This window comes from Magnetospirillum moscoviense (assembly GCF_001650635.1).
Lineage (GTDB): Bacteria > Pseudomonadota > Alphaproteobacteria > Rhodospirillales > Magnetospirillaceae > Magnetospirillum > Magnetospirillum moscoviense.
The window spans coordinates 1-54178 of the sequence record NZ_LWQU01000065.1 but is presented as its reverse complement, the minus strand read 5'-3'; the positions used below and the strand labels follow the sequence as shown (position 1 = coordinate 54178).

The window sequence follows — 54178 nt, the reverse complement described above, 5'->3', positions numbered from 1 at the left end:
GGTCGAACAGCCAGGCGGCGACCAGGCTGAACACCATGGCCAGGCCGACGCCCATCCAGATCACGCTGACCTTGTCACCCTGGCCCGACCGGCGCAGCCAGGCGACCAGGGCGGTGACCACCAGCATCGCCTCGATGCCTTCGCGCAGCAGGATCAAAAGCGATTGCAAGAAGGCCTGGAATGGCCCGGTCGGGGGCTCCAGCGCCGCGATGGTGGCGGCTTCCAGCAAGGCCTTCAGAGTGCTCCACTTGGTCTGCAGCTCAGGCACCGGGCGACCTTGGCCGGCCAGGCCGATGATCTCGCCGAACAGGGCCTCCAGCGCCGTCTTGTCGCTGGCCGAGCACACCCCGATGGCCTGCTCCAGCCCGGATTCCTCGAACACGTCGAAATAAAGGTCCGAGAAGGCATCGCCGGTGGCGCGGCCGTGGGTCGGATCATAGGCGGCGATCAGCTGGTCGCCGCGGGCGGCCAGCGTGCGGGCGGCCGCCGCCAGGTCGGTGTCGGCGGCGCGGACCGGGAAGGCGGTCAGCACCAGCAAGGCCAGCCAGATCAGGCGGCGCATCATTGGTTCACCGCGAAGACGTCGGGCGGCACGCCCTGGGCGTCCAGCCGGGCCGCGTCGTCCATCAGGCCGGCGCGCAAGGCCAGGATGATGGCGGCGCGTTCGGGGCCCGGCGCGGCACGGGTGATGGCTTTGCGCAAATCGGCGAATCCCTTCTCGCGCAAGATGGCGGTCCTGACGCCGGTTTCCTTGTCGGTGTGGCGCAGGAAGCCGTGGGCGCCCGGCGCGATGCGATAGACGACGTGGTACTTGCCGGCCCCGTCCATTTTGACGTTGTCGCCGTAATGGGGGCCGTCGGAAGCCACCATCGGCACCAGCTTGCCGGTCCTCTTGAAGGCGCCGCCCTTCTTGGTCAGTTCGTATTCGACCTCGAGATAGGGCACCCACTCGCCCTCGCCGAAGCCGTTATTGTTGCCCTTGATGGCCTTGATGTCGGCTTCCAGATGGATGTCGGTCTGGGCGTGGTGGGCATGCGCCGGCTCCATGGTCACCGCCTGCAGATAGACGCCGGCGATCGCCATGCCGTTCTTCTCGACCGGCTCGCCGATAGGCTGCTCGCCGGCCAGGGCCGGAACGGAAAGCGCCAAGGCGCAGGCAAGGGCGGCGGGAACGGCCAGGGCGGTCATTGTCTTCATGAATATTCCCATTTCAATATTGCGAATGCGACCCATTCGCAATATTGAAGCAATAACGAGGCCGCGCAGAAAATACAAATGCGAATCGTTATCGCTTATGGAGGGGGTAACCTGGCAGGATCCTCCTGAGTGAGGATCAGAAATCGTTGGTCTTTTCGATGCGGTCGAGAACCGGCCAGAATTCCAGGAAGATCCGTTCCTTATCGGAATCCCCGCGTCCGCCCTGGTCGGGGTGGAAGTGGCGGGCGAAAGCGCGCTTGGCGTCGCGGAAACGATTGTCCACCGAGCCCGGCCCCGGCGACGCCGCCCGGGCCTTGGCGGCATCCAGGGCGTCTTTCAGCAGTTCCAGCTTGTTGTTGGCGATGCGCAGCTCGTCCTCGGCCATCATGGCGCGGGCCAGGGCGGCGTTCAGGCGGGCGTCGGTGTCGGTCCCGGCCCCCCGCGCCGGTTGCCCGGCCTGGTGCATCTCGATGCTGGCAAGCTGGGCCCTGAGATCGGCCACGGTGCGTTCCAATGCGGCAAGGCTGGCCCGGTGCTCGCTGTCCAGGGTCTGGCGCTGGCGGGCCAGCGCGTCGGAATGGTCGGCGCCCTGGCGTTCGAGATCGCGGGCATGGTTCAGGCGCAGGCGGGCCAGGTCGGCCTCCAGCTCGCCGATGCGGCCGGTCGCCTCGATCAGGCGGCGGTCCAGTTCGCCCCGCTGCTGGTCGGCCTGGCGGTGCAGGCGTTCGATATCCTGGCGGTGCTGGTCGGCCAGCCGGGCGCGGTCGTCGGGGGGGGCGCCGGTCTGGCCGGTATCCCTTTGGCGGGCCAATTGGTCGGCCAGCGCCCCGATGCGGGCGTCGGCCTCGGCGGCGGCGCGGGCGAGCGCGCGGGTGTGGCGCTCGTTCAACTCGGTGATCTCGCGCAGGTTGGCGATGCGCAGACGGGCCAATTCGGCGTCCTGCTCCTTGATCCTGGCGGTCAGCGTCGGATTGTCGGCCTGGGGACTTTGCTCCTGCGACCGGGCCAGGCGCTCGGTAAGCTCGCGACGTTCGGCCTGGACGGCGGCCAGGCTGTCCAGGGCCTTGCGCAGGCGGGCATCGGCGCCGGCCTCGGATTGGCTGCGGGTCTGGTCGATCTGGTCGGCCAGCTCTTGCTTTTCGGCGGCATGCTGTAGGGTCACACGCTGATGCTCGGCCTGCAGGGCGGCCAACTGTTCCAGCACGCTGCGCAGATTGGCATCGGTGACGGCGGTGACCTCTTCGCGGACACGGTCCAGGTCGGCCGCCTGGCAGGCCCGCTCGGTCGCGGCCTGCTGCTGCAGAAGGGCGATCTTGGCCTGGGCCTCGGCCTGGGCGCGGCCGATCTCGCGTTTGATGAACTCGGCCTGGTGGACCGCCAGCTCCTGCAGCTTGCGCTTGGTGTCGGCCTTGGTCTGCTCCAACTGGTTGGTCAGTGCATCGATCTGGTCGCGGGCGGTTGCCAGTTCGGCGTCGGTCTGGCGCTGGCGGTTGTCGGCGCTGGCGGCGATAGCCGCCCGGGCGGCATCCATTTCGCGGACATGGCTTTGTTCGCGTTCGGCCAGTTCGGCTTCCAGCAAGGCGACACGGTCCAGGCCGCGTTGGATATGGCCGTCGGCCTCGGCCTCGGCCTCGCGCCGTTCGCGGGTCAGTTCCTCGGCATGGCGCTCGGCGATGCGGCCCAGTTCGCGTAAGTAGCCGTCGCGCTCCTCCTTCAGGCGGATTTCCAACTGACGCCGGTCGGCCTGGGCCTGGGTCAGTTGATCCAGGGTCTGGCGCAAGTGGGCGTCGCCGGTTTCGGCCATGACGGCGCGGGTCTTTTCCAGTTCCGTGGCATGCCAGCGGGCGGCGGTTTCCTGCGCCGCTTCCAGGCTGGCGATGCGGTCCAGCGCCTGCTGCAAGGTCTCCTGGGCCTGCGCCGACAATTCGGTGCGCAGGCGGATCAGTTCCTCGGAATGGCGATCGGTTTGTTCCCGCATTTCCCGGGCGTGGGAGTGTAGCAACTCGCCGACACGCTCTTCCAGCAGCGAGCGGTGGCGGCCGGCCTCGGCCAGGGCGGCGGCGTGCTCGGCGGTCAGTTCGGCCAGTTGGGTCCGCGCCGCCTGTTCGGCTGTCTCACGCGCGCTTTCGGCCTGGTGGATGGTCTGGCTCAGCTTGTCCTCGGCCTCGCGCAGGCTCGTGGCCAGTTCGCGGGCATGGGCGTCGGCGATCTTTCCGCTCTCGTCCTCGTGCGCCATCAGCAACTCGCGGATGCGGTTTTCCAGCAAGCCCTGGCGACGATGGGATTCTTCCAATTCCGCCTGATGGGCGACCAACAGATCGACGCGCCGGCTTTCCTCGGCCCGGGCGCTTTCGGCCATGGCGGCCTGAAGCGTGGCCTGGTGGGCGGCTTCCTGCTCGGCCATCTCCTTGGCGTGGGCGCCGGCCATCCGCTCGATCTCGGCCTTCAGGCCGGCCCGCTCGCGCGCACCTTCGGCCAGCTTCTGCTCGGCCTCCTGCAGGGCCGCGTCAAGGGCGGCGCGGGTGGCGGCGATCTTGGCCTGTTGCTCGGCTTCCAGGTCCAGCCGCAGACGGTCGAACTCGGTGCGATGGGCCAGTTGCGTCTCGGCCGCCTTGCGCACGCCGACCTCATCCTTGTGGGCCGCCTCGGCCCGCAATTGCTGGGTCTCGGCCTCCCACCGGGCTTGTTGGGCGGCGTGGTCGTGGCGGGTCCGCTCTTCTGATGCGGCCATTTCGGCGATCAGGATTTCCGCCGCCTGCTGCTGCCGGGCCATTTCGGTGCGCAGCTGGGCCACCGCCTGGGCCTGGGCGTCCTGCGCCTGGTTCAGCGTTTCTTCCAAGGTGCGGGCATGTTCGGCCTGCTGGGCCTTCAGGCGGCGCTCCAGCTCCTCGACCCGGTCCAAGGCCTTCTGCAGCGGGCCTTCCGAGATGGCGGCGGCCTCGTTCCTGGCCTGCGCCACCTCGGTCTCGCAGGTCTGCTGCAACTGGGTGGTCAGTTGTTCCAGCTTGCTGGTCCGCTCGCGCGAGGCGGCCAATTCGCGCTGGATTTCCAACAGCGCGCGTTCGGCATCCCGTTGCAGTTCGGCGCGCAGCTTGGCGACATCGACGCCCTTTTCCTGGCGGACGCGGTCGATGTCCTTGGCGTGCTGGGCGGCCAGGCTTTCCACCTGGGCGGCATGGTCCTTTTGCAGGCGGCTCAGTTCGCGTTCGTAATTGTCGAAGATCTTCGACAAATGGCCCATGTCGGCCATCTCCGGCCGCTTGCGCCCGCCCATGCGCCACATCCAATAGCGCAAGTTCTGCCCCAACCCGTCCTTCTCGACGGGCAGCGCCGGAATGACGCCGTCCTCGGCGCCGGGCGTCAGCAGACGCTCGGTCAGCGCAAGGGCGGTCGACAGGTCGGCATCCTTGCCGGCTTTGTAGGGCGGTGGTTCGCTCATGGAATGAAAGAATGACAGGGACCGCACCGACGCGAAAGTGTGTGCGTAACCGTAGGCCTTGCTGTTGGCGCGGCAAGTCCTATACTTCGGCCCTTCCATTATCCCAGTTTCAGGGGCGTTACCCATGAAGGGCGAAGTCAAGAAGGTCGTTCTGGCCTATTCCGGCGGTCTCGATACCTCCATCATCCTGCGCTGGCTGCAGGACCAGTATCAATGCGAGGTGGTGACCTTCACCGCCGATCTGGGCCAGGGCGAGGAGCTCGAGCCCGCGCGCAAGAAGGCCCAGCTGATGGGCATCAAGGACGAGAACATCTTCATCGACGACCTGCGCGAGGAATTCGTGCGGGACTTCGTCTTCCCGATGTTTCGCGCCAACGCCCTGTACGAAGGGGTCTACCTGCTGGGCACCTCGATCGCCCGGCCGCTGATCTCGAAGCGCCAGATCGAAATCGCCAACCTGGTCGGCGCCGACGCGGTCAGCCACGGCGCCACCGGCAAGGGCAACGATCAGGTCCGCTTCGAGATGGGCTATTACGCCCTGAAGCCGGACATCAAGGTGATCGCGCCGTGGCGCATCTGGGACCTGAGCAGCCGCACCAAGCTGCTGGACTTCGCCGAGAAGCACCAGATTCCCATCGCCAAGGACAAGCGCGGCGAGGCGCCCTATTCCACCGACGCCAACCTTCTGCACATCTCGTACGAGGGCAAGGCGCTGGAAGATCCGTGGGTCGAGCCGTTCGAGGACATGTACACCCGCTCGGTCAGCCCGGAAAAGGCCCCCGACAAGCCGACCTATGTCGAGGTCGAGTTCGAGAAGGGCGATGCGGTGGCCATCGACGGTGTGCGCATGACGCCCGCCCAGTTGCTGACCAAGCTGAACGAGCTGGGCGGCGCCAACGGCATCGGCCGGCTGGATCTGGTGGAAAACCGCTTCGTCGGCATGAAGAGCCGCGGCGTCTATGAGACCCCCGGCGGCTCGATCCTGATCGTCGCCCACCGCGCCATGGAAAGCCTGACGCTGGATCGCGGCGAATCGCACCTGAAGGACGAGATCATGCCGCGCTATGCCGAGCTGATCTATAACGGCTTCTGGTTCAGCCCGGAACGCATCGCCCTGCAGCAGATGATCGACCATATCAGCCTGAACGTCTCGGGCGTGGTGCGGCTGAAGCTGTACAAGGGCAACGTCACCGTGGTCGGCCGCAAGTCGGAAAAAAGCCTGTATCGCCTCGATTACGTCACCTTCGAGGAAGATTCGGTCTATGACCAGCGCGACGCCCAGGGTTTCATCAAGCTGAACGCGCTTCGCATGCGTCTGGCCAAGATGGCGCGCGGCTGATTTTCTGGATTTGAGATGTGTAGGGGCCGGCGGGTGATCCGCCGGCCCCTATTGCTTTTGTCTCTCTCGTGAAAGGCGTCATGGCTGCCCACCTTCCCCCTATCGACGGGCGTATCGACCCGGATCCGAGGTGGAGGTTTCAATGATTGGCCGAATGATGATCTTGACCGGGATGTCGATTCTGGCCGCGGCAGCAGCCCAGGCTGGCCAGGTCGCCGAGCGGAGCACCCCCATGGGCACGGTCCTGACCGATGCCGCCGGCATGACCCTTTATGTGTTCGACAAGGACGAACCCGGGAAATCCAATTGCGCCGATTCCTGCGCGGTCAATTGGCCGCCGGCCACGGCCGACAAGGCCGACAAGGCCAAGGCGCCTTATTCCATCATCACCCGCGCCGACGGCTCGATGCAGTGGGCTTATGGCGGCAAACCGCTTTATCGTTGGGCCAAGGATGCCAAGCCGGGCGACGCTACCGGCGACGGCTTCCGCGATATCTGGCACGTCGCCAAGCCGATGGCGGTGCCGGTGTTGCTGCCCGAGCCGGCCTCGCCGATGAAATCGGGCTACTGATATTCACTCGGCCGGCGGCAGCTTGGCCTGCCACGATATCCAGCTGCACAACCTTGCCATGTACGCATGTTTAGTACATCCACCTTGAGGTATCGTCGTAATTGCGCTTAATCCGCAGCTCTCAGAGAGGAAAACGACATATCTCATGGTTCGAATTTTCAGGTGGGGCCATCCTGTCCGCTCATTATGGGCGATTAACGCGAAAATATCCCTTGATGTTATCTTGTGAACGAACGGCAATCTGAACATGGGTTTTTTGGCGAAAGCCGCTGCCGGGAAAAAGCTCGCGCCCCTCAGTGAATAACCCGCGCACAGTCTCAAACGGTTCGCCGGCGTCATCCATCGCAGCGTGCAGGCGCCGGATCACTGCGCAATCGAGATAGCGAAGGAGGTGATCCTCATCGTGGGAACTCGCCTTCTTATTTGATGGCAGTGGCCCGAGGGTGGGGTCTGCATCATGAGTGGCCTTCAAGGACTCGTAGGCATCAACCAGTGTCTCTAGACTGCGTCGGGACAACAGGTCGAGGCACGTTCCAAGGTCGATAACAGCGCCGACAACGAAAGACGTATCGTATCGGCCCTTCGAGACCTTCCAGTCTGCCCACTCCCACGCTCTCTTGGGGTCAGCTTCCCAGAAATAAACACCAGGGCCAAGCCAGTCGTACTGCTCATCACTGGCATTCAACGCAGCGCGACCGGCGAGAACACTCTCGCCGGTCGCGCTGTCACAGCCATGAAATCCTAGAACAAACGAGGTGTGCAGGCGACTCATGGAGCCGTCTTCTGCTCCTCCGCATAGCATGGAGCGAGCCTACCGTTCTCGAGGTAAATCCCTTCGCGAACCAGCGTTGCCCGCGCCGTCTGAGCCGACGCGGTGGCCTTCTGGGTGTAGTTTGCGAGCGCGTCTTTAATACGAACCTGCTGCGCTTTGGTCATCAAGACCTCCGATTAAGGTATGGCGAGGATGCCACGCGGCCCCAGGGACGTGTCAACCCATCGAGGTGGTGTTGACGAATGTCTCGCTGCAGGACTTTAACCTGTATGAGCAGGCTCATACAGGTTAAAGTCCTGCAAGGTCAAGACCAAAACCATGCCCCAATTCTAGATGATGGTGGGCGCAAGTGCAAGGCTGCCCAGTCTGAATAATTGTGCCGACAATCGCGCCGTCGCCGATGAAATCGGGCTACTGATATTCACTCGGCCGGCGGCAGCTTGGCCTGCCACGATGGCGGCAAGAGGGCCAGGACCTTGCGCCTGGCCCGCTGCCACAGCGACGACAGCAGCAACAGGGCGGCGCCGACCACCAGTCCGATGATGGCGAACGCTTCCCCGCCGCTGCTGCCGGCCTGCAACAGCGCGATCAGCGCACCCAGGACATAGGCCAGCGCCGACACCAGCATGGCGCGGCGATCGATGGCGATGGCCACCAGGGTCATGGCGACGTAAAGGGTGACGGCGGCACCGGCTTCCCATGCCTTGGACGGATTGGCGTTCAGCAGGCCCAACAGGCTGAACAGCGGATGGGCGATCATCGGGGCGGCGGCCATGTGCAGCCAGAAGGCGACGTCCGAACGCCGCGTCTGGCGGGTCCGGTCACTGGCGTCCCAATGCATCGCCAGGGCGAAGATGGCGATGCCGCCGGCCAACATCACCCAGGTCCAATGCTCGAGCACGGCGGCTCCAAGCACCAACGTCACCAGCGAATAGACCGCGGCCAGCACGAACAGCGCGATGCCAGCGATGGCGGCGGGAATCTTGAACCGTCGCCAATGCAGGTAGGTCCCGCCGGCGACGGCCAGCGCGATGGCCACCGCCTTGGCGGTCGCGGCCGGTGGGTTGTGGGCGGCGAAGGGATCGACCACCGTCAGGCTGGCCATCGACAAGCCCAGGCAGAAGGTCAGCAGCAGCACCAGGCTGGGCAGCGCCATCCGGCGGCGCTTCGAGAAATACTCGGCCAGGACCCAGCTGAGGCCGGCGATCAGCAGGCCGGCAACCATCGAATCCTCGGACCCGCTCAACTGACTGACCGAAATCAGCACCAGGCCGATGGCGATGGTGACGAAAACGTCGTTGAAGCCAGAAACGAGGCGAAAGCGTTCGTCGTCGGGGGTGGCGGTCTGATGCCGCTCGGCCATGAAGCGGCGAAAGGCGGCGGCGATCTCGGCCGGCATCACGCCGGCACTCACCGCCGCATTCAAATCTTCGTCGTCGTACAAGAAAACCGTCCTTTGGTGATGGCTGCGGACGGCTTTCGCGTCCGCTCGTCTATTCGCTCAGTTCTTCCCGCCCGGCATACAGATCCAGCGCTTCCGGATTGGCCAGGGCTTCCTTGTTCTTGACCGGGCGGCCGTGCACCACGTCGCGCACCGCCAGTTCGACGATCTTGCCGGACTTGGTGCGCGGGATGTCTTCCACCTGGACGATCTTGGCCGGCACGTGGCGGGGCGTGGTGTTGTCCCGGATCTTCTTCTTGATGCGGTCGGACAAGGCGGGATCCAGCTTGATGCCCGGCCGCAGGCGCACGAACAGCACGACGCGGACGTCGGCCTGCCAATCCTGCCCGATCACCAGGCTTTCCAGCACCTCGTCGATCTGTTCGACCTGGCGATAGATTTCGGCGGTGCCGATGCGCACGCCGCCGGGATTCAAGGTGGCGTCGGACCGGCCATAGACGACGATGCCGCCATGGGGCGTCAATTCGACCCAGTCGCCATGGCACCAGATGTTCGGGTACTTGTCGAAATAGGCGGCATGGTACTTGGCGCCATCGGCATCGTTCCAGAAACCCACCGGCATCGACGGGAAGGCGCTCGTGCAGACCAGTTCGCCCTTGGTGCCCTCGACCGGCTGGCCGTGATCGTCGAACACCTCGACCTTCATGCCCAGACCGCGCGCCTGGATCTCGCCGCGCCAGACGGCGGCGGTGGGGTTGCCCAGCATGAAGCACGAGATGATGTCGGTGCCGCCCGAGATCGAGGCCAGCTGCACGTCCTTCTTCACCTTGTCGTAAATGTAGTCGAAGCCTTCCGGCGCCAGCACCGAGCCGGTCGAGGCGACGACGCGGACCGATGTCAGCTTATGGGTCTTGGCGGGCTCCAGGCCCATCTTCGAGATGGCGTCGATCCACTTGGCCGAGGTGCCGAAGAAGGTCATCGCTTCGGCATCGGCGAAATCGAACAAGATGGCGCCGTCCTTGGCCGACGGGTTGCCGTCATACAGCAAAAGCGTCGCCTGGCAGGCCAGGGCCGACACCAGCCAATTCCACATCATCCAGCCGCAGGTGGTGAAATAGAACACCCGGTCGTTCGGCTTGCAGTTGGAATGGAGCAGGTGCTCCTTCAGATGCTGGATCAGGGTGCCGCCGGCCGAATGGACGATGCATTTGGGCACGCCGGTCGTGCCCGACGAGAACATGATGTAAAGCGGATGGGCGAAGGGCAGGCGGACGAATTCCAGCTCCTTGGCCGGGAAGGGGGCGATGAAATCGGCCAGATGGACCGCGCCGGGAATGGCCGAGATGTCGGCCCGGTCCTGGGTGTAGGGGACCACCACCACCGTCTGGACGCTGGGCATGCCGGCCTTGATGGCGGGCAGCTTGTCGGTCGAGGGATGGGCCTTGCCGGAATAGAAATAGCCGTCGGCCGAGACCAGCACCTTGGGCTCGATCTGGCCGAAGCGGTCCAGCACGCCCTGGATGCCGAAATCGGGCGAGGCCGACGACCAGATGGCCCCCAGCGAACTGGCAGCCAGCATGAAGGCCACGGTTTCCGGCATATTGGGCATATAGCCGGCGACGCGGTCGCCCACGCCAACCCCAGCCGCCTTCAGGGCCTGCTGCAGGGAAGACACCAGCTGGCCCAGCTCCTTGCGGCTTAAGCGGCGCGTGACCTTGTCCTCGCCCCAGAACACCAGCGCGTCGCGCCCGTCCAGGCCACAAAGCAGGTTCTCGGCGTAATTCAGCCGGCTTTGCGGGAACCATTGGGCGCCCGGCATCTTCTTGATGTCATCGACCGCCACCGTGCCGGGACCGTCGCCGATGATGGCGCCGAATTCCCACATCGAAGTCCAGAAGCGGTCGGGCGAGGCGTTCGACCACCGCCACAACCCGTCATAGTCCGAGACGGCGGCGCCCCAGCGGGCGTTCACCTCGGTCATGAAGCGGGTCAGGTTGGCGCTGGCCACCTGATCGGGCGTGGGCTGCCACAGCGGCATGGTCATGTCGGTCTTCCCCCCTGGATGGGTACGGGTCAGTTGTTCTTGAGGTCCTGCGCCACCTGGCGGGCGCGGCCCAGTTGGCGCTGGCTCATGCCCTTGGCCAGGCGGTCGCGGGCCTCCTCGGCGGCCTTCAGGCCCTGGGCGGCGGCGATGTCATAGCTGACCCAGGCCCGCACCGGGTCGGGATTGGGCAGGCCGTGGCCCTTGGCCGACAGGTCGGCCAGCACCATCATCGCCTCGGCATGGCCGGCCCAGGCCGCGCCCGACAGCCATTCGACGGCGCGGTTCAGGTCCAGGGGCAGGTTCAGGCCGGTCAGGTGGGCCATGCCCAACACATAACGCGCCTCGGCGTGGCCATGGCGGGCGGCCTCGATCAGCCAGGTCTCGGCCTCGATCATCCCCGGCCGCATCATGTCGGGCTGGAAGTCGCCGCCGGCCGCCTGCAGCGCCTGGGCCTTGGTCGAGTACAGGCGGTCGCGTTCGGTATTGTCCTTCTCGCGGGTCGGGTCCTTGAACAGCAACCGCCATTGCGCCGGCTCGGCCAGCAGCATGCGGCCCAGTCGGAACTTGGCCTCGACATTGCCGGCGATGGCGGCGTCGGTGTACCAGCGCCGGGCCTTGGCGCGATCGACCAGCACGCCTTCGCCGGTTTCGTAAAGCGTGCCGACCGCCAGCACCAGTTCGGCGGTGCCCAGGGTGGCCGCGGCACTTTCCAGCCAACGGGCGGCAGCAGGGCCGCCAATGCCGTCGCTCTTGCCGGCCATGTAGAGGTCGATGAAATGGGCGCGCGCCGCCTCGTCACCCAGGTCGCCGGCGCGGTACCACCATTGCGCCGCCTGGATCGGGTCCTTGGGCAGGCCGTCGCCGGTCTCGTGCGCCTTGGCCAGGGTCAGCGCGGCGCCGACATGGCCGTTGCCGGCGGCGGCGGTCAGCCAGGCGGCAGCCTCGGCCGGGCTTTTCTTGACGGCCTTGCCCGACAGATAGGCCATGCCCATCTCGAACTGCGCCGACGGGTCGCCTTGGGCGGCGGCCTGCAGCGGCAGGGTCATAGCGGGCGGGGCTTTCTTGGCAGCCGGCTTGGTCGGCTTGCTTTGCGCCAGGGCCGGACCCGCGACCAGAAGGGCGAGCAGGGCGGTGGCGGCGGCGATCCTCATTGGGCGGGGCTTTCCGTGTGACGGGGCGAGTTTATGGCCGCATGATTCCACAGGGGGACCGGGCTGTAAACTCTCAGCCCTTCGCCGCCCGCTCGATCGCTTGCGCCAGGGCGACATCCTTGGCGCTGACGCCGCCGGAATCATGGGTCGACAGGGTGATGTCGACGCGGTTCCACACATTGCTCCATTCGGGATGGTGGTCCATCTTCTCGGCCACCAGGGCGACATGGGTCATGAAGGCGAAGGCGGTGGGGAAATCCTTGAACTTGAAGCTTTTGGCGATGGCGTCGCGGCCGGCCACCTCGCTCCAGCCGGGCAGGCCGGTCAGAGCCTGGGCACGTTCGGAACCGGAAAGTTTGGCGGACATGGCAGGGTCTCCCTGGTAAAGGCGAAGTTCGCACCCATGAGAGTCTTAATGGGCGCCCTTCACGCCCACATCAAGGCAGGGTAAGGTAGTGACCATGTCCCGACTCATCCCTCCCCATTCCGTTCCGCCGTCGCTCGGCGATCTCGAAACCATCGCCCAGGCCGCCTTTGCCGAAATTCCGGCCGAGCTGCGGGCCTATGCCGCCGACATTATCATTCGCGTCGAGGACTTTCCCGACGAGGAGGTCGAGCAGGAGATGGAACTGGAATCGCCGTTCGATCTTCTGGGCCTTTATCGTGGCGTGTCGATGGCCGACCAAAGCTTCAACGAGACGCAGCCTAGGTCGGACGTCGATATGATCTTCCTCTATCGTCGGCCGCTGCTGGACTATTGGTGCGAGACCGGCGAGGATTTGTCGGGCCTGGTCAAGCATGTGCTGATCCACGAGATCGGCCATCATTTCGGCCTGAGCGACGATGACATGGAGCGCATCGAGGACGAGTCATAAGGGGGGAACCGTGGCAGAAAGCACCGTGACCGCGCTCGAGCCCGAACGGCTCTATACCGTTTGCGATCCCGACCAGCTGAATTTCGCCAGCACAGCCGACCTGGAAGACACCGACGAGCCGATCGGCCAGGACCGTGCCGTCCAGTCGATCCGCTTCGCCATCGGCATGGCCCATCGCGGCTTCAACCTGTTCGCCCTGGGGCCGGAAGGCACCGGGCGGCGCTCGCTGGTGATGCAGTACCTGCTGCAGGCGGCGGCCGACCAGCCGGCGCCCGACGACTGGGTCTATGTCAACGATTTCCAGAACGCCCACCGTCCCAATCCGTTGCGCCTGCCGCCCGGGCGCGGCCCCGGCCTGAAGAAGGACATGGCCGAGCTGATGACCGAGCTGGGTCAGGCCCTGCCGGCCGCCTTCGAGGCCGAGGAATATCGCGCCCGGCGCCAGGCCATCGAGGCCTCGCTGAAAGAGCATCAGGACGAGAACTTCCAGAATGTCGGGGCCGAGGCGGCGGAAAAAAGCGTCGCCCTGATCCGCACGCCGGTCGGTCTGGCGCTGGCGCCGATGCGGGACGGCGAGGTGCTGTCGCCCGACGAGTTCCAGAAACTGTCCGAAGAGGACCAGGAGCATTTCAAGGCCGAGATGGAGCGGCTGCAGGAAAAGCTGGAAGCCACCATCAAGAAGGTGCCGGTGTGGGAGCGCGAGACCCGCGCCAAGATCCGCGAACTGGACCAAGAGGTGACCAATTTCGCCATCAGCCACCTGATGGACGAGGTCAAGGAGAAATACGCCGACCTGTCGGAAGTTCTGGCCTATCTGGATGCCGTGGCCGCCGACGTCGCCGAGAATGTCGCCGATTTCCTGGGCGACGGCGAGGGTGGCCGCTCGAAGCCGGCCAAGCCCAGCCCGGCCGGCGAAAGCTCGATCCGCCGCTATCGCGTCAACGTTTTGGTCGATCACGGGGCGACCATCGGTGCCCCGGTGGTGTTCGAGGACCACCCGACCCAGCCCAACCTGTTGGGCCGGGTCGAGCATGTCGCCCAGTACGGCGCCCTGATCACCGATTTCAACCTGATCAAGCCGGGCGCGCTGCACAAGGCCAATGGCGGCTATCTGGTGATGGACGCCCGCAAGGTGCTGCTGAACCCCTTCGCCTGGGAGGATCTGAAGCGCGCCCTGAAAACCCGCGAGTTGCGGCTGGAAAGCCCCGGCCAGAGCCTGGGGCTGCTGTCCACCGTCAGCCTGGAGCCCGGCCCGATCGCCATCGACGTCAAGGTGGTGCTGATCGGCGACCCATCGCTTTATTACCTGCTGTCGCACTACGATCCCGAATTCACCGAACTGTTCAAGGTCGCCGCCGATTTCGACTGGCGCATGGACCGCTCGCCCGCCAACATCGTGGGCCTTGCCCGCTCGGTGGCGACGCTGACCCGCAAGGAAAACCTGAAGCAGCTGGATCGCACCGCCATCGCCCGTCTGGTCGAACAGGCCAGCCGCGAGATCGAGGATTCGGCCAAGCTGTCCACCCACATGGCCAGCCTGGCCGATTTGGTGCGCGAGGCCGACCATTGGGCCGGCCAGGCCGGTGCCGAGCTTATCACCGCTGCCCACGTCCAACAGGCCATCGACGCAGCCACCTATCGCCAGGACCGGGTGCGCGAGCATGTGCAAGACGAAATCCGCCGTGGAACCGTTCATGTCGCGACGGAAGGGTTCGAAATCGGCCAGATCAACGGTCTGGCGGTGCTGCAATTGGGGCGTTTCGCCTTCGGCCGGCCCAGCCGTATCACCGCCCGGGTGCGGTTCGGCAAGGGCGAGGTGATCGACATCGAGCGCGAGGTCGATCTGGGCGGGCCGCTGCATGGCAAGGGGGTGATGATCCTGTCGTCGTTCCTGGCCTCGCGCTTCGGCGCCGACGGCCCGCTGACGCTGGCCGCCAGCCTGGTGTTCGAACAATCCTATGGCGGCATCGAGGGCGATTCGGCGTCGTCGACCGAGCTTTACGCCCTGCTGTCGGCCCTGGCCGAACTGCCCATCGACCAAGGTCTGGCGGTGACCGGCTCGGTCGACCAGTTCGGCCGCGTCCAGGCCATCGGCGGCGTCAACGAGAAGATCGAGGGCTTCTTCGACCTGTGCGCGGCGCGCGGCCTGACCGGCCGGCAGGGCGTGCTGATTCCCGCGACCAACGTCGCCCACCTGATGTTGCGCGCCGATGTGGTCGAGGCCTGCCGCCAAGGTCGTTTCGCGATCTATCCCATCGAGACCATCGACCAGGGCATCGCCTTGTTGACCGGCAAGCCGGCCGGCACCGCCAATGCGGCGGGGCGCTATCCGCCGGGCAGCGTCAACGCCCGGGTCCAGGCCCGGCTGAAGGCCTTCCTGCGTGCCGCCGAGCGCCTGCAGGGGCGGTCCGAACCTTCCGGGCAGAAACCCAAATCTCGGCCCTAACAGGCTCGAGGAAAAACTCATACCAAGGTTTTTTGCGAGATGACTGTCATGCCCGGACTTGATCCACGGCTGTCCGGTTCAATCATCCCGGATTGAGCAGAGCGACAGGGACCCGGCCGGTTTCAGGACCTCGTCGGTTGGCGGGACTTGATTTTCCGTTTCCCCATGGCGTCACCCTCGGGCTTGACCCGAGGGTCCACGCGTCGGGTCGCAAAAGTCATTGGAAACAACTGGATAGGCGGAGCCGCGTAGATGGCCGGGTCGAGCCCGGCCATGACGAATTGGGAAACTGCCTCGGATCAGGAGTTCTTCCGCAACCTGCCAACCCTGTTGCGGCGATGCAACAGTGTGATTCGAATGAATCGGTCGAGTCGGATCGGGGCTTCCCTTTCGCAGTCGCGGGACTATATCTAGGGTGATGAAGTTCACCTGCCGTTGGTTCCCATGCGTTTGCTGACCGTCCTTTGTGTGTGTGCCCTTGCCGCCGCCCCGGCCTTCGCCGAGGACGGGGCTTCGTCGCGCCCGCGCCTGGTCGGTGGCGGCATCGATCTCTTGAAGGCCGATTTCGCCCGTGGCGCCGGCATGGGCGAAAGCCAGGCGGAAATCTTCGGCAAGGGCGCGTTCAGCGCCGGCGCGGTGTCGGGGCCCGAGCGCATGGCCATCGGCGGCTATACCTCGTACATGTTCAACGATATCCGGCTGTCCTCGTCGCTTAAAAGCGACCCGGTCGGCCATTCGGCCGATCTGTCGGCCGCCTATTCCGGCGCCTTCATGGGCATCGACGGCACCGCCTTGGTGCGGATGGGCTATGAATGGGGCAGTGCCGGCTCGTTCAGCCCGAATCCGGCGCAGATGGGGGTGACCGCCTTTGATGGTTACCGCCCGGGCAGCGACCTGTCCTTGTCCTTGTCCTTGACCCACGACATCACGCCGGGCTTTTCCTTCGGCGGATTCGCCGCCGCCAATCGCGGCGAGGTCGAGGCCGAGCGCGCCCAGTCGGGCTTCTCGCTGGGTGCCGGCCTGGGGCTCAAATTCTAAGATGGACCATGGCACTCTTCAGCGCTTGGCCCGCTATAACCAGTGGGCCAACGGCCGGCTTTATGCCGCCTGCGGGCAGCTTGGCCAGGACGAGTTGGCGCGCGAGCGGCCCAGCTATTTCGGGTCGATCCTGGCGACGCTGAACCACATCTTGCTGGCCGATCGCGTATGGATGGGCCGCTTCGAGGGCCAACCCGCCCAGGGCATCGTGTCGCTGGGCCAGATCCTGCACCCGGATTTCTCCGGCCTGAAAGAGGCCCGTGACGAGTTCGACCGGCACATCGTCGCCTGGTGCGACGGACTGAGCGGCGATCTGGCGCGACCGCTGGCCTATCGCACCATCGCCGGTGTGGCGGCCGAGACCCCGCTGAATTGGTCCTTGTTTCACTTCTTCAACCACCAGACCCACCATCGCGGCCAGGTGCACGGCCTGCTGTCGCACGCCGGCATCGAGCCGCCGCCGCTGGACCTGATCTATCACCTGCGCGAGGCCTGATCGGTCGTCCGCGCAAAAGTCCCGCGCGGAAAGCTTGCTTGAGCACGGGGTTTCCAAACAAAATCGGGGAAAAGTACACCGAGGCGAAGCCGAGGGACTTTTCCACGGGCAACTGATCACCCCAAGGCTTCGCCGCGGGCGGCCTTGCTCAGCAGGGCGACGGTGTTGTCAATCCCGTAAAGCTTGATGAAGCTGCCCATGCGCGGCCCCTGGTCCTGACCCAGCAGCACCTCGTAGCACGACTTGAACCACGCCTTCAGTTCGGGGAAGGCGTCGCGCTTGCCCACCGAATAGACGGCGTTCTGGATGTCCTCGGCGCTGGCGTCGGCGGCCAAGGCCTTCAGGGCCGCTTCCAGGTCGGCGAAGGCGGCGGCCTCGTCCGCATTGGCCAGGCGATAGGTCTTGGTCGGCTTGACGAAGTCGCGGTAATAGGCGACGGCGCCGTCGACCAGACGGTCGAGGATGGGGGCGGTCGTCGGGCTGGCGCCCGGGGCATAGCGCTGGATGAAGCCCCACAGCACCGCCTTGTCCTCGGAATTGCACACCGAAGCCAGGTTCAGCAGGATCGAGAAGGTGAGGTGGGTGTCCTCGTGCGGGGGGTGGCCATTGTGGATGTGCCAGGCCGGGCTGTCCAGGCGCTTTTGCGTCTCGTCGGTTTCGAACTTGCCGATATAGGTCAGCCAGTCATCGACCGAGCGCGGGATGACGTCGAAATAAAGCCGCTTGGCCGCCTTGGGCTTCTGGTACATGAACAGGGCCAGGCTTTCGTGGGGGGCGTATTTCAGCCAATCCTCGACCGCCAGGCCGTTGCCCTTGGACTTGGAAATCTTCTGGCCCTGGTCGTCCAGGAACAGTTCGTAGGTCAGGTTCATCGGCGGCCGGCCGCCCAGGATGCGGCAGATCTTCGACGACAGTTCCAGCGACGGGATCAGGTCCTTGCCGCTCATCTCGTAATCGACGCCCAGCGCGGTCCAGCGCATGGCCCAATCGGCCTTCCACTGCATCTTGCAGGCGCCGCCGGTGACCGGGGTTTCGACCTTCTTGCCGTCTTCCCTTTGGTAGACGATGGTGCCGGCGGCCAGGTTTCGCTCGATCACCGGGACCTGCAGCACGATGCCGGTTTCCGGGCAGACCGGCAGGAAGGGGGAATAGGTCTTGCGCCGTTCCTCGCCCAGCGTCGGCAGCACGACGTTGATCACCTCGTCGTAATGGGCCAGCACCCGCAGCAGGGCGTCGTCGAAGCGGCCCGAACGGTACCAGTCGGTGGCCGACTGGAATTCGTATTCGAAGCCGAAGGTATCGAGGAAGCTGCGCAGCCGGGCATTGTTGTGATGCCCGAAGCTTTCATGGGTGCCGAACGGGTCGGGGATGGCGGTCAGCGGCTTGCCCAGGTGCGGACGGATCATGTCCTGGTTGGGGATGTTGTCGGGGACCTTGCGCAGGCCGTCCATGTCGTCGGAAAAGGCGAACAGGCGGGTGGGCAGGTCGGGGGCGATGACCTTCAAGGCGTTTCGGACCATGGTGGTGCGCACCACTTCGCCGAAGGTGCCGATATGGGGCAGGCCCGACGGGCCGTAGCCGGTCTCGAACAGCACATAGCCCTTGTCCGGCACGGTGCCTTTCAGGCGATCGTCCAGCAGGGCGCGGGCCTCCTGGAACGGCCAGGCGGTGGACGAGCGGGCGAGCTGGGACAAGTCGGACATGGGCATGCATCCTGGTAAGAAGAACCCGAGAACCTAAGCTTGCCGCGCCGCAAGGTCAATGCGAAGGGCGCGCGGCGATGCTATCTTGGGGTCGAATTCGCACACGAGGATCAAGATGACCACCTGCCCCTGCGGCCTGCCCAAGGCCTTCGACGAATGCTGCGGCCCGATCATCCAGGGCCGCCCGGCCGCGACGCCCGAGGCCTTGATGCGGGCCCGCTACACCGCCTTCGTCTGCCGCGACATGGATTTCCTCGAGCGGACCCTGGCGCCCGAGAAGCAGGCCGAGTTCGACAAGGCCGAGGTCGCCGCCTCGTCCGAGGGCCTGACCGGGCTGGGGCTCGAGGTGCGCGCAGCTTACGGCGGGGCCGAGAACGAGGATAGCGGGGGCGTCGAGTATGTCGCCCGCTTCAAGGTCCGTGGCCAGGTCCACGCCCACCACGAACTGGCGAGCTTCAGGCGGGAAGGCGGCCAGTGGCTTTATGCCGACGGCCAGATGAACCCCAAATCCTCGCCGGTCCAGGCGGCCAAGGTCGGCCGCAACGATCCGTGCCCGTGCGGGTCGGGCAAGAAATACAAGAAGTGCTGCGGTGGCTGACCGGCATTTCGCCTGCACCGCCTGCGGCAAATGCTGCACCGGCCGGCTGGCGCTGACCATCCCCGATGCCCTGGCCCATGCCGATTTGTTCCCGCTGGCGGTGGCCTTCAGCCCGGTGGCGGCGGGCGCCAAGGCCTTCGCCGCCACCAAGCGCCTGGGGGTGACCGTCGCGCTGGGCCGCAAGAAGGAACTGGCGGTCCGCGTCACCCCGGTCGCCTTCATCCCGCCCGCTATGGCCTGCCCGGCCTTGGGCGGCGACGGATTGTGCACCATCCACGCGACCAAGCCGCTGCGTTGCCGGGCAATGCCGTTCCTGGCCTGGCGCGACGAAACCGACCAGGACCACTTGCTGGTGCCGCGCCCGGGCTGGGCCTGCGACGTGTCGGCGGCGGCGCCGCTGGTCTATGAAGGCAAGCGCATCGCCCAGCGCGAGGATTTCGAGGCCGAACTGGCGGCGATCCAGGCCGACGGGCCGGTGCTTCGCCGTTACGCGGAACAGATGCTGCCGATCACCCCGGGCCTGCTGGACGGCCTGATCAAGCTGGCGGGCAAGCCTGCCGGCGGCGACATGGTGCTGGGTTTCGCCACGCTTCTGAAGCGCCTGCCCGAGGTGGACAAGCAGGCGGTGGCGGCCGCTCAGGCGCCGGTGCTGGCGGCCTGGGCCGAACGCACGCAAGGCGACGACCGGGCGCGCTTCCAGATGTTCGCCGCCGAGATGGGGCGGATGCTGGCATCAGTGTAGCTCGGCCCGGATCTTCTGGCGCAGCACGTCGATGGGGACCAGATCCTCGCCCTGCTTCAGGTGCCAGAAGGTCCAGCCGTTGCAGGCAGGCGCGTTCTGGACCAGGGCGCCGACCTTATGGATCGAGCCGCGATGATCGGCGCTGATCAAGGTGCCGTCGGCCCTGACCTTGGCGGTCAGGGTGTCCTTGCCGTTGCCGTAAAGAATGGTGCCGGGCTCCAGCAGGCCGCGTTCGACCACCGTGCCGAACGGGATGCGCGGTTCCGACTTCTTCGACGGTGTCGCCAGCAGCGACAATTCCGAAATCGCCCGGGTCTTGGCGATGCGTTCCTTGGCGGCAGCGATATAATCGGGGTCGCGTTCCAGGCCGATGAAGTGACGCTTCAGCTTCTTGGCCACCGCGCCCGTCGTGCCGGTGCCGAAGAACGGGTCCAGCACCACGTCGCCCGGCTTGGTGGTGGCCATCAACACCCGGTACAGCAGCATCTCGGGCTTCTGGGTCGGATGGACCTTGGCCCCGTCCGATTTCAGCCGCTCCGAGCCGGTGCACAGCGGAATGGTCCAGTCCGACCGCATCTGCAGATCGTCGTTCAGGGCCTTCATGGCGTCGTAATTGAAGGTGTAACGGCTTTCCGCCGACTTGGCGCACCAGATCAGCGTCTCGTGGGCGTTGGTGAAGCGGGTGCCGCGGAAATTGGGCATCGGGTTGGACTTGCGCCAGACGATGTCGTTCAGCATCCAGAAGCCCAGATCCTGCAGGGCGGCGCCGACCCGGAAGATGTTGTGGTACGAGCCGATCACCCACAAGGCGCCGTCATCCTTCAAGACGCGGCGCGCAGCCGCCAGCCAGCGGCGGGTGAAGTCGTCGTAATCCTTGAAGCTGGCGAAGCGGTCCCAGTCGTCATCGACCCCGTCGACGCGGCTGTTGTTGGGACGCAGCAACTCGCCCCCCAGCTGCAGGTTGTAGGGCGGGTCGGCGAAAACCAGGTCCACCGATTTGGCGGGCAGGGCTTCCATCTGGGCGATGCAATCGCCCTCGAGGATGGTGTCGAGTGGCAGAGACATTCGGCCAATTTGAGTCAAATGGCAGAGTCTGTCAAGAACCCATTGGAATCAATACTTTTTTAACTGTTTGCCATCTCTTCGGCCTGCAGGAAGGCCAGCACATCGCCGGCCGGCATCGGCCGCGAGATCAGGTATCCCTGGGCCTCGTCGCATTCCTGGTCGCGCAGGATCGATCGTTGGCTGGTCATCTCGACGCCTTCGGCGACCACCGATAGGTCCAGGCTGTGGGCCAGGCCGACGATGGTCTGGACCAGCATGGTGTCGCGGCTGTCGGTGCCGATGTCGCGCACGAACGAGCGGTCGATCTTGACCGATCCGACCGGCAATTGCTTGAGGTAGGACAAGGACGAATAACCGGTGCCGAAATCGTCGATGGCCAGGCTGACCCCCAGGGCGGCCAGGCGCTCCAACGCCTCGATGCCGCCGCTGCCCAGTTCCATGGCGAAGCTTTCGGTGATTTCCAGGATGATCATTTCGGCCGGGAAGCCGCTGGCATCGATGACGGAACGGATGGATTCGACCAACTCGAGCGATTTCAGATCCAGGCTGGACAGGTTGACCGCCATGGTGACGCGGTGGCCGGCCTCCAGGCAGGCCTTGCCCATGGCGCAGGCCTGCTCCAGCACCAGCATGTCGATCTGGGTGATCAGGCCCAGTTCCTCGGCCAGCGGCACGAAATCGGCCGGCGAGATCAGGCCCAACTCGGGATGCGGCCAGCGCACCAGGGCCTCGAAGCCGGCGACCGAGCCGTGCTTCAGCGATTGCTTGGGCTGGTAATAGACCTGGAAGACCCGGTCGGCGATGGCGGTGCGCAGGCCGGCTTCCAGTTCCAGCCGGCGTTCCTGACGCTGCGTCATGTCCGACGAATAGAAGCGGAAGCGGCCCTTGCCCTCGGCCTTGGCCTGGTACATGGCGGTATCGGCGTGCTGCAGCAGGCTGGCGGAATCCTCGCCGTCGTCGGGATAGAAGCCGATTCCGATGCTGGCCCCGACGAAGATGTCGCGGCCGTTCAGCACGATGGGGGCTTGCAGGGCGTTCAACAGCTTCTCGGCGACCATCACCGCGTCTTCGGAATCGACGACGCGTTCGAGAATCAGGGCGAATTCGTCGCCGCCCAGGCGCGACACCGTGTCGGCGCCGCGCACCGAGCTGCGCAGGCGCCGGGCCACTTCGATCAGCAATTCGTCGCCGGCGCGGTGGCCCAGCGTGTCGTTGACCTTCTTGAACCCGTCCAGATCGACGAACAACACCGCCAGCTTGCGGTCGTCGCGGGCGGCGAAGGCCAGGGCGTGGGTCAGGCGGTCGTGGAACAAGGCGCGGTTGGGCAGGTCGGTCAGCGGATCGAAATGGGCCAGGTGCTGGATATGCTTCTGGGCTTCCAACTGTTCGGTGATGTCGCGGAAGCTGGCGACGAAGTGCCGTGGCCGGTCGGTGTCGGGCTCGGCGACGGCGGCAATGGTTTCCCAGGCGGCGAAGATGCTGCCGTCCTTGCGGCGGTTCATGATCTCGCCCTGCCAGTGGCCCTTTTCGATCAGGGACTGCCACATCCCGGCATAGAAGGCATCGTCGTGGTGGTAGGACCGCAGCAGGTTGGCCTTGTGGCCGACCGCCTCGTCGGCATCGTAGCCGGTCAATTGGGTGAAGGCCGGGTTGATCCGCAAGATGGTGCCGTCGGCATTGGTGATGACCATCGCCTCCAAGGCGTTGCTGAACATCTGGGCGGCCAGCCTGGCCTCGGCGGCCGAGCGGGCCCGCTCGCCCAGGCGGGCGGCGGCGCGGCGCCCGCCCCAGCCGATTCCCAGCAGCCCGACCAGCCAAACACCGGAATGGGTGGCGGCGATGGCGCCGTGGGCGGCCGTCTCGGCGGCGGCGTAGGGGGCCATCGGCACCGACACGCTGACCGCGCCGCGCACCGACCCGTTGGGGAAGCCCAGATGGCCATGACACTTCTGGCAGCTTTCCTGCATGATCATCGGGCGGACCAGACGCATGTACTGGTCGCCGTCGATGGCGCTGACCTCGACCACTTCCTGGGCCTGGCCCGCCGAGAAGCGGTTGATGGCCTCGGCCTCCCACGGATCGGCCTTGTTGTTGGGATTGAGATAGACGATGCCGACGATGCGGCCCTTGATGCCGTACAGGTGGCCGAAATCCTGCATCATCTCGCGCAGCATGTAGGCCGGGTTCATCAAGGTCAGCTTGCGGCCGTCGGTGGTCTCCAGATCGCGGTCGGGCAGGTGGGCCATCCACGGGCTGGGCGGGGTCTTCTCGGTCGGCTCGACATAGACGCCGCCATGTTCCGATGCCCACTGGCGATAGGCCTGGTCCTTCTTGAAGGCATCGCGGGCGGTGTTCAGCGCCAACTGCAGCGAAACGTCATGCTGGCGGTCGATATTCCACAGCAGCGAGATGCCGGCGAGAACAGTCCAGAGCAAGGCCAATAGGGCGGCATAGCGCCAAACCTGGCGCCGGGAAGCGTGCTCATGATTTTCCGATCGGTGCGGCATTCCTGCTTCGCTGCGAATATCCCTAACTGATATGGGATAGGGGAAAGCCGAACCCAAGTCTAGAACAACGCCATTTGCGCCACCGGCGCGAAACTGGTGCGGTGGTGCGGCGTTGGACCCAGGCGGGCCAGGGCTTCCATGTGTTGACGGGTGCCGTAGCCGGCATTCTTGTCCCAGCCGAAATCAGGATATTCAATGGCCAGTTGGGCCATGATGCGGTCGCGATGGACCTTGGCCACCACCGAGGCCGCGGCGATCGACAAGGACCGGGAATCGCCGCCGACCACGCATTGGACCGCGCAGGGCAGGGGCGGCGGGCGGTTACCATCGACCAGGGCGGCATCCACCGGCCGGCCAAGCGCTTCGTGGGCGCGGCGCATGGCCAGGAAGGTGGCCTGCAGGATGTTCAGGCGGTCGATCTCGGCGACCGACGCCAAGCCGATGCCAACGATACTGCTTTCCAGCACCAGGGCGGCCAGCACCTCGCGCTTGGCCGCCTTCAGCTTCTTGGAATCGTCCAACTCGGCGGTCAGGCGGGCGGGAATGGTGGAAGGCAGGATCACCGCCGCCGCCACCACCGGCCCGGCCAGCGGGCCGCGCCCGACCTCGTCGATGCCGCAGACGATGCCGCCCAGGGCTGTCTCCAGCGACAGATCAGGCATCGGGAGGCTCCTTGGGCGGCGGCGGCAGGGCGGCGCGGCCATAGACGGCGCCCAGCAGGGCCTTCAGGCTGCTGGCCTCGGCGACCCGGTGCAAGCGCCGCATGGTGAACAGCCAGAAGGGCGAAAGCGCCAGCGACAGCACCGCCACCGCCACCACCAGCTTGGTCTCGGACGCGGTGATCAGCCGGTTGGCCTTGCCGACCTCGGCCAGCAGGAACGAGAACTCGCCGATCTGGGCCAGGGCGGCGCCGGCCAGCACGGCGGCGCCCCAATCCTGGCGGGTCAGGCGCAACGCCGCGACGTTCAGGGCCGTCTTGAACAAGGTGACCATCAGCAAGAGCAGCAGCACGGTCCCCAGATTCTTCCAGATGAAGGCGAAATCCAACAGCAGCCCGATCGACAGGAAGAATACCATCAGCAGCACGTTGCCGACCGGCTCGGCGCTTTTCAGGATCGATTCGCGCTGCGACGAATTGCCGATCACCACCCCGGCCAGGAAGGCGCCATAGGCCGGCGACAGGTCCATCAGGCCGGACAGCGCGGCGGCGCCGAAGCACCATGCCAGGGCGGTCAGCGGTCCCAGTTCGACATGGCGGGCCAGCTTGCCGGTGACCGGCAGGCGCAGGCGGCGGTTGACCAGCAGCCAGAACAAGGCGGCGAGGAAGGCCACCGAGAACACCACCTTGCCGGCGTCCAGCGGCGAGATTCCGGCCCGGCTGACGCCGCCCAGCACCAGCATCATCGGCACCACGGCGATGTCCTGGGCGATCAGGATGCCGACGGTGACGCGGCCGACGGTGCTGTCGTCGTCGCCCGAGCTTTCCAGCATCTTGATGACCACCGCGGTCGACGACACCGCGACGGCGAAGCCCAGCACCAGGGCCAGGCCGAAGCTCCAGCCCAGCAGGGGGCGAAGCGCCAGGGCGGTGCCGACCGATCCGGCGATCTGGACCAGGGTGACGAACAAGGCCACCTTCCAGCCCTGGATGAAGCGGCGCAGGTCCAATTCGATGCCGACCACGAACAGCAGCATCAGCACCCCGAACTCGGCCAGGGTGGTGACCGCCTCGCGGTTGGCGACCAGGCCGGCCCCCGACGGGCCCAGCACCACGCCGGCCAGGATGTAGCCGACGATGGCCGGCTGCTTCAGGCGCGCCATCACCACGCCGCACACCAGGGCGGCCAAGGCGACGATGGCGGTGGCGGTCAGCTCGGGATGGGCAAGTTGGTCGATCATGGCGAACTGGCTCTTAGCACGTTTCGGCCCCGTCGTTTAGTCGTGCTTCGTGGCAAGGATGTGGCGGCGTGTCCATAAGATCAGTGGGCCCAGCCCGGCCACCAGTCCGACGCAAGCGAAGGCCAGCCCCCAGGCGAGGGTGCGGTCGGGGCCGGCCGCGTCCAGCACCAGGCCGAAGGCCAGCGGCCCCAGGAAGCCGCCGGTGAAGCCGATCAGCGAATGGACGGCGATGGTGGCACCGCGCCGGCCGGGCTCGGCGATCAGCACGGCGCCGGTGGTCAGCGCCGCCGAATCCACCTGCACCAGCGCGCTATAAAGAAGCATGGCCGCCACCAGCCACGGATAGGGCAGGGGCGCCATGAATCCGATCACCAGCGCCATCGCCGCCGAGGCGGCCCCGGCCACGGCGCAGGTGCGCGCGCGATCGCCGCGGCTGGCGAGACCAGCCCCCCAGATGCTGGCCGCCATCGCCGCCAGCGCCGACCAGGTGGCGATGGCGGTGGGCGAGGCCCAGACCGAAGGCTGGGTCGCGGCACCCGCTAGGGCGAAGGTCAGGAACGCCACTTGCCAGCTGCGCAGGGCGAACAATTCCCAGGTATGGGCGAAATAGGCCAGGACATAGCCCATCACCGCGCGATTGGCGAAGACCGGACGGAAATCCAGCAAAGCGCCGGGCGTGGCGGAAGCCTGGGCGGGTGTCTCCTTGCTCAGGCCCAGCCCGACCAGACCAAGGGCGGCCAGCGCCGCCAGGCCGGACATGCCATAGGCGACGCGCCAGCCCCACAGCTCGGCCACGACCCCGACGGCCAGGAACGAGACCGAGGTCCCCAGCGAGAAGCTGGCGGTGTACCAGCTGATCCAGGCTGTCTGGCGCGGTCCGCTTGTCCGATCGACCAAGGCGCGCAGGCCGGGCATGTAGGTGCCGGCCAATCCGGCCCCGCCCATCAGGCGCAAGGCCAGGCCGGTCCAGAAGCCGCCGGGCAGAAGGGCGAAGCCCATGCAGGACAGGGCCGCCAACAGCGCCCCAAACATATAGATGCGTTTGGCGTCGATGCGGTCGGTAGTCGCGGTCAAGACCGGCACCGCGACGGCGTAGCCGGCGAAATGGATGCCGGCGATCCAGCCGGCCTGGGTGGCGGTCAGGCCCCACTCGGCCGAGAACGTCGGCAGCAGGGCCGGGAAGGCGAACACCCCCAGCATGGTCAGGACTTCGGCGAGGCACAAGGTCAGGACAGGCCGCATGGCGCAGCTTATCGCAAAATCACCCCGTGGGGCAGCAGGTCATGCCGGGTGCAGCACCAACCGCCCGGAGGGCAACTCGCCGAGATCAAGGCGATGCGCCGTCTTGGGCCTACCAGAGACTTCCAGCCAAAGCTGCCCGTCGGGCTCGAGGCGCCACCGGCCGACGGTCTGGTCGGTCCCATCCCCGGCGGCGATGTCGTCCGTGATCAGGTCGCCGCCGGCCAGAAATTCCAGGCCCCGCCGTCCCCGTGACGGCGGGAACGGGAAATCCTCGCGGCGGTACACCCGGTCGCCGCCGTCATCCTCTTCATGGGAATGTCTCCAATGCCCGACAAGCAGGGCGGCGGGTTCTGCCATTGTTTTTTCTCCCGGTCGGCCGGCGAATGGGGCGGCATCTCCGGATGCCGCCCCCCCGCTGGTCAGGCCAGCTTGCTGTTGTTGGTCAACAACCAGATGGTCCCGGTCCCGGTGCCGGGGCGGTACAACGCCATGTGATCGGGCTTGCCGGAACCGTCGTAGTCGAAGGCGAAGGCGCGGTCGGCCGCCGACCTGAGGTCGTAGCCGCCGATGCCCTGGCCCGGGTCGCCCTGCTGGTAGACCGGCGTGAACGAGGTTCCCGAGCGCTTCAGGATCCACATGGTGCCGGTGCCGGGGCGGTATAGGGCCATATGGTCCAGCTTGCCGGTGCCGTCGTAGTCGAAGGCGAAGGCTTGGTCGGCGCCGGACTTGAGGTCATAGCCGCCGATGCCCTGGCCGGGGTCGCCCTGCTGGTAGACCGGGGTAAAGGACGTTCCCGAGCGCTTCAGGATCCACATGGTTCCGGTGCCGGGGCGATACAGGGCGATGTGGTCCAGCTTGCCGGTGCTGCCGTAATCGAAGGCGAAGGCGCGGTCGTTGGGCGACTTGAGGTCATAGCCGCCGATGCCCTGGCCGGGGTCGCCTTGCCGGTAGACCGGCGTGAACGAGGTTCCCGAGCGCTTCAGTATCCACATGGTTCCGGTGCCGGGGCGGTACAGGGCCATGTGGTCCAGCTTGCCCGACCCATCGTAGTCGAAGGCGAAGGCGCGATCGTTGGGCGACTTGAGGTCGTAGCCTCCGATGCCCTGGCCGGGGTCGCCCTGCTGGTAGACCGGGGTGAACGAGGTTCCCGAGCGCTTCAGGATCCACATGGTGCCGGTGCCGGGGCGGTACAGGGCGATGTGATCCAGCTTGCCGGAGCCATCATAGTCGAAGGCGAAGGCGCGATCGTTGGGCGACTTGAGGTCGTAGCCTCCGATGCCCTGGCCGGGGTCGCCCTGCTGGTAGACCGGCGTGAACGAGGTTCCCGTGCGCTTCAGAATCCACATGGTGCCAGTGCCGGGGCGGTACAGGACCAGATGGTCCAGCTTGCCGGTGCTGGCGTAATCATAGGCGAAAGCCAGGTCGTTGCCGGACCTGAGATCGTAGCCGCCGATGCCCTGGCCCGGGGCGCCTTGCTGGTAGACCGGGGAGAAGGGCGGCGAAATGGTGCTGCGGCTGTCGTCGAGGGCGGCGCGCATCCGCGCCACCTGACCTTGGGTGAACATGAACATCGCCACGTCGTCGGTGTAGTCCATGTAATTCATGAACATGTCGCCGTTGGGACCGTTGGTGCAGGTCACGTGCGGGAAGGCCGGCGTTCCGTAGTTCGGGCCAGCGGCGTTGGGGGTGTCATCGACCCGGTCGGTTCCATAGCAGGCGTCGCCATCGTCGCCCCGGATATGGAACAGGTTCAGCCAGTGGCCGACCTCGTGAGTGGCGGTGCGCCCCCTGTTGAACGGAGGCGCAGCGGTCCCCAACGTACCGAAGGCGGTATTGGCGATCACCACGCCGTCGGTGGCGGCCGGCCCGCCGGGGAACTGGGCATAGCCCAGGACGCCGTTGTTGAGTGCCGGCGCGACCCAGATATTGAGGTAGCGGCCGGCCGGCCACGGGGCGATGCCGCCGGTCGCGGCGGACTTGATGGGATTGCCGTTCTGCGAGAACGAGGCGACATTGGTCTGGGTGCGGGTGATGCCCGAGGTCGGCTGACCGTCGGGGGCCACCTTGGCCAGATAGAACTCGATCATGGCGTCGGCGGCGAGCTCTCGCCACACCGCCGGAACGCCGCCGATGTCGCCGTTGCGCTTGCGGAAGTCGGCGTTCAGAACCGCGATCTGACTTTCCACCTGAGCGTCGGAGATATTCTGTTCCGGCCGGTTCCATAAGACGTGGACCACCACCGGAATGCGGGTGACCCGGCCCGGCATGGTGCGTGCCGTTCCCCGTGCCGCCCAGGCGGAGCTTTCCAGCCGCTGGCGTGCCGCGACATAGGACGGATCCTCGGCCAGCAGGCGGTGATGCTCGGCATGCGCGCCGCACGAGCGCTTAATCGGATTGCTATCGGTCATATGGGATGCCCTCCCCTTTTCACAGAAGCATCTGCGGTTTAGCAACCAAGATGCGATGACTGAATACAAGTACATCCTGAAAAATTTCGTATCGGGTGGTTAACCCGGTTTCCGGGAAAAACTACAAGAACAATTCTACCATCTTTTATAATCGACAGGTTCGGCGGTGCCTGCGCGGCACGCGATCCTCGCCCGCAATTTGGTCCCAAGAATCGCCTTGCCAATCGGGAATGCCGGGGGTATAAGCACGCCCTCGGCTACGGCCTGTTCCGCAAGAGCGTGTGTCCCAACGGGGCGCGGGCTGACTGCGGAAGGTTATTTGAACCGACAAGTTTCACCGATCGGCGCTCCGATAAGGGGGCGCCGATCCGATTTAACGGATGAAGTGAATATGGAAAGCCAAAACATCCGTATCCGCCTCAAGGCGTTCGACCATCGCGTGCTGGACCAGTCCACCCGCGAGATCGTCAACACCGCCAAGAGGACCGGTGCTCAGGTGCGCGGACCGATCCCGCTTCCCAGCAGGATCGAAAAGTTCACCGTCAATCGCAGCCCGCATATCGACAAGAAGTCGCGCGAGCAGTTCGAAATTCGCACGCATAAGCGTCTGCTGGACATCGTCGATCCGACCCCGCAGACCGTGGACGCGCTGATGAAGCTCGACCTGGCCGCCGGCGTCGACGTCGAGATCAAGCTCTAAGGAAACCAATCGATGCGATCCGGTCTCATCGCCCAGAAGGTCGGCATGACGAGGATCTTCACCGAGGACGGAACTCATGTTCCCGTCACCGTGTTGAAGGTCGACACCTGCCAGGTGGTCTCGACCCGCTCTGTGGAAAAGGACGGCTATGTCGCCGTTCAGCTCGGTGCCGGCCAGGCCAAGGTGAAGAACGTGGCCAAGCCTCAGCGCACCACCTTCGCCAACGCCAAGGTCGAGCCCAAGAAGCAGCTCGCCGAATTCCGTGTCGACCCCGAGAACGTTCTCGAGGTTGGTGCCGAATTGTCGGCCGCCCATTTCATCCCCGGCCAGTTCGTGGACATCACCGGCACCACCATCGGCAAGGGTTTTGCCGGCGGTATGAAGCGCTGGAACTTCCGCGGCCTGGAAGCGACCCACGGCGTCTCGGTCTCGCACCGTTCGCATGGTTCGACCGGTCAGCGCCAGGACCCCGGTAAGGTGTTCAAGGGCAAGAAGATGGCCGGCCACATGGGTGACGTTCAGGTCACCACCCAGAACCTCAAGGTGGTTTCCACCGATACCGAGCGCGGCCTGATCCTGATCAAGGGTTCGGTTCCCGGTTCCGAGGGTGGCTGGGTGCTGATCAAGGACGCGGTGAAGCGCAAGCTGCCCGAGGGCGTGCCGTTCCCGGCCGGCCTGAAGTAAGGAGCACCGCGATGAAGACCAAGGTTATCAGCCTGGACAACAAGGACGTCGGCGAGATCGAACTCTCGGACGCCGTGTTTGGCCTGGCCGCCCGTACCGACCTGCTGCACCGCATGGTGAACTGGCAGCTGGCCAAGCGCCAGTCGGGCAACCACAAGACCAAGGGGATCAGCGAGATCTCCGGCACCACCAAGAAGCCGTTCGCCCAGAAGGGTGGCGGTCGTGCCCGTCAGGGTTCGATGCGCAGCCCGCAGTTCCGCGGCGGCGCCACCATCTTCGGCCCGGTTGTCCGCTCCCACGCGTTCGACATGCCCAAGAAGGTGCGTAAGCTGGCTTTGAAGGTGGCCCTGTCGGCCAAGGCCGCGTCGGGCAAGCTGATCGTTCTCGATCAGGCCACCGCCGCCGCCCCCAAGACCAAGGACCTGGCCACCCGCCTGAAGGCGCTGGGCTGGAACTCGGTGCTGGTGATCGACGGCGCCAAGGTGGACGACAATTTCGCCCTGGCGTCTCGCAACATCCCGCATGTGGACGTGCTGCCGGAAATCGGTGCCAACGTCTACGACATCCTGCGTCGCGACACCCTGGTCCTGACCAAGGATGCCGTCGCCGCCCTGGAGGCTCGCCTGAAATGAGCAAGGTCACTCTCTCCAAGGAGCAGATGTACGACATCATCCGCGCTCCCGTGATCACCGAGAAGGCCACGATGGGTTCCGAGCACAACCAGGTCACCTTCAAGGTGCCGCTGGAAGCCTCGAAGCCGGAAATCAAGGCCGCCGTCGAAGGCGTGTTCGGGGTGAAGGTCACCGCCGTCAACACCATCGTCTCGAAGGGCAAGGTGAAGCGCTTCCGCGGCCGTATCGGTCAGCGTTCCGACGTCAAGAAGGCGATCGTGACGTTGGCCGAAGGCCAGAGCATCGACGTGACGACGGGAGTCTGAAGTCATGGCACTCAAGACGTTCAAGCCCACCACTCCGGGCCGTCGCCAGCTGGTGCTGGTCGACCGTTCCGAACTGTGGAAGGGTAAGCCCGAAGCCAGCCTGACCGAAGGTCTGCGCAAGTCGGGCGGCCGTAACAACACCGGCCGCATCACCGTCCGCTTCCGTGGCGGCGGGCACAAGCGCCGCTATCGCGTCGTCGACTTCAAGCGCGACAAGTTCGATATGCCGGCCACCGTCGAGCGGCTGGAATACGATCCGAACCGCACCGCCTTCATCGCTCTCGTCAAGTACGAGGACGGCGAGAAGCGCTACATCCTGGCCCCGCAGCGTTTGGCGGCCGGCGACGTGGTGATCGCGGGTGAGAAGTGCGACATCAAGCCGGGCAACGCGCTCCAGCTGAAGAACATCCCGGTCGGCACCGTGGTCCACAATGTGGAACTGAAGGTCGGCAAGGGTGGTCAGATCGCTCGCTCGGCCGGCACCTTCGTTCAGCTGGTCGGCAAGGATCAGGGCTATGCCCAGCTCCGCCTGTCGTCCGGCGAGCTGCGCATCGTTCGCGCCGAATGCATGGCCACCATCGGTGCCGTGTCGAACCCCGACCAGCAGAACGTGTCGATCGGCAAGGCCGGTCGCATGCGCTGGCTGGGCTTCAAGCCGCATGTCCGCGGTGTCGCCATGAACCCCATCGACCACCCGCATGGTGGTGGTGAAGGTCGGACCTCGGGTGGCCGTCATCCGGTCACTCCTTGGGGCAAGCCGACCAAGGGCAAGAAGACTCGTTCCAACAAGAAGACGGATGGCCTGATTATGCGCCGCCGTCACGCTCAGTAAGGAGGGACGAGAATGGCTCGTTCCGTTTGGAAAGGACCGTTTGTCGACGGTTACCTGCTCAAGAAGGCGGACAAGTCGCGTGCGTCCGGCCGCAACGAGGTCATCAAGATCTGGTCGCGTCGGTCCACCATCCTGCCGAACTTCGTGGGTTTGACCTTCGGCGTTTACAACGGCCAGAAGTACATTCCGGTCCTGGTGACCGAGAACATGGTGGGACACAAGTTCGGCGAGTTCTCGCCGACCCGCACCTACTTCGGCCATGGCATCGACAAGAAGGCGAAGAGGAAGTAAGTCATGGGCAAGAAGCCTGCTGAACGCGTCCTCTCGGACATCGAGGCCAAGGCCTTCTCGGCGACCATCCGCACCAGCCCGCGCAAGCTGAACCTGGTTGCGGCGTCGATCCGGGGAATGGCTGCGGAAGCCGCCCTGCACAGCCTGACTTTCTCGCGCCGTCGCATCGCGCAGGACGTGAAGAAGGTGCTGCAGTCGGCCATCGCCAATGCGGAAAATAATCACCAGCTGGACGTTGACCGGCTGTATGTCGCCGAAGCCTATGTCGGCAAGGCGATGGTGATGAAGCGGTGGGCGGCACGTGCCCGCGGCCGCGGCACCCGCATCGAAAAGCCGTTCTCGAATCTGACCGTCATCGTGCGCGAACGCGCCGAAGCGACCGGGGAGTAACCAGATGGGTCAGAAAGTCAATCCGATCGGCTTGCGCCTCGGCATCAACCGCACTTGGGACTCCCGTTGGTTCGCCGACGGCGACTACGCCAAGATGCTGCACGAGGATCTCAAGCTGCGTAAGTATCTGCGCGAGAAGCTGGCCCAGGCCGGCGTGTCGCGCGTGATCATCGAGCGTCCGGCCAAGAAGGCCCGCGTGACCATTCACACCGCCCGTCCGGGCGTGGTGATCGGCAAGAAGGGCGCCGACATCGAGGTGCTCCGCAAGGAGCTGTCGAAGATGACCGGCGGCGACGTTCACCTGAACATCGTCGAGATCCGTAAGCCCGAGCTGGACGCCCAGCTGGTGGCCGAAAGCATCGCTCAGCAGCTCGAGCGTCGCGTGTCGTTCCGTCGCGCCATGAAGCGGGCCGTTCAGTCGGCCATGCGTCTGGGCGCCCAGGGCATCCGCATCAATTGCTCGGGTCGTCTGGGCGGCGCGGAAATCGCCCGTATGGAATGGTACCGCGAAGGCCGTGTGCCGCTGCACACGCTGCGCGCCGACATCGATTACGGAATCGGCACCGCCAAGACCACCTATGGGACCTGCGGTATCAAGGTGTGGGTGTTCAAGGGCGAGATCCTGGCGCACGACCCGATGGCCCAGGACAAGCGGGTCGCCGGCGAGACCGCCCCGGCTGAACGCCGCTGATGGTGAAGGAAGAAAGAGATGCTTTCGCCCAAGCGAACTAAGTTCCGCAAATTCCACAAGGGTCGCATTCATGGCGACGCCAAGGGTGGATCGTCGCTCAATTTCGGCGCCTTCGGCCTGAAGGCCCTGGAGCCCGAGCGTATCACCGCCCGCCAGATCGAGGCCGCCCGTCGTGCCCTCACCCGTCACCTGAAGCGTCAGGGCCGTGTGTGGATCCGCGTTTTCCCGGACGTTGCCGTTTCGACCAAGCCGGCCGAAGTGCGCATGGGTTCCGGTAAGGGTACGCCGGAATACTGGGTCGCCAAGATCAAGCCGGGCCGCGTGCTGTTCGAAGTCGACGGCGTGCCGGAAGATCTGGCCCGTCGTGGTTTTGAACTGGCCGCCGCCAAGCTGCCGATCAAGACCAAGTTCATCGTCCGGATCGGGGAGTAACCGCCATGGCGAGCAAGGCTAAGGAACTTCGCGCCAAGTCGGCCGATCAGCTGTCCGAGCGTCTGGTGGAGCTGAAGAAAGAGCAGTTCAACCTGCGCTTCCAGAAGGCTTCCGGCCAGCTGGAGAACACTGCCCGGGTGCGCACGGTGCGTCGCGAGATCGCCGCGATCAAAACCGTTTTGGGCCAGATGGCCCGCACCGCCGCGGCCTAAGGAGTAGCAAGCAATGCCGAAGCGCATTCTTCAGGGCGTGGTCGTCAGCGACAAGATGGAAAAGACCGTGGTGGTCAGCGTCGAACGTCGCGTGATGCACCCGATCTACAAGAAGTTCATCCGTCGTTCGAAGAAGTATCACGCGCACGACGAGAACAACTCTTTCAAGACTGGCGACATCGTGAAAATCCGCGAGTGCCGTCCGCTCTCGAAGACCAAGACCTGGGAAGTGATCGTCGAACAGGCTTGATGCCTGATCGCCGATATCGACCTGGAAAGAAAGGAAACTCGACATGATCCAGATGCAATCCAACCTGGACGTCGCCGATAATTCGGGTGCCCGACGGGTGCAGTGCATCAAGGTTCTGGGCGGTTCGCACCGCACCATCGCCAACGTCGGCGACATCATTGTGGTGTCGATCAAGGAAGCGATTCCGCGCGGCCGCGTGAAGAAGGGTGACGTCCATCGTGCCGTCATCGTTCGCACCGCCAAGGAAATTCGTCGCCCCGACGGCACCGCCATTCGGTTCGACACCAATGCGGCCGTTCTGATCAACAAGCAGAACGAGCCCATCGGGACCCGTATCTTTGGCCCCGTGACCCGTGAGCTTCGTGCCAAGAAGTTCATGAAGATCATCTCGCTGGCGCCGGAGGTGCTGTAATGGCCGGTCTGAACGTCAAGAAGGGCGACAAGGTCGTCGTCATCACCGGTAAGGACAAGGGCAAGTCCGGCGAGGTTCTCGTCGCTTACCCGAAGGAAGACCGGGTCATCGTCCAGGGCGTGAACAAGGTCAAGCGGCACACCCGCCCGACCCAGACCAACGCCGGCGGCATCGTCGAGAAGGAGGCGTCGATCCACGTCTCCAACGTCGCTCATGCCGACCCCAAGGACGGCAAGCCGACCCGCGTCGGCGTCAAGATCCTCGAAGACGGTCGCAAGGTCCGCGTTGCCAAGCGGTCCGGCGAAGTCATCGACCGGTAATGGGGAGCACGAAGACCATGACCGCGCGTTTGCGTACGCACTACGACACCAAGGTCCGGCAGGCTCTGCAGGAGGAATTCTCCTACGCCAATCCGATGCAGGTGCCGAAGCTGGAAAAGATCGTCATCAACATGGGTGTCGGCGAAGCCGCCCAGGATTCGAAGAAGATCGAGGCCGCCGTGGCCGAACTGACCGCCATCGCAGGTCAGAAGCCGGTGGTGACCAAGGCCAAGAAGTCCATCGCTCAGTTCAAGCTGCGCGAGGGCCAGGTGGTCGGCTGCAAGGTCACCTTGCGCGCCGATCGCATGTACGAATTCCTGGACCGCCTGATCAACATTGCGCTGCCGCGCGTCCGCGACTTCCGCGGCGTTCCGGCCAAGAGCTTCGACGGCCGCGGCAACTATGCCATGGGCCTGAAGGAGCAGCTCGTGTTCCCGGAAATCAACTACGATAAGGTTGATGCCACCCGGGGCATGGACATCATTTTCGTCACGACGGCCAAGTCCGACAAGGAAGCCAAGGCGCTTCTCAAGGGCTTCGACATGCCGTTTGCTGGCTGATGGGAGTTTAGCAATGTCGAAGATCAGCTCCGTCGAGCGCAACAACAAGCGCGCTAAGTTGGCCAAGCAATTGGCCGGCAAGCGCGCGCGCCTGAAGGCGGTCGTGATGAACCGTGACGCCAGCCCCGAGGAACGCTTCGAAGCGTCCATGAAGCTGGCCGAGCTTCCCCGCAACTCCGCCAAGAACCGCGTCCGCCTGCTGTGCGAGATCACCGGTCGCCCGCGTGGCAATTACCGGAAGTTCAAGATCTGCCGCATCAAGCTGCGTGAACTTGGCAACCTTGGCCAAATCCCCGGCCTCGTCAAGTCGAGCTGGTAAGGAGGCATAACCCATGGCTATGACCGATCCGCTCGGCGATATGCTCGCCCGCATCCGTAACGGGCAGCGCGCCAACAAGGCGAGCATTTCCTCGCCGGCGTCGAATTTGCGTATGAACGTCCTCGAAGTGCTCAAGCGCGAGGGCTACATCCGCGGCTACACCAAGCAGGACGTCCGTCCCGGTGTGTCTGAGCTCACCATCGAGCTCAAGTACCACGAAGGCAAGGCGGTGATCTCGACGATCTCCCGCGTGTCGACCCCGGGCCGCCGCGTCTATTCGAAGATTGCCGACCTCCCCCGCGTGGCGAACGGTCTGGGCATCACCATCCTGTCCACCCCGAGTGGCGTGATGAGCGATTCCGAGGCCCGGACCGCCAATGTCGGTGGCGAAGTTCTGTGCCAGGTGTTCTAAGGAGGAACGACAGATGAGCCGAGTGGGCAAATACCCCGTGCCGGTGCCGTCTGGCGTCACCGTCCAGATCGCCGGCGATGAATTCATCGCCAAGGGCAAGAATGGTGAATCGCGCATGCCGCTGTCGCTCGACCTGGTGGACACCACCATCGAAGGCGACAAGGTGTGGGTGAAGCCGAAGGCCGAGGCCAAGCAGGCGCGCATGATGTGGGGCACCACCCGCGCGCTGATCAACAACCTGGTCAAGGGCGTTTCCGAGGGCTTCACCGTCAACCTCGAGATCAACGGCGTCGGTTACCGCGCCGCGGTCGAGGGTAAGGTTCTGAAGCTGGCTCTCGGTTACTCGCACGACATCAATTATCCGATCCCGGATGACATCGCGATGAAGTGCGACAAGCCGACGGCTATTTCGATCACCGGCCGCGACAAGCAGCGGGTGGGGCAGATTGCGGCGGAGATCCGGTCTTATCGTGGTCCCGAGCCCTATAAGGGCAAGGGTATCAAGTACGAGACCGAGACGATCCTGCGCAAGGAAGGCAAGAAGAAGTAAGGGGCACCGCCATGATGACGCCGAAGGAACTTTTCGAGCGCCGCAAGCGGCGCGCTCGTGCCAGCATCGCGAAGAAGTCGGGTGGCCGTGTCCGCCTGTCGGTCTTCCGGTCGGGCAAGAACATCTATGCCCAGATCATCGACGACCTCCAGGGCGTGACCCTGGCTGCCGCCTCGACCCTGGACAAGGACATCAAGGGCCAGATCAAGACCGGCGCGACCGTCGATGCGGCGACCGCTGTTGGCAAGTTGATCGCCGAACGGGCCATCAAGGCCGGCATCACCGAGGTGGTGTTCGATCGCGGTGGTTACATCTATCACGGTCGGGTCAAGGCCCTGGCCGAGGCGGCCCGCGAAAGCGGCCTGTCTTTCTAAGGGAACGAGATCATGGCACGTACTCCCAATACTGAAGCTGAGGGCGCCGGTCGGCGTGGTCGTGGTCGCGGTGGCGACGGCGAGCGTGAGGGTCGCGCCCCGCGCGGCCGTGGCGACGCCCCGCGTCAGGAGCGCGAGGAAAGCGAGTTCGTCGATAAGCTCGTCCACATCAACCGCGTTGCCAAGGTCGTCAAGGGCGGCCGTCGCTTCGCCTTCGCCGCTCTGGTGGTGGTTGGTGACGCCAAGGGCCGCGTCGGCTACGGATCGGGCAAGGCCCGTGAAGTGCCGGAAGCGATCCGCAAGGCGACCGAGCAGGCCAAGCGTAACCTGATCAAGGTTCCGCTGCGCGAGGGTCGCACCCTGCATCACGATTGCACCGGCCACTTCGGTGCCGGCCGCGTCGTGCTGCGCGCGGCGCCTCCCGGTACCGGCATCATCGCCGGCGGCCCGATGCGCGCCGTTTTCGAGACCATGGGCGTGGCCGACGTCGTCGCCAAGTGCCTGGGCACCTCGAACCCGCACAACATGATCAAGGCGACCTTCGACGCTCTGTTGAGCCTGAACTCGCCCCGCTCGATCGCCGCCAAGCGCGGCAAAAAGGTCGGCGAGATCATCGGTCGTCGTGACGGTGCCGCCGCCGCGGCCGCCGTCGCCTAACGCCAAGGGGTGAACGACATGGCTGCCAACAAGACCGTTCGCGTGACCCAGGTGGGAAGCCCCATCGGCCGTCCCGATGACCAGCGCGCCACCCTGATCGGGCTGGGCCTGAACAAGATGCATCGCACCAAGGAGCTGGAGGATACTCCGGCGGTGCGGGGCATGATTGAAAAGGTCAAGCACCTGGTTAAGGTCGAGGCCTAATATTATAAAGTTCCCCCCCCTGCCCGGAGACGGGCGGGGGGCGGATCACAAGGATCAAGACGATGACGAAGCTCAACGATCTGCGCGACAACGAAGGCGCGCGCTACAAGTTCAAGCGCATCGGCCGCGGCATCGGCTCGGGCAAGGGAAAGACCTCGGGCCGTGGCGTCAAGGGTCAGGGCTCGCGCACCGGCGTTTCGCTGCACGGCTTCGAAGGCGGTCAGATGCCGATCTATCGGCGCCTGCCCAAGCGCGGTTTCAATAACGTCAACGCCCGTGAGTTCTCCGAGGTCAATCTCGGTCGCTTGCAGGCCGCCATCGAGGCCGGCAAGGTCGACGCTGGCCAGCCCATCACCGAGACCGTGCTGCGCGCGGCCGGCCTGATCGGCAAGCAGCTGGACGGCGTGCGTCTGCTGGCCCGTGGCGAGTTGAAGACCAAGGTGACCATCGAGGTGACCGGCGCCTCCAAGGCCGCGATCGCGGCCGTCGAGAAGCTGGGCGGTTCCGTGAAGGTTGCCGAAGAGGCCGTTGCCGAGGGCTGATCGCCCTCGGCAAACCTTCTTCTTTCCGCTATAACGCGCACCGGACCTTTTTTAATCGGAGCCAAGGCACATGGCCTCTGCCGCCGAGCAGCTTGCCGCGAACGTCAATTTTGGTGTCTTTGCGAAGGCGACCGACCTCAAGAAGAGGATCTGGTTCACCGTCCTCGCCCTGGTGGTCTACCGCCTGGGCACCTGGATTCCGATTCCCGGCGTCGATCCGCACGTCATGGCCGATCTGTTCAAGCAGTCGGGCGGCGGCCTTCTCGGCATGTTCGACATGCTGGCCGGCGGCGCGTTGCAGCGCATGACCATCTTCGCTCTGGCGATCATGCCGTACATCTCGGCGTCGATCATCATGCAGCTGATGACCACCATCGTTCCCTCGCTTGAGCAGATCAAGAAAGAGGGCGAGGCCGGTCGCAAGAAGATCAACCAGTACACCCGCTACCTGACGGTGATCATCGCCGCCATGCAGGCCTATGGCATCGCCGTCGGCCTGGAAGGCATGACCGGTTCGACCGGCTCGGCGGTGATGATGGACAACCATCTGCTGTTCCGCTTCTCGACGGTGGTCACGCTGGTCGGCGGCACCGTGTTCCTGATGTGGCTGGGCGAGCAGATCACCGCGCGTGGCATCGGCCAGGGCACCTCGCTGATCATCATGGCCGGCATCGTGGCGGAACTGCCCGGTGCCTTGGCCGGCACCCTGGAACTGGGCCGGACCGGCGCACTTCCGGTGCTGCTGATCATCGGCTTGCTGCTGCTGTCGGTGGCGATCATCTACTTCATCGTGTTCGTCGAACGCGCCCAGCGCCGGATCATCGTTCAGTATCCGAAGCGCCAGGTCGGCAACAAGATGTATGGCGGCGAATCCAGCCATCTGCCGCTCAAGATCAACACGCCGGGCGTCATCCCGCCGATCTTCGCCAGTTCGCTGCTGCTGATGCCGGTGACGGTCGCCCAGTTCGCCACCGCCGGCGGTCCTGAATGGCTCACCACCTTCACGGTGCTGATGGGCCGTGGCCAGCCGCTGTACCTGGCGCTCTACACCCTGTTAATCGTGTTTTTCGCCTTTTTCTATACCGCCGTCGTCTTCAATCCGGTCGATACCGCCGAGAATTTGAAGAAGTATGGCGGTTTCATTCCGGGCATCCGGCCGGGTAAGAACACGTCCGATTATCTGGATTATGTTCTGACCCGCCTGACGGTACTGGGCGCCGCCTACCTAACTGCGCTCTCTGTCCTGCCCGAACTGCTGATTGCCAAGTGGTCTGTGCCCTTTTACTTTGGCGGCACCAGCTTGTTGATTGTCGTCTCGGTGACGATGGATACCGTCGCCCAGGTTCAATCTCATTTGCTGGCCCATCAATATGAGGGGCTCATCAAGAAGGCCCGCCTGAGAGGTCGTCGCGGCTGACCCACCCCCCTAATAACGTGACATGGGCAGCCGCGGGATAAAGGGGAGAACAGCAAAAATGAACCTGGTCCTGTTGGGGCCGCCCGGTGGCGGCAAGGGTACGCAAGCCAAGCGCTTGCAAGATCGGTATGGCCTGATTCAACTGTCCACCGGCGACATGCTGCGTGCGGCGGTGGCGTCGGGCTCGGAGGTCGGCAAGAAGGCGAAATCCGTCATGGATGCCGGCCAGCTGGTGTCCGATGACATCGTCATCGCCATCATCGACGAGCGCCTCGATCAGCCCGACACCTTGAATGGTGTCATTTTTGACGGTTTCCCGCGCACGGTCGCCCAGGCCGAGGCGTTGGACAAGATGCTGGTGAGGAAGAAGCGCAAGCTCGACTTCGCCATCGAAATCCGCGTCCCTGACGCGCCGATCGTCGAACGCATCACCGGCCGCTTCACCTGCGGCAAGTGTGGCGCCGGCTATCATGACAAGTTCCAGCGGCCGAAGGCCGATGGTGTCTGCGACAGCTGCGGTTCGACCGAATTCGTCCGCCGTGCCGACGACAATGCCGAGACGGTCAACAAGCGACTGGCCGCCTATCACGAGCAGACCGCTCCCCTGCTGCCTTATTACGACAAGCAGGGTGTCTACATGTTGGTGGACGGGACCCAGGATATTTCCGCGGTCACCCGTTCGCTGGAAGCCCTGCTGGACCCGGTGCGGGGCCAATAAGATTTAAGGGGGAATGGTTCAAGAGTCCCGGTTGACTCTTGGTCGATTCCCCCTATAATCGCGCACCTTCGCTTTCCCCCATGCCGGGCTGGGCTCGGTGTGGTGTGGTCTTTTTTGTTGGAGTGGGTTGTGGCACCAAGCCTGGCCCGGATCACCTTGACTTAAGGAGTAACCAGCTTTGGCCCGTATCGCTGGCGTCAACATTCCGACCAATAAGCGCGTCACCATCGCGCTGACCTATATTCATGGCATTGGCCGCAGCAAGGCTGCCGACATTTGCGTCAAGCTGGGGATCCCCGCCGAGCGCCGTGTCAATCAGCTGACCGACGACGAAGTCCTGAAGATCCGCGAAATGATCGACCGCGACTTTCAGGTCGAAGGTGATCTGCGTCGCGAAGTGGCGATGAACATCAAGCGTCTGATGGACCTGGGCTGCTATCGCGGCCTGCGGCATCGTCGCGGCCTGCCGGTCCGTGGGCAGCGCACGCATACCAATGCGCGCACCCGCAAGGGCCCGGCCAAGCCGATCGCCGGTAAGAAGAAAGCCACGAAGTAAGGATCACCTCAGATGGCCAAGCCTGCTGCTACCGCGCGTCCTCGTCGTCGCGAGCGTAAGAACATCACCTCGGGTGTTGCCCACGTGAATTCCACGTTCAACAACACCATGATCACCATCACCGACGCCCAGGGCAACACGATCTCGTGGTCGTCTTCGGGCATGCAGGGCTTCAAGGGCTCGCGCAAGTCGACCCCCTATGCCGCCCAGGTGGCTGCCGAGGACGCTGCCCGCAAGGCGGCAGAGCACGGCATGCGCACCCTGGAAGTCGAAGTGAAGGGCCCCGGTGCCGGCCGCGAGAGCGCTCTGCGCGCGCTGCAGGCCGCTGGTTTCGCCATCACCTCGATCCGCGACGTCACCCCGATCCCGCACAACGGCTGCCGTCCGCGCAAGCGTCGTCGCGTCTGATCGGAGGCCCGTTCTGGCAATGCCGTCGCCTTCCCCAAAGGGCCGGGGATGGCGGCGGTCCTTGCCGTTTCGGTCCATCGTTTTGTTCCTAGCATGAGGTCACGCTCGTGATTCAGAAGAACTGGCAGGAACTGATCAAGCCCTCGAAGCTCCAAGTCGAGCCCGGGGCCGACGCTGCCCGCGTCGCTACCGTCGTCGCCGAACCGCTGGAACGCGGCTTCGGCATGACCCTTGGCAACAGCCTGCGTCGTGTTCTGCTGTCGTCCCTGCAGGGCGCGGCGGTCACCGCCATCCAGATCGACGGGGTTCTGCATGAATTCTCGTCGGTGCCGGGTGTGCGCGAAGACGTCACCGACATCATCCTCAACATCAAGAACCTTGGCCTGCGCATGCATGGCGAAGGTCCGAAGCGGATGCACCTGAAGGCCACCGGCCCGGGTGAAGTCACCGCCGGGATGATCGAGGTCGGTCACGACATCGAGATCATGGACCCCGACCTGGTGCTGTGCACCATGGACGAGGGCGCCAAGCTGAACATCGAGTTCACGGTCGAGACCGGCAAGGGTTATGTGCCCGCCTCGCAGAACCGTGCCGAGGACGCGCCGATCGGTCTGATCCCGATCGATGCCATCTTCTCGCCGGTCAAGAAGGTCGCCTACAAGGTCGAGAACACCCGCGTCGGTCAGGTCACCGACTACGACAAGCTGTCGATGGTGGTCGAGACCAATGGCGCCGTCCGTCCCGACGACGCGGTCGCCCTGGCGGCCCGCATCCTGCAAGACCAGCTGCAGCTGTTCATCAACTTCGACGAGCCCAGCGCGGTGGTCGAGGAAGAGCGCAAGGACGAACTGCCCTTCAACAAGAACCTGCTGCGCAAGGTTGACGAGCTCGAGCTGTCGGTCCGTTCGGCCAATTGCTTGAAGAACGACAACATCATCTATATCGGCGATCTGGTCCAGAAGACCGAGGCCGAGATGCTGCGCACCCCGAACTTCGGCCGCAAGTCCTTGAACGAGATCAAGGAGGTGTTGTCGACCATGGGTCTGCACCTGGGTATGGAAATCACCAACTGGCCGCCCGAGAACATCGAGGACCTGGCCAAGAAGTTGGAAGAGCCCTACTGAGGTTCGCCAATCCAACCCCTCCCCCGGACCGGGGGAGGGGTTGAGCTTTAGGGCCAGTCAGGCCCGACCGCGCCGTACTCCGGGTTTCGGGGGCGGTGTCGGGGTGAAATCGGTTCTCGCGCCGCGAGACCAAGCCAAAGGAGAGAACGATGCGTCACGGCATGTCCGGTCGTAAGCTCAACCGCACCAGCTCCCACCGTAAGGCGATGTTCGCCAACATGGTGGTGGCTTTGCTGAAGCACGAGCAGATCAAGACCACCCTGCCCAAGGCCAAGGACCTGCGTCCGATCGCCGAGAAGATCATTTCGCTGGGCAAGTCCGGCACCCTGCACGACCGCCGCCGCGCCTTCGCCATGCTGCGCGACGACGCCGTGGTGGCCAAGCTGTTCTCGACCCTGGCTGAGCGTTACAAGGGCCGTCCGGGCGGCTATTGCCGCGTGCTGAAGGCCGGCTTCCGCTATGGCGATTCGGCTCCGATGGCGATCATCGAGCTGGTCGACCGCGATCCGGCCGCCAAGGGCCTGGATTCCGGCCCGACCGCCGAGAAGAAGGACGAGTCCGAGGAATAATCCTCGTCGCGTTTCCAATGAAAAGGGCGCCCCGACCGGGCGCCCTTTTTTGTTCCGACGCCGGCAGCCGTTAGTCGCCTAGATTGACGATCAAGTCGGAGCCGAAGCGCAAGCCGACAACATTGCAGGCCATCTCAATGATTCGGCCAATGGTCGCCCGGCTGTGGTTGGTGCTGATCCACCAACCAGATTTCAGCTTGGTCGAGTGCTCCCGGCAAAGGTCAGGCCGGCCGGGATAAAGCTCGTCAGGAGTCTTAGACATATAGCGGCGAGTCCTCCCGTGCTTGGGGAGCGCGGCGAAACGCTCCGGGAACGAGGTGTCCCGCGCCGCCAAGGCTTCGAAGGCTTTGATCATCACATCACAGGCGTTGCGACCTGTATGGTGTGTTCCATCGAGGACGAAGCCGATCGACAAAGGGAAAGACGCTCCCTGCGGCGCTGACGCCGGATCAGGGCGTGATGCTGGAGCCTGGGCCGATGCGACTGAGAATTGGACAGCCGGTAGCGAGCATTTCGGGTGGGGAGCTTGGGGCCGTGAGGTATCTATGGCAGGGCCGCTCTTGGTCCTCGACTTCAAGAACCGGGCGACGGCGTCGGGGTCCGGCTTGAAGCCGCATAGGTTCTCCACCTTGTCGGCGACGATCTCCAACAGCATCTCGTCCTCGTCCTCTACCAGACGGTCCCACGCTGACGGCAGCGTGGAGACGATCTGCCGCTCGCGGGCCACATTGCGGTAGTCCTGTCGCGCCGCGTCGATGGCCGCCCCCGAGGCGATCGCGTCGTGCCGCAGGTAGCGTTCGAGCCTCGAGACGCACTCATCCACATCCCGCTCCACGATGTCGAGCTTATAGACCCGCCGCTCCCCGTAGTCGCCCTGCTCGGCAGGAAGGAAGAAGTTCCACTCTTGACCGTCTGTCAGGATCGCCATCGGGACTCCGGCATGGAATGCGTATTCGAAGAGCTGCCGCTCGGCTCCATCGCTCTGCCCGATCTGCTTGACCTCCACGAAGGCGATCGGCTTATTGGCGGGGTGGCACAGTGCATAATCCACGCGGCGGCCCGACAAGGAGTATTCGGGGCAGACAACCCGTGTGTCATAGGTCGGCCACGAGAGGGCATTTAGAATCCGCAGGATGATACCCTGTGAGACCGAAGCCTCGTTCGCGAACCGGCCCGACTTGATGCCGGCCCGGATGTCCTCGATGTCTTGCGCTAAACCCATGCGGCGTCTCCCCCAGAACTGTGCATTAGTTTAAGCGCGAACAGGAAGCCCGTCGATGCCGATGCGGACCGGAGATGGCGGCTGCGGCTATCTTCACCCAGGTCAAGACGGATTAGGCCGGGCGGGCCTATGCGGCCTATAGCGGCATCCACATCCTGACATCGCTGTTGTCGCTGTGGGCCGTCGAAGGCGCGTGGCCGGATCGCTGGGATCTGGTCGGTGTCGCCTTTTGCCTGAACGGGGGCCGGTGTGATCCTGTTCGGCCCACGACCGGTTTGACGCGCCGGTACCGCCGTTCCTCGGCCCCGAACCGGGCTGCCAACGCCCCCAGCACCGATGGTGGGACGTTGCGGGCCTGGTCCCATACGGCGTGGATGATGTCGGCATGGGTGAAGTCGGCCCCGGTCAGGTCGGCGGAGACGAAACGGGCGAAGCGGGCCGAGGCGCCCGATAGTTTAGCGTCGGTCAGGTTGGCCCGCGTCAAGTCGGCGCTTTCCAGGTCGGCCCCGCTCAGGTTGGCGCCCCTGAGATCCAGGTTTTCCAGTTTGGCGTTGGTGAAGTCGCAGCCCTTCAGGTTGGCGCGCGCCACAGGTTCGCATGCCGCATGGGCCTGACCGGCGGTCAGCACCAAGGCGGCCCAAATGATCACTTTCATGGCGTGCTCCCTCTGACGGGTGTTAAGCGTCAGGTGGGGACGAACCCTGTGCCGGCAAGGGGGTGAGCCTAAATCCCCCGCGCCTGCTTGATGAAGCTGGCGAACCATTTGTAGCTGTCCTTGGGCGTGCGCTTCAAGGTGTCGTAATCGACGCGGACGATGCCGAAGCGCTTCGACAGGCCGAAGGCCCATTCGAAATTGTCCAACAGGCTCCAGGCCAGATAGCCCTTCATGTTGACGCCGTCCTTCAGCGCGCGGGCCACCTGGGCGACGTGCTCCTGGATGAACAAGGTGCGCTCGGGATCGTGGACGGCGCCATCGGGGCTGACGACGTCGTCATAGGCGGCGCCGTTCTCGGCGACATACATCGCCGGATTGCCGTAAAGCGTCTTCAGCTCCATCAAGATGTCGTAAAGCCCGTCGGGCTGGACCGGCCAGCCCATGCCGGTATAACGCTCGGCCTTGGGGTCGCCCCAGCCGGCGTTGAACGGGCGGCCGGGTTCGTGCTTCATGGTGTTGCGGCCGTAATAGTTCAGGCCCAGCAGGTCGACCGGGAACTTGGCCAGCTCCAGGTCGCCGGCCTGGACGAACGGGCGCATCTGGTCGGCGACGATGTCGGGCAACTGGCCGCGCAGCAAGCCGTCAAGGGTGACGCGGTTCCAGGCGGCGTCCCACAGCAGGGCGGCGCGGACGTCTTCGGGCTTGTCGCTTTCCGGCCGGCACGGGCTGACATTGGTGACGGTGCCCAAGGTCGCCTTGGGCAGCACCGAGCGGATGGCCCGAAGTCCGGTGCCTTGCGCCAGGTTCTGGTGGTGCAGCGCCTTCAAGATGCCGATCTCGCCCAGATTGTGGCCCGGCGCATGGTCGGTCAGGCCATAGCCGAAGATCGCCACCACGTTGGGTTCGTTCAGCATCATCCAGGTATCGACGCGGTCGCCGAAGCGCTTGGCGCAGATGGTGGCGTAATCGCCGAACGGGCCGGTGACCTCGCGGCCCTGCCAGCCGCCCTTGTCCTCCAGCGGCTGCGGCAGGTCCCAATGGTACAGGCAGGCCATCGGTTTTATGCCGGCGGCCAGTAACTCGTCGATCAGGCGGTCATAGAAGTCCAGGCCCTTGGGATTGACGGCGCCGGTGCCGGCCGGAACGATGCGCGGCCAGGCCAGCGAGAAGCGATAGGCGTTGAAGTCGGCCGCCTTCATCAGCGCCACGTCTTCCTTGTAGCGGTGGTAATGGTCGCAGGCGACCTTGGCCGAGCTGCCGTCGGTGATGCGGCCCTGTTCGGTATAGGTATCCCAGATGTCCTTGCCGCGCCCATCGACATCAAGCGCGCCCTCGATCTGATAGGCCGAGGTCGAGGCCCCCCACAGGAAATCCTTGGGGAACAGTTTGGCATCCAGGGGGGCGGCGGCGGAAGCGGGCAGGGCGGACATGGCGGCGGCTCCGGCAAGGAATTGGCGGCGGGATAGTTTCATGGCTCTATCGTCGCGCAGATCGGAAAATTGGCAAGCGGGAAAGTCGGTCCTGTGGCATCATCCGGCCCCGTTTCGGTCAAGGAGATGGAACCCGTGCTGGGCAAGAGCATCAAGCGTTTCTACAAGCAGGCCGCCGCCGTGGCGGGCGAGGGCGGTTTCGTCATTCACCTGGACGGCAAGCCGGTCAAGACCCCCCTGGGCCACCGGCTGGCACTGCCGAGCCTGGCCCTGGCCGAGGCGGTGGCCGCCGAATGGCAGGCGCAAGAGACCGAGATCAAGCCGCACACCATGCCGCTGACCCAATTGTCCAGCACCGCCATCGACCGGGTCGGCCCGGAACGGGGCGCCATCACCGCCCAGCTGATGGCCTATGCCGGTACCGACCTGTTGTGCTATCGCGCCGATTTCCCGCCCGAGCTGGTCAAGCGCCAGGCGTTGTCGTGGCAGCCGCTGGTGGATTGGGCGCGCACCGCCCTGGGCGCCGAGCTGACGGTGACCGAAGGGGTGATCGCCATCGCGCAAGCCCCGGCCGCCCTGACGGCCCTCAAGGCCCATCTGGACGGGTTGGACGTCTGGGTGCTGACCGCCGCCCAATCGGCCTGCGCGGCCACCGGATCGCTGGTGCTGGCCCTGGCCCTGGCCGCCGGCCGCGTCGATGCCGAAGCCGCCTTCGCGGTATCGCAGCTGGACGAGGATTTCCAGATCGAGCAATGGGGCGAGGATTACGAGGCGGCCGACCGCCGCGCCGCCTTGCGCGCCGATTTGCGGGCGGCCGAACGGCTGCTGAATCTGTGTCGGGCCGCGTAATATTGTTGCGGGGCGCCAATCCCGCGCGAAATCGATGAAATCCGCAGAAAACTGCCGAATTCGCCTTGTTACAAACTGCAATACAACGTGAGGAACGGCCGTCCGTTTTTCGGTGGCACCGACACACGAGTAATGGTATTTCAACCGCCCTGACCAGAAGGGTGGGACAGCCGCCCGATGGGGCTCGCGCTTTTGCCGATCAGGCAGTAGTGTGGGCGACCCACGTCGCTAACCAGTGCGGTACCACCGCACGAGGGGGAACCGGATGCAGGAAATCATTCGCCAGCTCGAAGAAAAGAGGAACCGCGCCTATCTGGGCGGCGGTCAGAAGCGCATCGACGCGCAGCATTCCAAGGGCAAGCTGACGGCGCGCGAACGCGTCGAGTTGCTGCTGGACCCCGATTCCTTCGAGGAGTGGGATCTGTTCAAGGAACACCGCTGCACCGACTTCGGCATGGCGGAAGAAAAGAACCTGATCCCCGGTGACGGCGTGGTCACCGGCTACGGCACCATCAACGGCCGTCTGGTCTTCGTGTTCAGCCAGGATTTCACCGTCCATGGCGGCTCGCTGTCGGCGGCCCACGCCGAGAAGATCTGCAAGATCATGGACAAGGCGGTCCAGGTCGGCGCCCCGGTGATCGGCCTGAACGATTCGGGCGGCGCCCGCATCCAGGAAGGCGTGGACAGCCTGGCCGGCTATGCCGAGGTGTTCCAGCGCAACGTCGAAGCCTCGGGCGTGGTGCCGCAGATCTCGATGATCATGGGCCCGTGCGCCGGCGGCGCGGTTTACTCGCCGGCCATGACCGACTTCATCTTCATGGTCAAGGACAGCTCGTACATGTTCGTGACCGGTCCGGACGTGGTCAAGACCGTGACCCACGAGACCGTCACCGCCGAGGAACTGGGCGGCGCCATCACCCACTCGACCAAGTCCGGCGTCGCCGACCTGGCCTTCGAGAACGATGTCGAGGCGCTGCTGCAGCTGCGCCGCTTCATGGACTTCCTGCCCGGCTCGAACCGCGAGAAGCCGCCGGTGCGTCCGACCGCGGACCAGCCCGACCGCATCGAGATGAGCCTGGACACCCTGATCCCGGACAATGCCAACAAGCCGTACGACATGAAGGAACTGATCCTGAAGGTCGTCGACGAGGGTGAGTTCTTCGAGGTGCAGCCCGGCTATGCCGGCAACATCATCGTCGGATTCGCCCGCATGGAAGGCGCCACCGTCGGTGTCGTCGCCAACCAGCCGATGGTGCTGGCCGGCTGCCTGGACATCGCCAGCTCGATCAAGGCCGCCCGTTTCGTGCGCTTCTGCGACGCCTTCAACATTCCGATCCTGACCTTCGTCGATGTGCCCGGCTTCCTGCCCGGCACCGCCCAGGAATATGGCGGCATCATCAAGCATGGCGCCAAGCTTTTGTACGCCTATGCCGAATGCACCGTGCCGAAGATCACCGTCATCACCCGCAAGGCCTATGGCGGTGCCTATGACGTGATGAGCTCGAAGCACCTGAAAGGCGACGTCAACTTCGCCTGGCCGACCGCCGAGATCGCGGTGATGGGGCCCAAGGGCGCGGTCGAGATCATCTTCCGCACCGATATCGGTGATTCCGAGAAGATCGCGGCGCGGACCGAGGAATATCGTCAGAAGTTCGCCAACCCCTTCGTCGCCGGCCATCGCGGCTTCATCGACGACGTGATCATGCCGCACTCGACCAGGAAGCGCATCTGCCGCTCGCTGGCGATGCTGAAGGATAAGAAGCTCGAACGGCCGGTGCGCAAGCACGGCAACATCCCGCTCTAAGGGGGGCTGGCAGAATGTTCACCAAGATTCTGATCGCCAATCGCGGCGAAATCGCCTGCCGCGTCATCAAGACCGCCCGCAAGATGGGCATCAAGACGGTGGCCGTCTATTCCGACGCCGACAAGGACGCCCTGCATGTGCAGATGGCCGACGAAGCGGTGCATATCGGCCCGCCGGCCTCGGCCCAGTCGTACCTGCTGATCGACAAGATCGTCGATGCCTGCGTCAAGACCGGCGCCCAGGCGGTTCATCCGGGTTACGGCTTCCTGTCGGAAAAGCGCGAGTTCCAGGAAGCGCTGGCCAAGGCCGGCATCGCCTTCATCGGTCCCGACGCCCACGCCATCTTCGCCATGGGCGACAAGATCGAATCGAAGAAGCTGGCCCGTGAAGCCGGCGTCAACACCGTGCCCGGCTATCTGGGCGTCATCAAGGATGCCGCCGAGGCGGTCAAGATCGCCAACGAGATCGGCTATCCGGTGATGATCAAGGCTTCGGCCGGCGGTGGCGGCAAGGGCATGCGCCTGGCCTGGAACGACGCCGAGGCCTTCGAAGGCTTCACCTCGGCCACCAACGAGGCCAAGGCCTCGTTCGCCGACGACCGCGTCTTCGTCGAGAAGTTCATCGAGCAGCCGCGCCACATCGAAATCCAGGTTCTGGCCGACGGCCATGGCACCGTGCTGTATCTGGGCGAGCGCGAATGCTCGATCCAGCGTCGTCACCAGAAGGTGATCGAAGAGGCCCCCAGCCCGTTCCTGACGCCTGAGACCCGCAAGGCGATGGGCGAGCAGGCCTGCGCCCTGGCCCGCACCGTGCAGTACAAGTCGGCCGGTACGGTGGAGTTCATCGTCGGCGGCGCCACTGGCGAGTTCTTCTTCCTGGAAATGAACACCCGTCTGCAGGTCGAGCACCCGGTCACCGAAATGATCACCGGCATCGACCTGGTCGAGCAGATGATCCGCGTCGCTGCCGGCGAGAAGCTGGCCTTCGGCCAGGACGACATCAAGCTGAACGGCTGGGCGATGGAAAGCCGCGTCTATGCGGAAGACCCGTTCCGCAACTTCCTGCCCTCGACCGGTCGCCTGACTCGCTACATGCCGCCGGCCGAATCGGCCCATGTGCGTGTCGATACCGGCGTCTACGAAGGCGGCGAGATCAGCATGTTCTACGATCCGATGATCGCCAAGCTGATCACCTATGGTCCGACCCGCGACGCCGCCATCGCCCATATGCGTGACGCCCTGGACGCCTATTACATCCGCGGCCTGTCGCACAACATTCCGTTCCTGGCCTCGCTGATGAGCAAGGAACGCTTCGTCAAGGGCGCGCTGACCACCAATTTCATCGCCGAGGAATATGCCAACGGCTTCCACGCCGACGATCTGCCGGCCGACGATCCGACCGTGCTGATCGCGGTGGCAGCGGCGGTCAACCTGGCCTCGTCGGCGCGGGAATGCAAGATCTCGGGCCAGTTCCCCGGCCACGAGGTCAAGGTGCAGACCGCCTGGACCGTGGTGTTCAACGGCCAGTATCACGAGATCGAGGCCCGCCCGGCCGAAGGCGGCTTCGCCATCGTCATCGGCAAGGACGTGGTCGATGTCAAGACCGACTGGCAGTTGGGCCAGCCCTTGTTCCGCGGCACTGTCGATGGCCGGACGGTCTGCGTGCAGGTCGATCGCGAGGGCGTGGCCTTTGTGCTGGCCCACGCCGGCAGCCGCGCCAAGGTGCTGGTGCTGACCCGCCATGCGGCGGCCATGAACAAGCTGATGCCGTTCAAGGCGCCGCCGGACATGTCGAAGTACCTGCTGTCGCCGATGCCGGGCCTGCTGCGCGCCGTCGAGGTGACGGAAGGCCAGGAGGTCAAGGCCGGCGAGCCGCTGGCCATCGTCGAGGCCATGAAGATGGAAAACATCCTGAAGGCCGAGCGCGACGGCACGGTCGCCAAGATCCACGCCAAGGCCGGCGAGTCGCTGGCGGTCGATCAGAAGATCATCGAATTCGGCTGATCGCAGACGACAAGAAATCCCCTCGGGAGGGAACTCCCGGGGGGATTTTGCCTTTTTTACGGGGGCCTTTGGTGGTCTAATCGGCCAGCGACACTTACGCCCCGAGGCCTATGACCTTCGTTTCCGTCTCCAGTTCCAAACGGTCTGTTGCCGCCGCAATGGTGGTCATGTTGGGGCTGCTGGCCGCGTCGGCCTTGCGGATCCACGAAGCCTACGACAGCGCGGTCGAGAACGAGGTCCAGCACCTGACCCAGGCCGCTCAGTCGGCCGAGACCCAGGTGGCCGAAAGCGATCAAGCGGTCCAGCGGTTGCTTGAAGCCGTGGCCCAGGGGAACGCGGCCGGCGATTCGGCCTGGCTGCGCACTTTGGTCCATCCCTTCAAGGAAGTTCGCCAGGCCTTTCTGGTCGGCCCCGATGGGCGGGTCATCGCCTCGACCTTGCCCGATCTGGTTGGTCGCGACGTTTCACACCGTCCCTATTACACGCAGTTGCTCGAGCAAGGTCCGGCATCGCGCTTCTTCATGACGGCGCCCCTTCGCACCATGGACGGCGGACCGGACGTGATTTTCGTCTCGATGCGGATCGATCGCCCGGACGGCGGTTGGGGCGGGGTGGCGGTGGCCGCCCTGGATCTGGAATTCTTCAACGCCGTCGCCGAGCGGATATCCTTGCCCGGTGACGGCAGCAGCGCAGCCCTGGTGAACCGCACGGGCACCATCATCGCCCGCCATCCCGACCCCGCTTCCTTCTTCGGCAAGAATGTCGCCGACGGCAAGGCCTTCGTCGGCCATGTCGCAAGCGGCAAGGTCCAGACCGTCCATCGCACCCAGGCGGCCACCGACGGGCGCGACGAGCTGATCGTGACGCGGACCTACATGGCTGGGGGCACGAATCCGGTGCTGATCTTCCTGACGCGCGACATGGACGATGTGCTGGTGTCATGGCGGCGCGGCACGGTGATCGAGCTGGCCGTGCTGGTGGTGACCTGCATCGGCGTGGGCCTGCTGGGGTGGTTGGCGGCCGGGCGAGAGAACCGCCTGCGCCAGGCTCAGGCGGCCATCGAGGAAAACGCCCGTCTGGTGCTGGCGATGGAGCAAAGCCCCGCCTCGGTGGTCATCACCGACCTCAACGGTCGCATCGAATTCGTCAATCCGGCCTTCACCCGCGTCACCGGCTACGACATTACCGAAGCCCGGGGCGAGAATCCGCGCATCTTGAAGTCCGGTCACACCCCGGATGAGGAATATCGGGCGATGTGGGCGACCTTGCGGGCCGGCGATCCGTGGTCGACGGTGTTCCTGAACAAGCGCAAGGATGGCTCGACCTATTGGGAGCAGGCGCAGATCTCGCCCATTCGCGACGCGCGCGGACAAATGACCGGCTATATCGCGGTCAAGGAAAACATCACCGATCGCATGATCGCCGAACAAACCATTCGCCGGCTTAATCAGCGATTGCAGTCGCTGCTGGACGCCGCGACCCAGGTGGCGATCATTGCCACCGACCCCGATGGGCTGATCACCACCTTCAATCGCGGCGCCGAGCTGATGCTGGGCTATTCCGCCGACGAGATGGTCGGGCGGTCCACGCCCCTGGCGTTCCACGATGCCGCCGAGGTGGAAGCGCGTACGTCCCCCGGAAATGGCGGCTTTCGCACCTTCGTCCATCGGGCCGACCGCGAAGGCCATGATAGCGGCGAGTGGACCTATATCAGGAAGGATGGCACCCGGTTCCCGGTGTCGCTGATGGTGTCGCCGGTGCGCGGCGACGATGGCGATATCGTCGGCTATCTGGGTCTGGCCATCGACATCAGTAACGAATTGCGCATGAAGGCCGAGTTGATCGAGGGCAACCAGCGTCTTGATCGCCAGGCCCGCGAACTGGCCCGGGTCAACGAGGAACTGGCCGAGTTCGCCTATGCCGCCAGCCACGATTTGCGCCAACCCTTGCGCATGGTCAGCGCCTATCTGACCCTGATCGCCCGCAAGCTGAGCGATCAGCTGGACCCGGAAAGCCAAACCTATTTCGGGTTCGCCATCGATGGGGCAAAGCGCATGGACGCCCTGATCCTTGGCTTGTTGGACTATTCCCGCGTCGGCCGGGCCGGGGGCGCGTTCGAGCCGGTCTCGCTGCAGACCGTGCTGGAGACGCAGATCCGGACCTTGGCCTTCACACTGGAAGAGGTCGGAGGCCGGATCGAGGTCGCCCCCGATCTGCCCACTATCCAAGGCGACGAACCGGAATTGAACCGGTTGGTCGGCAACATCCTGGGCAACGCGATCAAGTATCGCGCGCCAGACCGACCATTGCGTGTTTCCGTCGGGTGGAATATCGCAGATGGATGGACTATCTTGTGGATTAAGGATAACGGGCGCGGTATGGACCCCAAGGACCATGAGCGTGCGTTCCGGGTGTTCCAGCGTTTGGTTCCGCAGGGCGAGGTCGAGGGTACCGGTATCGGCCTTGCGATTTGCCGCAAGATTGCCCAACATCACGGCGGGCGCATGTGGATTTCTTCAAGCATCCAGGATGGATGCACCTTCCATGTCGCCTTTCCGACCGAGGCCGGAGCAGGCGAGAGGGCATGACGATGGGGCAGCAAGTGTTGGGTAAACAGCAAAATGATCGCGGGCGCCCGTTCGAGGTTTTGGTCGTCGAGGACGAGCCCGCCGATATCGAGCTGATCCGCATGGCCCTGGACAGCGGCCCCTATCAATGCA

General features: G+C 64.8%; 58 protein-coding genes and 1 pseudogene (1 of these 59 cut by a window edge). 39 read left to right on the top strand and 20 right to left on the bottom strand.

From position 1 onward, the window contains the following. The 3 genes from A6A05_RS03455 to A6A05_RS03445 all read right to left on the bottom strand — a co-directional run. Positions 1-565: the beginning of an FTR1 family iron permease gene (locus A6A05_RS03455; protein WP_068497491.1), read on the bottom strand. 608 nt of this gene lie to the left of the window's left edge; 565 of the gene's 1173 nt are visible here — the first part of the coding sequence; the start codon lies at positions 563-565; its stop codon lies beyond the left edge, outside the window. After that, entirely contained in the window at positions 562-1197 is a 636-nt protein-coding gene (locus A6A05_RS03450; protein WP_156520876.1) for an iron transporter, read from the bottom strand. The genes A6A05_RS03455 and A6A05_RS03450 overlap by 4 nt, the downstream gene beginning before the upstream one ends. A gap of 136 nt (positions 1198-1333) precedes the next feature. Beyond that, on the bottom strand, positions 1334-4636 hold the full coding sequence (locus A6A05_RS03445; RefSeq protein ID WP_068497488.1) for a hypothetical protein: 3303 nt from the start codon (positions 4634-4636) through the stop codon (positions 1334-1336). 124 nt (positions 4637-4760) lie between these two features. Between A6A05_RS03445 and A6A05_RS03440 the strand changes: the two genes are divergently transcribed. Together A6A05_RS03440 and A6A05_RS03435 are read left to right on the top strand one after the other, a co-directional pair. After that, positions 4761-5975, top strand: coding sequence for an argininosuccinate synthase (locus tag A6A05_RS03440; RefSeq protein WP_068497487.1), 1215 nt, complete (start codon positions 4761-4763; stop codon positions 5973-5975). 154 nt (positions 5976-6129) lie between these two features. Then, positions 6130-6546, top strand: coding sequence for a COG4315 family predicted lipoprotein (locus tag A6A05_RS03435; RefSeq protein ID WP_245644177.1), 417 nt, complete (start codon positions 6130-6132; stop codon positions 6544-6546). Positions 6547-6730: 184 nt separating this feature from the next. On the opposite strand, the gene A6A05_RS03430 is transcribed toward A6A05_RS03435, so the two are convergent. The 6 genes from A6A05_RS03430 to A6A05_RS03410 all read right to left on the bottom strand — a co-directional run bounded on the left by A6A05_RS03430 (position 6731) and on the right by A6A05_RS03410 (position 12282). Beyond that, positions 6731-7318: a hypothetical protein gene (locus A6A05_RS03430; RefSeq protein WP_068497484.1), complete on the bottom strand. Its 588-nt coding sequence runs from the start codon at positions 7316-7318 to the stop codon at positions 6731-6733. Next, a complete protein-coding gene (locus A6A05_RS20630) occupies positions 7315-7482 on the bottom strand; it encodes a hypothetical protein (protein ID WP_156520875.1) in 168 nt (55 codons plus the stop codon). Before A6A05_RS20630 ends, A6A05_RS03430 begins: the two co-directional genes overlap by 4 nt. A 257-nt stretch (positions 7483-7739) precedes the next feature. Further along, positions 7740-8762, bottom strand: coding sequence for a DUF2339 domain-containing protein (locus A6A05_RS03425; protein ID WP_068497482.1), 1023 nt, complete (start codon positions 8760-8762; stop codon positions 7740-7742). 49 nt (positions 8763-8811) lie between these two features. Continuing rightward, positions 8812-10764: an acetoacetate--CoA ligase gene (locus A6A05_RS03420; protein WP_068497480.1), complete on the bottom strand. Its 1953-nt coding sequence runs from the start codon at positions 10762-10764 to the stop codon at positions 8812-8814. Positions 10765-10793: 29 nt separating this feature from the next. Further along, on the bottom strand, positions 10794-11915 hold the full coding sequence (locus A6A05_RS03415; RefSeq protein WP_068497479.1) for a tetratricopeptide repeat protein: 1122 nt from the start codon (positions 11913-11915) through the stop codon (positions 10794-10796). A 73-nt stretch (positions 11916-11988) separates the two neighbouring features. Further along, entirely contained in the window at positions 11989-12282 is a 294-nt protein-coding gene (locus tag A6A05_RS03410) for a 4a-hydroxytetrahydrobiopterin dehydratase (protein WP_068497477.1), read from the bottom strand. 94 nt (positions 12283-12376) lie between these two features. On the opposite strand from A6A05_RS03410, the gene A6A05_RS03405 reads away from it, so the two are divergent. The 4 genes from A6A05_RS03405 to A6A05_RS03390 all read left to right on the top strand — a co-directional run bounded on the left by A6A05_RS03405 (position 12377) and on the right by A6A05_RS03390 (position 16770). Next, complete coding sequence (locus tag A6A05_RS03405) at positions 12377-12790, top strand: metallopeptidase family protein (protein WP_068497475.1); 414 nt, start codon at positions 12377-12379, stop codon at positions 12788-12790. 10 nt (positions 12791-12800) lie between these two features. Then, positions 12801-15236, top strand: coding sequence for a Lon protease family protein (locus A6A05_RS03400; RefSeq protein WP_068497473.1), 2436 nt, complete (start codon positions 12801-12803; stop codon positions 15234-15236). Between the two features lie 444 nt (positions 15237-15680). Beyond that, positions 15681-16274, top strand: a complete 594-nt coding sequence (locus A6A05_RS03395) for a hypothetical protein (RefSeq protein WP_068497472.1) — start codon at positions 15681-15683, stop codon at positions 16272-16274. 1 nt (position 16275) lies between these two features. Next, complete coding sequence (locus A6A05_RS03390) at positions 16276-16770, top strand: DinB family protein (protein WP_068497465.1); 495 nt, start codon at positions 16276-16278, stop codon at positions 16768-16770. A 116-nt stretch (positions 16771-16886) separates the two neighbouring features. On the opposite strand, the gene A6A05_RS03385 is transcribed toward A6A05_RS03390, so the two are convergent. Beyond that, a complete protein-coding gene (locus tag A6A05_RS03385) occupies positions 16887-18473 on the bottom strand; it encodes a lysine--tRNA ligase (RefSeq protein WP_068497462.1) in 1587 nt (528 codons plus the stop codon). A gap of 115 nt (positions 18474-18588) precedes the next feature. Between A6A05_RS03385 and A6A05_RS03380 the strand changes: the two genes are divergently transcribed. Both A6A05_RS03380 and A6A05_RS03375 read left to right on the top strand, forming a co-directional pair. Next, entirely contained in the window at positions 18589-19071 is a 483-nt protein-coding gene (locus A6A05_RS03380; RefSeq protein WP_068497460.1) for a YchJ family protein, read from the top strand. Further along, positions 19064-19813 carry a YkgJ family cysteine cluster protein gene (locus A6A05_RS03375; protein WP_068497459.1) on the top strand — a complete coding sequence of 250 codons (750 nt, stop codon included), beginning with the start codon at positions 19064-19066 and terminating at the stop codon, positions 19811-19813. Before A6A05_RS03380 ends, A6A05_RS03375 begins: the two co-directional genes overlap by 8 nt. Here the strand turns inward: A6A05_RS03375 and A6A05_RS03370 are convergent. The 7 genes from A6A05_RS03370 to A6A05_RS21425 all read right to left on the bottom strand — a co-directional run bounded on the left by A6A05_RS03370 (position 19805) and on the right by A6A05_RS21425 (position 28934). After that, positions 19805-20878, bottom strand: coding sequence for a site-specific DNA-methyltransferase (locus A6A05_RS03370; RefSeq protein WP_068497457.1), 1074 nt, complete (start codon positions 20876-20878; stop codon positions 19805-19807). The genes A6A05_RS03375 and A6A05_RS03370 overlap by 9 nt on opposite strands. 59 nt (positions 20879-20937) lie before the next feature. Then, positions 20938-23385 (bottom strand): putative bifunctional diguanylate cyclase/phosphodiesterase, encoded by a 2448-nt coding sequence (locus A6A05_RS03365; RefSeq protein WP_068497455.1) that lies wholly within the window; start codon positions 23383-23385, stop codon positions 20938-20940. Positions 23386-23444: 59 nt separating this feature from the next. Next, a complete protein-coding gene (locus A6A05_RS03360; RefSeq protein ID WP_068497453.1) occupies positions 23445-24047 on the bottom strand; it encodes a ribonuclease HII in 603 nt (200 codons plus the stop codon). Continuing rightward, positions 24040-25284, bottom strand: coding sequence for an iron transporter MagA (gene magA / locus A6A05_RS03355; protein ID WP_068497451.1), 1245 nt, complete (start codon positions 25282-25284; stop codon positions 24040-24042). Before magA ends, A6A05_RS03360 begins: the two co-directional genes overlap by 8 nt. A 36-nt stretch (positions 25285-25320) precedes the next feature. Then, positions 25321-26526, bottom strand: coding sequence for an MFS transporter (locus tag A6A05_RS03350; RefSeq protein WP_068497449.1), 1206 nt, complete (start codon positions 26524-26526; stop codon positions 25321-25323). 39 nt (positions 26527-26565) lie between these two features. Then, entirely contained in the window at positions 26566-26883 is a 318-nt protein-coding gene (locus tag A6A05_RS03345) for a hypothetical protein (protein WP_068497446.1), read from the bottom strand. 62 nt (positions 26884-26945) lie between these two features. After that, a complete protein-coding gene (locus A6A05_RS21425) occupies positions 26946-28934 on the bottom strand; it encodes a zinc metalloprotease (protein WP_068497444.1) in 1989 nt (662 codons plus the stop codon). Between the two features lie 391 nt (positions 28935-29325). On the opposite strand from A6A05_RS21425, the gene rpsJ reads away from it, so the two are divergent. The 27 genes from rpsJ (at position 29326) to rplQ (ending at position 43495) form a co-directional block, all read left to right on the top strand. Beyond that, on the top strand, positions 29326-29634 hold the full coding sequence (gene rpsJ, locus A6A05_RS03335; protein ID WP_002725423.1) for a 30S ribosomal protein S10: 309 nt from the start codon (positions 29326-29328) through the stop codon (positions 29632-29634). 12 nt (positions 29635-29646) lie between these two features. Continuing rightward, positions 29647-30318 carry a 50S ribosomal protein L3 gene (gene rplC, locus A6A05_RS03330; protein ID WP_068497443.1) on the top strand — a complete coding sequence of 224 codons (672 nt, stop codon included), beginning with the start codon at positions 29647-29649 and terminating at the stop codon, positions 30316-30318. Between the two features lie 11 nt (positions 30319-30329). Next, entirely contained in the window at positions 30330-30950 is a 621-nt protein-coding gene (gene rplD / locus A6A05_RS03325; protein ID WP_068497440.1) for a 50S ribosomal protein L4, read from the top strand. After that, positions 30947-31255: a 50S ribosomal protein L23 gene (locus tag A6A05_RS03320; RefSeq protein WP_068497439.1), complete on the top strand. Its 309-nt coding sequence runs from the start codon at positions 30947-30949 to the stop codon at positions 31253-31255. Before rplD ends, A6A05_RS03320 begins: the two co-directional genes overlap by 4 nt. A gap of 4 nt (positions 31256-31259) precedes the next feature. Next, positions 31260-32087, top strand: coding sequence for a 50S ribosomal protein L2 (gene rplB / locus A6A05_RS03315; protein ID WP_068497438.1), 828 nt, complete (start codon positions 31260-31262; stop codon positions 32085-32087). 12 nt (positions 32088-32099) lie between these two features. Then, the gene (rpsS, locus tag A6A05_RS03310) at positions 32100-32378 is read left to right on the top strand and encodes a 30S ribosomal protein S19 (protein ID WP_068497437.1); all 279 of its coding nucleotides are present in this window, start codon (positions 32100-32102) and stop codon (positions 32376-32378) included. 3 nt (positions 32379-32381) lie between these two features. After that, positions 32382-32768 (top strand): 50S ribosomal protein L22, encoded by a 387-nt coding sequence (rplV, locus tag A6A05_RS03305; protein WP_068497436.1) that lies wholly within the window; start codon positions 32382-32384, stop codon positions 32766-32768. A 4-nt stretch (positions 32769-32772) separates the two neighbouring features. Beyond that, positions 32773-33459, top strand: a complete 687-nt coding sequence (rpsC, locus tag A6A05_RS03300) for a 30S ribosomal protein S3 (protein ID WP_068497433.1) — start codon at positions 32773-32775, stop codon at positions 33457-33459. Between the two features lie 18 nt (positions 33460-33477). Further along, complete coding sequence (gene rplP / locus A6A05_RS03295) at positions 33478-33891, top strand: 50S ribosomal protein L16 (RefSeq protein WP_068497430.1); 414 nt, start codon at positions 33478-33480, stop codon at positions 33889-33891. Between the two features lie 5 nt (positions 33892-33896). Further along, the gene (gene rpmC / locus A6A05_RS03290; RefSeq protein WP_068497428.1) at positions 33897-34103 is read left to right on the top strand and encodes a 50S ribosomal protein L29; all 207 of its coding nucleotides are present in this window, start codon (positions 33897-33899) and stop codon (positions 34101-34103) included. Positions 34104-34116: 13 nt separating this feature from the next. After that, on the top strand, positions 34117-34353 hold the full coding sequence (gene rpsQ / locus A6A05_RS03285) for a 30S ribosomal protein S17 (RefSeq protein WP_068497426.1): 237 nt from the start codon (positions 34117-34119) through the stop codon (positions 34351-34353). Between the two features lie 43 nt (positions 34354-34396). Beyond that, the gene (gene rplN / locus A6A05_RS03280; RefSeq protein ID WP_068497425.1) at positions 34397-34765 is read left to right on the top strand and encodes a 50S ribosomal protein L14; all 369 of its coding nucleotides are present in this window, start codon (positions 34397-34399) and stop codon (positions 34763-34765) included. Next, on the top strand, positions 34765-35085 hold the full coding sequence (rplX, locus tag A6A05_RS03275; protein WP_068497424.1) for a 50S ribosomal protein L24: 321 nt from the start codon (positions 34765-34767) through the stop codon (positions 35083-35085). The genes rplN and rplX overlap by 1 nt, the downstream gene beginning before the upstream one ends. Positions 35086-35102: 17 nt before the next feature. Next, positions 35103-35645 (top strand): 50S ribosomal protein L5, encoded by a 543-nt coding sequence (gene rplE, locus A6A05_RS03270; protein WP_156520872.1) that lies wholly within the window; start codon positions 35103-35105, stop codon positions 35643-35645. Between the two features lie 13 nt (positions 35646-35658). Further along, positions 35659-35964, top strand: coding sequence for a 30S ribosomal protein S14 (gene rpsN / locus A6A05_RS03265; RefSeq protein ID WP_068497419.1), 306 nt, complete (start codon positions 35659-35661; stop codon positions 35962-35964). Between the two features lie 13 nt (positions 35965-35977). Further along, positions 35978-36376, top strand: a complete 399-nt coding sequence (gene rpsH, locus A6A05_RS03260; RefSeq protein WP_068497417.1) for a 30S ribosomal protein S8 — start codon at positions 35978-35980, stop codon at positions 36374-36376. A 13-nt stretch (positions 36377-36389) separates the two neighbouring features. Further along, positions 36390-36926, top strand: a complete 537-nt coding sequence (gene rplF / locus A6A05_RS03255; RefSeq protein ID WP_068497415.1) for a 50S ribosomal protein L6 — start codon at positions 36390-36392, stop codon at positions 36924-36926. An 11-nt stretch (positions 36927-36937) separates the two neighbouring features. After that, complete coding sequence (gene rplR, locus A6A05_RS03250) at positions 36938-37300, top strand: 50S ribosomal protein L18 (RefSeq protein ID WP_068497413.1); 363 nt, start codon at positions 36938-36940, stop codon at positions 37298-37300. A 12-nt stretch (positions 37301-37312) separates the two neighbouring features. Next, positions 37313-37957 carry a 30S ribosomal protein S5 gene (rpsE, locus tag A6A05_RS03245; RefSeq protein WP_068497412.1) on the top strand — a complete coding sequence of 215 codons (645 nt, stop codon included), beginning with the start codon at positions 37313-37315 and terminating at the stop codon, positions 37955-37957. Positions 37958-37975: 18 nt separating this feature from the next. Then, complete coding sequence (rpmD, locus tag A6A05_RS03240) at positions 37976-38161, top strand: 50S ribosomal protein L30 (protein WP_068497507.1); 186 nt, start codon at positions 37976-37978, stop codon at positions 38159-38161. A gap of 62 nt (positions 38162-38223) precedes the next feature. After that, on the top strand, positions 38224-38703 hold the full coding sequence (gene rplO, locus A6A05_RS03235) for a 50S ribosomal protein L15 (RefSeq protein ID WP_068497411.1): 480 nt from the start codon (positions 38224-38226) through the stop codon (positions 38701-38703). 70 nt (positions 38704-38773) lie between these two features. After that, the gene (gene secY, locus A6A05_RS03230) at positions 38774-40120 is read left to right on the top strand and encodes a preprotein translocase subunit SecY (protein WP_068497410.1); all 1347 of its coding nucleotides are present in this window, start codon (positions 38774-38776) and stop codon (positions 40118-40120) included. 58 nt (positions 40121-40178) lie between these two features. Continuing rightward, positions 40179-40838, top strand: a complete 660-nt coding sequence (locus tag A6A05_RS03225) for an adenylate kinase (RefSeq protein ID WP_068497408.1) — start codon at positions 40179-40181, stop codon at positions 40836-40838. Positions 40839-41016: 178 nt separating this feature from the next. Next, positions 41017-41394: a 30S ribosomal protein S13 gene (gene rpsM / locus A6A05_RS03220; protein WP_068497406.1), complete on the top strand. Its 378-nt coding sequence runs from the start codon at positions 41017-41019 to the stop codon at positions 41392-41394. A gap of 12 nt (positions 41395-41406) precedes the next feature. After that, positions 41407-41802 (top strand): 30S ribosomal protein S11, encoded by a 396-nt coding sequence (gene rpsK, locus A6A05_RS03215; RefSeq protein ID WP_068497404.1) that lies wholly within the window; start codon positions 41407-41409, stop codon positions 41800-41802. 107 nt (positions 41803-41909) lie between these two features. Next, positions 41910-42926 (top strand): DNA-directed RNA polymerase subunit alpha, encoded by a 1017-nt coding sequence (locus tag A6A05_RS03210; RefSeq protein WP_068497402.1) that lies wholly within the window; start codon positions 41910-41912, stop codon positions 42924-42926. A gap of 149 nt (positions 42927-43075) precedes the next feature. Further along, positions 43076-43495 carry a 50S ribosomal protein L17 gene (gene rplQ, locus A6A05_RS03205; RefSeq protein WP_068497401.1) on the top strand — a complete coding sequence of 140 codons (420 nt, stop codon included), beginning with the start codon at positions 43076-43078 and terminating at the stop codon, positions 43493-43495. Between the two features lie 70 nt (positions 43496-43565). On the opposite strand, the gene A6A05_RS03200 is transcribed toward rplQ, so the two are convergent. From A6A05_RS03200 to A6A05_RS03190, 3 genes and pseudogenes are all read right to left on the bottom strand, one after another. Beyond that, positions 43566-44717, bottom strand: coding sequence for a hypothetical protein (locus tag A6A05_RS03200; protein ID WP_068497400.1), 1152 nt, complete (start codon positions 44715-44717; stop codon positions 43566-43568). Positions 44718-45096: 379 nt separating this feature from the next. Next, a pseudogene (locus tag A6A05_RS22060) lies at positions 45097-45372 on the bottom strand (pentapeptide repeat-containing protein); the annotation flags it as partial. Positions 45373-45440: 68 nt separating this feature from the next. Then, positions 45441-46802 carry a GH1 family beta-glucosidase gene (locus A6A05_RS03190; RefSeq protein ID WP_082910667.1) on the bottom strand — a complete coding sequence of 454 codons (1362 nt, stop codon included), beginning with the start codon at positions 46800-46802 and terminating at the stop codon, positions 45441-45443. A gap of 126 nt (positions 46803-46928) precedes the next feature. Between A6A05_RS03190 and A6A05_RS03185 the strand changes: the two genes are divergently transcribed. The 4 genes from A6A05_RS03185 (at position 46929) to A6A05_RS03170 (ending at position 54046) form a co-directional block, all read left to right on the top strand. Then, positions 46929-47651, top strand: coding sequence for an ATP12 family protein (locus A6A05_RS03185; protein WP_082910664.1), 723 nt, complete (start codon positions 46929-46931; stop codon positions 47649-47651). A 265-nt stretch (positions 47652-47916) separates the two neighbouring features. Then, the gene (locus tag A6A05_RS03180; protein WP_068497396.1) at positions 47917-49455 is read left to right on the top strand and encodes an acyl-CoA carboxylase subunit beta; all 1539 of its coding nucleotides are present in this window, start codon (positions 47917-47919) and stop codon (positions 49453-49455) included. Positions 49456-49469: 14 nt separating this feature from the next. Beyond that, entirely contained in the window at positions 49470-51458 is a 1989-nt protein-coding gene (locus A6A05_RS03175; RefSeq protein WP_068497395.1) for an acetyl-CoA carboxylase biotin carboxylase subunit, read from the top strand. 167 nt (positions 51459-51625) lie between these two features. Then, a complete protein-coding gene (locus A6A05_RS03170; protein WP_172822173.1) occupies positions 51626-54046 on the top strand; it encodes a PAS domain S-box protein in 2421 nt (806 codons plus the stop codon). Positions 54047-54178 lie beyond the last annotated feature (132 nt).

What these genes read in the sequence shown, in the direction of transcription:
- A6A05_RS03450 (WP_156520876.1), bottom strand. Translation starts at nt 1,197, where the DNA reads ATGAAGACAATGACCGCCCTGGCCGTTCCCGCCGCCCTTGCCTGCGCC.
- A6A05_RS03445 (WP_068497488.1), bottom strand. Translation starts at nt 4,636, where the DNA reads ATGAGCGAACCACCGCCCTACAAAGCCGGCAAGGATGCCGACCTGTCG.
- A6A05_RS03440 (WP_068497487.1), top strand. Translation starts at nt 4,761, where the DNA reads ATGAAGGGCGAAGTCAAGAAGGTCGTTCTGGCCTATTCCGGCGGTCTC.
- A6A05_RS03435 (WP_245644177.1), top strand. Translation starts at nt 6,130, where the DNA reads ATGATGATCTTGACCGGGATGTCGATTCTGGCCGCGGCAGCAGCCCAG.
- A6A05_RS03430 (WP_068497484.1), bottom strand. Translation starts at nt 7,318, where the DNA reads ATGAGTCGCCTGCACACCTCGTTTGTTCTAGGATTTCATGGCTGTGAC.
- A6A05_RS20630 (WP_156520875.1), bottom strand. Translation starts at nt 7,482, where the DNA reads ATGACCAAAGCGCAGCAGGTTCGTATTAAAGACGCGCTCGCAAACTAC.
- A6A05_RS03420 (WP_068497480.1), bottom strand. Translation starts at nt 10,764, where the DNA reads ATGACCATGCCGCTGTGGCAGCCCACGCCCGATCAGGTGGCCAGCGCC.
- A6A05_RS03415 (WP_068497479.1), bottom strand. Translation starts at nt 11,915, where the DNA reads ATGAGGATCGCCGCCGCCACCGCCCTGCTCGCCCTTCTGGTCGCGGGT.
- A6A05_RS03410 (WP_068497477.1), bottom strand. Translation starts at nt 12,282, where the DNA reads ATGTCCGCCAAACTTTCCGGTTCCGAACGTGCCCAGGCTCTGACCGGC.
- A6A05_RS03405 (WP_068497475.1), top strand. Translation starts at nt 12,377, where the DNA reads ATGTCCCGACTCATCCCTCCCCATTCCGTTCCGCCGTCGCTCGGCGAT.
- A6A05_RS03395 (WP_068497472.1), top strand. Translation starts at nt 15,681, where the DNA reads ATGCGTTTGCTGACCGTCCTTTGTGTGTGTGCCCTTGCCGCCGCCCCG.
- A6A05_RS03390 (WP_068497465.1), top strand. Translation starts at nt 16,276, where the DNA reads ATGGACCATGGCACTCTTCAGCGCTTGGCCCGCTATAACCAGTGGGCC.
- A6A05_RS03385 (WP_068497462.1), bottom strand. Translation starts at nt 18,473, where the DNA reads ATGTCCGACTTGTCCCAGCTCGCCCGCTCGTCCACCGCCTGGCCGTTC.
- A6A05_RS03380 (WP_068497460.1), top strand. Translation starts at nt 18,589, where the DNA reads ATGACCACCTGCCCCTGCGGCCTGCCCAAGGCCTTCGACGAATGCTGC.
- A6A05_RS03370 (WP_068497457.1), bottom strand. Translation starts at nt 20,878, where the DNA reads ATGTCTCTGCCACTCGACACCATCCTCGAGGGCGATTGCATCGCCCAG.
- A6A05_RS03365 (WP_068497455.1), bottom strand. Translation starts at nt 23,385, where the DNA reads ATGCCGCACCGATCGGAAAATCATGAGCACGCTTCCCGGCGCCAGGTT.
- A6A05_RS03360 (WP_068497453.1), bottom strand. Translation starts at nt 24,047, where the DNA reads ATGCCTGATCTGTCGCTGGAGACAGCCCTGGGCGGCATCGTCTGCGGC.
- magA (WP_068497451.1), bottom strand. Translation starts at nt 25,284, where the DNA reads ATGATCGACCAACTTGCCCATCCCGAGCTGACCGCCACCGCCATCGTC.
- A6A05_RS03350 (WP_068497449.1), bottom strand. Translation starts at nt 26,526, where the DNA reads ATGCGGCCTGTCCTGACCTTGTGCCTCGCCGAAGTCCTGACCATGCTG.
- A6A05_RS03345 (WP_068497446.1), bottom strand. Translation starts at nt 26,883, where the DNA reads ATGGCAGAACCCGCCGCCCTGCTTGTCGGGCATTGGAGACATTCCCAT.
- A6A05_RS21425 (WP_068497444.1), bottom strand. Translation starts at nt 28,934, where the DNA reads ATGACCGATAGCAATCCGATTAAGCGCTCGTGCGGCGCGCATGCCGAG.
- rpsJ (WP_002725423.1), top strand. Translation starts at nt 29,326, where the DNA reads ATGGAAAGCCAAAACATCCGTATCCGCCTCAAGGCGTTCGACCATCGC.
- rplC (WP_068497443.1), top strand. Translation starts at nt 29,647, where the DNA reads ATGCGATCCGGTCTCATCGCCCAGAAGGTCGGCATGACGAGGATCTTC.
- rplD (WP_068497440.1), top strand. Translation starts at nt 30,330, where the DNA reads ATGAAGACCAAGGTTATCAGCCTGGACAACAAGGACGTCGGCGAGATC.
- A6A05_RS03320 (WP_068497439.1), top strand. Translation starts at nt 30,947, where the DNA reads ATGAGCAAGGTCACTCTCTCCAAGGAGCAGATGTACGACATCATCCGC.
- rplB (WP_068497438.1), top strand. Translation starts at nt 31,260, where the DNA reads ATGGCACTCAAGACGTTCAAGCCCACCACTCCGGGCCGTCGCCAGCTG.
- rpsS (WP_068497437.1), top strand. Translation starts at nt 32,100, where the DNA reads ATGGCTCGTTCCGTTTGGAAAGGACCGTTTGTCGACGGTTACCTGCTC.
- rplV (WP_068497436.1), top strand. Translation starts at nt 32,382, where the DNA reads ATGGGCAAGAAGCCTGCTGAACGCGTCCTCTCGGACATCGAGGCCAAG.
- rpsC (WP_068497433.1), top strand. Translation starts at nt 32,773, where the DNA reads ATGGGTCAGAAAGTCAATCCGATCGGCTTGCGCCTCGGCATCAACCGC.
- rplP (WP_068497430.1), top strand. Translation starts at nt 33,478, where the DNA reads ATGCTTTCGCCCAAGCGAACTAAGTTCCGCAAATTCCACAAGGGTCGC.
- rpmC (WP_068497428.1), top strand. Translation starts at nt 33,897, where the DNA reads ATGGCGAGCAAGGCTAAGGAACTTCGCGCCAAGTCGGCCGATCAGCTG.
- rpsQ (WP_068497426.1), top strand. Translation starts at nt 34,117, where the DNA reads ATGCCGAAGCGCATTCTTCAGGGCGTGGTCGTCAGCGACAAGATGGAA.
- rplN (WP_068497425.1), top strand. Translation starts at nt 34,397, where the DNA reads ATGATCCAGATGCAATCCAACCTGGACGTCGCCGATAATTCGGGTGCC.
- rplX (WP_068497424.1), top strand. Translation starts at nt 34,765, where the DNA reads ATGGCCGGTCTGAACGTCAAGAAGGGCGACAAGGTCGTCGTCATCACC.
- rplE (WP_156520872.1), top strand. Translation starts at nt 35,103, where the DNA reads ATGACCGCGCGTTTGCGTACGCACTACGACACCAAGGTCCGGCAGGCT.
- rpsN (WP_068497419.1), top strand. Translation starts at nt 35,659, where the DNA reads ATGTCGAAGATCAGCTCCGTCGAGCGCAACAACAAGCGCGCTAAGTTG.
- rpsH (WP_068497417.1), top strand. Translation starts at nt 35,978, where the DNA reads ATGGCTATGACCGATCCGCTCGGCGATATGCTCGCCCGCATCCGTAAC.
- rplF (WP_068497415.1), top strand. Translation starts at nt 36,390, where the DNA reads ATGAGCCGAGTGGGCAAATACCCCGTGCCGGTGCCGTCTGGCGTCACC.
- rplR (WP_068497413.1), top strand. Translation starts at nt 36,938, where the DNA reads ATGATGACGCCGAAGGAACTTTTCGAGCGCCGCAAGCGGCGCGCTCGT.
- rpsE (WP_068497412.1), top strand. Translation starts at nt 37,313, where the DNA reads ATGGCACGTACTCCCAATACTGAAGCTGAGGGCGCCGGTCGGCGTGGT.
- rpmD (WP_068497507.1), top strand. Translation starts at nt 37,976, where the DNA reads ATGGCTGCCAACAAGACCGTTCGCGTGACCCAGGTGGGAAGCCCCATC.
- rplO (WP_068497411.1), top strand. Translation starts at nt 38,224, where the DNA reads ATGACGAAGCTCAACGATCTGCGCGACAACGAAGGCGCGCGCTACAAG.
- secY (WP_068497410.1), top strand. Translation starts at nt 38,774, where the DNA reads ATGGCCTCTGCCGCCGAGCAGCTTGCCGCGAACGTCAATTTTGGTGTC.
- A6A05_RS03225 (WP_068497408.1), top strand. Translation starts at nt 40,179, where the DNA reads ATGAACCTGGTCCTGTTGGGGCCGCCCGGTGGCGGCAAGGGTACGCAA.
- rpsK (WP_068497404.1), top strand. Translation starts at nt 41,407, where the DNA reads ATGGCCAAGCCTGCTGCTACCGCGCGTCCTCGTCGTCGCGAGCGTAAG.
- rplQ (WP_068497401.1), top strand. Translation starts at nt 43,076, where the DNA reads ATGCGTCACGGCATGTCCGGTCGTAAGCTCAACCGCACCAGCTCCCAC.
- A6A05_RS03200 (WP_068497400.1), bottom strand. Translation starts at nt 44,717, where the DNA reads ATGGGTTTAGCGCAAGACATCGAGGACATCCGGGCCGGCATCAAGTCG.
- A6A05_RS03190 (WP_082910667.1), bottom strand. Translation starts at nt 46,802, where the DNA reads ATGTCCGCCCTGCCCGCTTCCGCCGCCGCCCCCCTGGATGCCAAACTG.
- A6A05_RS03185 (WP_082910664.1), top strand. Translation starts at nt 46,929, where the DNA reads ATGGAACCCGTGCTGGGCAAGAGCATCAAGCGTTTCTACAAGCAGGCC.
- A6A05_RS03180 (WP_068497396.1), top strand. Translation starts at nt 47,917, where the DNA reads ATGCAGGAAATCATTCGCCAGCTCGAAGAAAAGAGGAACCGCGCCTAT.
- A6A05_RS03175 (WP_068497395.1), top strand. Translation starts at nt 49,470, where the DNA reads ATGTTCACCAAGATTCTGATCGCCAATCGCGGCGAAATCGCCTGCCGC.
- A6A05_RS03170 (WP_172822173.1), top strand. Translation starts at nt 51,626, where the DNA reads ATGTTGGGGCTGCTGGCCGCGTCGGCCTTGCGGATCCACGAAGCCTAC.